This window comes from Calothrix sp. NIES-3974, from assembly GCF_002368395.1.
GTDB lineage: Bacteria > Cyanobacteriota > Cyanobacteriia > Cyanobacteriales > Nostocaceae > NIES-3974.
This window is the reverse complement of record NZ_AP018254.1, coordinates 3806320-3863990: the sequence shown is the minus strand read 5'-3', so window position 1 is coordinate 3863990 and position 57671 is coordinate 3806320. Positions and strand designations below refer to the sequence as shown.

42 protein-coding genes and 1 pseudogene (2 of these 43 only partly in view) are annotated in these 57671 nt (G+C 42.5%); 16 read left to right on the top strand and 27 right to left on the bottom strand.

Annotated features, from left to right (window positions below; all coding sequences use genetic code 11):
* Nucleotides 1-11, top strand: partial view of an MGMT family protein gene (locus CDC37_RS15465; protein ID WP_096622922.1) — the final stretch only. The gene continues 304 nt to the left of window position 1, outside the view; only the last 11 of its 315 coding nucleotides appear in the window; its start codon lies off the left edge, out of view; the stop codon is at nt 9-11.
* Nucleotides 12-456: 445 nt separating this feature from the next.
* Here CDC37_RS15465 and CDC37_RS15460 read toward each other — a convergent pair whose 3' ends face one another.
* Together CDC37_RS15460 and CDC37_RS15455 are read right to left on the bottom strand one after the other, a co-directional pair.
* Nucleotides 457-1014 (bottom strand): shikimate kinase, encoded by a 558-nt coding sequence (locus tag CDC37_RS15460; protein ID WP_096626276.1) that lies wholly within the window; start codon nt 1012-1014, stop codon nt 457-459.
* Nucleotides 1015-1292: 278 nt separating this feature from the next.
* Nucleotides 1293-2876, bottom strand: a complete 1584-nt coding sequence (locus CDC37_RS15455; protein ID WP_096622920.1) for an NB-ARC domain-containing protein — start codon at nt 2874-2876, stop codon at nt 1293-1295.
* Between the two features lie 776 nt (nt 2877-3652).
* Here CDC37_RS15455 and CDC37_RS15450 point away from each other — a divergent pair.
* Nucleotides 3653-3853 (top strand): hypothetical protein, encoded by a 201-nt coding sequence (locus CDC37_RS15450; RefSeq protein ID WP_096622918.1) that lies wholly within the window; start codon nt 3653-3655, stop codon nt 3851-3853.
* 135 nt (nt 3854-3988) lie between these two features.
* Here CDC37_RS15450 and CDC37_RS15445 read toward each other — a convergent pair whose 3' ends face one another.
* The 3 genes from CDC37_RS15445 to CDC37_RS15435 form a co-directional block, all read right to left on the bottom strand.
* Nucleotides 3989-4783: a hypothetical protein gene (locus CDC37_RS15445; RefSeq protein WP_096622916.1), complete on the bottom strand. Its 795-nt coding sequence runs from the start codon at nt 4781-4783 to the stop codon at nt 3989-3991.
* Between the two features lie 67 nt (nt 4784-4850).
* Nucleotides 4851-5510, bottom strand: coding sequence for a flavin prenyltransferase UbiX (locus CDC37_RS15440; protein WP_096622914.1), 660 nt, complete (start codon nt 5508-5510; stop codon nt 4851-4853).
* A 448-nt stretch (nt 5511-5958) separates the two neighbouring features.
* On the bottom strand, nt 5959-8346 hold the full coding sequence (locus tag CDC37_RS15435; RefSeq protein WP_096622912.1) for a ribonuclease R family protein: 2388 nt from the start codon (nt 8344-8346) through the stop codon (nt 5959-5961).
* A 1401-nt stretch (nt 8347-9747) separates the two neighbouring features.
* Here CDC37_RS15435 and CDC37_RS15430 point away from each other — a divergent pair.
* The 4 genes and pseudogenes from CDC37_RS15430 to CDC37_RS24960 all read left to right on the top strand — a co-directional run bounded on the left by CDC37_RS15430 (nt 9748) and on the right by CDC37_RS24960 (nt 12821).
* The gene (locus CDC37_RS15430; RefSeq protein ID WP_096622910.1) at nt 9748-10752 is read left to right on the top strand and encodes a hypothetical protein; all 1005 of its coding nucleotides are present in this window, start codon (nt 9748-9750) and stop codon (nt 10750-10752) included.
* Between the two features lie 213 nt (nt 10753-10965).
* A pseudogene (locus tag CDC37_RS15425) lies at nt 10966-11304 on the top strand (RNA-guided endonuclease InsQ/TnpB family protein); the annotation flags it as partial.
* Nucleotides 11305-11895: 591 nt separating this feature from the next.
* Entirely contained in the window at nt 11896-12540 is a 645-nt protein-coding gene (locus CDC37_RS15420) for a reverse transcriptase N-terminal domain-containing protein (protein WP_197707015.1), read from the top strand.
* Nucleotides 12525-12821 (top strand): HNH endonuclease, encoded by a 297-nt coding sequence (locus tag CDC37_RS24960; RefSeq protein WP_231943073.1) that lies wholly within the window; start codon nt 12525-12527, stop codon nt 12819-12821. The genes CDC37_RS15420 and CDC37_RS24960 overlap by 16 nt, the downstream gene beginning before the upstream one ends.
* 339 nt (nt 12822-13160) lie before the next feature.
* Here CDC37_RS24960 and CDC37_RS15410 read toward each other — a convergent pair whose 3' ends face one another.
* Both CDC37_RS15410 and CDC37_RS15405 read right to left on the bottom strand, forming a co-directional pair.
* Nucleotides 13161-14519 carry an IS4 family transposase gene (locus CDC37_RS15410; RefSeq protein ID WP_096620005.1) on the bottom strand — a complete coding sequence of 453 codons (1359 nt, stop codon included), beginning with the start codon at nt 14517-14519 and terminating at the stop codon, nt 13161-13163.
* A gap of 157 nt (nt 14520-14676) precedes the next feature.
* A complete protein-coding gene (locus CDC37_RS15405; protein ID WP_096622906.1) occupies nt 14677-15156 on the bottom strand; it encodes a DUF6006 family protein in 480 nt (159 codons plus the stop codon).
* 462 nt (nt 15157-15618) lie between these two features.
* On the opposite strand from CDC37_RS15405, the gene CDC37_RS15400 reads away from it, so the two are divergent.
* The 5 genes from CDC37_RS15400 to CDC37_RS15380 all read left to right on the top strand — a co-directional run bounded on the left by CDC37_RS15400 (nt 15619) and on the right by CDC37_RS15380 (nt 23479).
* The gene (locus tag CDC37_RS15400; protein WP_096622904.1) at nt 15619-18309 is read left to right on the top strand and encodes a DEAD/DEAH box helicase; all 2691 of its coding nucleotides are present in this window, start codon (nt 15619-15621) and stop codon (nt 18307-18309) included.
* A 368-nt stretch (nt 18310-18677) separates the two neighbouring features.
* Nucleotides 18678-19460, top strand: a complete 783-nt coding sequence (locus CDC37_RS15395) for a Uma2 family endonuclease (protein WP_096622902.1) — start codon at nt 18678-18680, stop codon at nt 19458-19460.
* Between the two features lie 8 nt (nt 19461-19468).
* A complete protein-coding gene (locus tag CDC37_RS15390; RefSeq protein WP_096622900.1) occupies nt 19469-20440 on the top strand; it encodes a 1-aminocyclopropane-1-carboxylate deaminase/D-cysteine desulfhydrase in 972 nt (323 codons plus the stop codon).
* A gap of 688 nt (nt 20441-21128) precedes the next feature.
* Nucleotides 21129-21923 carry an ABC transporter ATP-binding protein gene (locus CDC37_RS15385; protein ID WP_096622898.1) on the top strand — a complete coding sequence of 265 codons (795 nt, stop codon included), beginning with the start codon at nt 21129-21131 and terminating at the stop codon, nt 21921-21923.
* A gap of 107 nt (nt 21924-22030) precedes the next feature.
* Nucleotides 22031-23479, top strand: coding sequence for an MlaD family protein (locus CDC37_RS15380; protein WP_096622896.1), 1449 nt, complete (start codon nt 22031-22033; stop codon nt 23477-23479).
* Nucleotides 23480-23607: 128 nt separating this feature from the next.
* Here the strand turns inward: CDC37_RS15380 and CDC37_RS15375 are convergent, their stop codons facing one another.
* On the bottom strand, nt 23608-23889 hold the full coding sequence (locus CDC37_RS15375; RefSeq protein WP_096622894.1) for a DUF3288 family protein: 282 nt from the start codon (nt 23887-23889) through the stop codon (nt 23608-23610).
* A 569-nt stretch (nt 23890-24458) separates the two neighbouring features.
* Here CDC37_RS15375 and CDC37_RS15370 point away from each other — a divergent pair.
* On the top strand, nt 24459-26915 hold the full coding sequence (locus CDC37_RS15370; protein WP_096622892.1) for an ATP-dependent Clp protease ATP-binding subunit: 2457 nt from the start codon (nt 24459-24461) through the stop codon (nt 26913-26915).
* A gap of 392 nt (nt 26916-27307) precedes the next feature.
* Here the strand turns inward: CDC37_RS15370 and CDC37_RS15365 are convergent, their stop codons facing one another.
* The 5 genes from CDC37_RS15365 to CDC37_RS15345 all read right to left on the bottom strand — a co-directional run bounded on the left by CDC37_RS15365 (nt 27308) and on the right by CDC37_RS15345 (nt 30461).
* Complete coding sequence (locus CDC37_RS15365) at nt 27308-28003, bottom strand: hypothetical protein (protein WP_096622890.1); 696 nt, start codon at nt 28001-28003, stop codon at nt 27308-27310.
* A gap of 51 nt (nt 28004-28054) precedes the next feature.
* Nucleotides 28055-28408 (bottom strand): hypothetical protein, encoded by a 354-nt coding sequence (locus tag CDC37_RS15360; RefSeq protein ID WP_197707013.1) that lies wholly within the window; start codon nt 28406-28408, stop codon nt 28055-28057.
* Nucleotides 28409-28520: 112 nt separating this feature from the next.
* Complete coding sequence (locus tag CDC37_RS15355) at nt 28521-28952, bottom strand: hypothetical protein (protein WP_197707012.1); 432 nt, start codon at nt 28950-28952, stop codon at nt 28521-28523.
* Nucleotides 28953-28999: 47 nt separating this feature from the next.
* On the bottom strand, nt 29000-29239 hold the full coding sequence (locus tag CDC37_RS15350; protein ID WP_096622888.1) for a helix-turn-helix domain-containing protein: 240 nt from the start codon (nt 29237-29239) through the stop codon (nt 29000-29002).
* Between the two features lie 526 nt (nt 29240-29765).
* On the bottom strand, nt 29766-30461 hold the full coding sequence (locus CDC37_RS15345; protein ID WP_096622886.1) for a molybdopterin-dependent oxidoreductase: 696 nt from the start codon (nt 30459-30461) through the stop codon (nt 29766-29768).
* A gap of 362 nt (nt 30462-30823) precedes the next feature.
* On the opposite strand from CDC37_RS15345, the gene psaI reads away from it, so the two are divergent.
* Nucleotides 30824-30931, top strand: coding sequence for a photosystem I reaction center subunit VIII (gene psaI, locus CDC37_RS15340; protein WP_096622884.1), 108 nt, complete (start codon nt 30824-30826; stop codon nt 30929-30931).
* A gap of 270 nt (nt 30932-31201) precedes the next feature.
* Here the strand turns inward: psaI and sbcD are convergent, their stop codons facing one another.
* Both sbcD and CDC37_RS15330 read right to left on the bottom strand, forming a co-directional pair.
* The gene (sbcD, locus tag CDC37_RS15335) at nt 31202-32521 is read right to left on the bottom strand and encodes an exonuclease subunit SbcD (RefSeq protein WP_096622882.1); all 1320 of its coding nucleotides are present in this window, start codon (nt 32519-32521) and stop codon (nt 31202-31204) included.
* A gap of 471 nt (nt 32522-32992) precedes the next feature.
* Entirely contained in the window at nt 32993-35362 is a 2370-nt protein-coding gene (locus CDC37_RS15330) for a response regulator (RefSeq protein ID WP_096622880.1), read from the bottom strand.
* A 480-nt stretch (nt 35363-35842) separates the two neighbouring features.
* Between CDC37_RS15330 and CDC37_RS15325 the strand changes: the two genes are divergently transcribed.
* On the top strand, nt 35843-36442 hold the full coding sequence (locus tag CDC37_RS15325) for a hypothetical protein (protein WP_096622878.1): 600 nt from the start codon (nt 35843-35845) through the stop codon (nt 36440-36442).
* 79 nt (nt 36443-36521) lie between these two features.
* Here CDC37_RS15325 and CDC37_RS15320 read toward each other — a convergent pair whose 3' ends face one another.
* Complete coding sequence (locus CDC37_RS15320; protein ID WP_096622876.1) at nt 36522-36875, bottom strand: hypothetical protein; 354 nt, start codon at nt 36873-36875, stop codon at nt 36522-36524.
* 511 nt (nt 36876-37386) lie between these two features.
* Between CDC37_RS15320 and CDC37_RS15315 the strand changes: the two genes are divergently transcribed.
* Complete coding sequence (locus tag CDC37_RS15315; protein ID WP_096622874.1) at nt 37387-38274, top strand: cation diffusion facilitator family transporter; 888 nt, start codon at nt 37387-37389, stop codon at nt 38272-38274.
* A 377-nt stretch (nt 38275-38651) separates the two neighbouring features.
* Here CDC37_RS15315 and CDC37_RS15310 read toward each other — a convergent pair whose 3' ends face one another.
* Together CDC37_RS15310 and CDC37_RS15305 are read right to left on the bottom strand one after the other, a co-directional pair.
* On the bottom strand, nt 38652-40808 hold the full coding sequence (locus tag CDC37_RS15310) for a polyribonucleotide nucleotidyltransferase (RefSeq protein ID WP_096622872.1): 2157 nt from the start codon (nt 40806-40808) through the stop codon (nt 38652-38654).
* A 116-nt stretch (nt 40809-40924) separates the two neighbouring features.
* Nucleotides 40925-41497 (bottom strand): GNAT family N-acetyltransferase, encoded by a 573-nt coding sequence (locus CDC37_RS15305; protein ID WP_096622870.1) that lies wholly within the window; start codon nt 41495-41497, stop codon nt 40925-40927.
* Nucleotides 41498-41586: 89 nt separating this feature from the next.
* Between CDC37_RS15305 and CDC37_RS15300 the strand changes: the two genes are divergently transcribed.
* Complete coding sequence (locus CDC37_RS15300; RefSeq protein ID WP_096626274.1) at nt 41587-41961, top strand: group I truncated hemoglobin; 375 nt, start codon at nt 41587-41589, stop codon at nt 41959-41961.
* A gap of 480 nt (nt 41962-42441) precedes the next feature.
* On the opposite strand, the gene CDC37_RS15295 is transcribed toward CDC37_RS15300, so the two are convergent.
* From CDC37_RS15295 to CDC37_RS15255, 9 genes are all read right to left on the bottom strand, one after another.
* The gene (locus CDC37_RS15295) at nt 42442-43299 is read right to left on the bottom strand and encodes a glycosyltransferase family 2 protein (RefSeq protein WP_096622868.1); all 858 of its coding nucleotides are present in this window, start codon (nt 43297-43299) and stop codon (nt 42442-42444) included.
* Nucleotides 43300-43349: 50 nt separating this feature from the next.
* Nucleotides 43350-44267, bottom strand: a complete 918-nt coding sequence (locus tag CDC37_RS15290) for a glycosyltransferase (protein WP_330220813.1) — start codon at nt 44265-44267, stop codon at nt 43350-43352.
* Nucleotides 44268-44836: 569 nt separating this feature from the next.
* Nucleotides 44837-45115 (bottom strand): KGK domain-containing protein, encoded by a 279-nt coding sequence (locus tag CDC37_RS15285; protein ID WP_096622866.1) that lies wholly within the window; start codon nt 45113-45115, stop codon nt 44837-44839.
* Nucleotides 45116-45352: 237 nt separating this feature from the next.
* Entirely contained in the window at nt 45353-46747 is a 1395-nt protein-coding gene (mnmE, locus tag CDC37_RS15280) for a tRNA uridine-5-carboxymethylaminomethyl(34) synthesis GTPase MnmE (RefSeq protein WP_096622864.1), read from the bottom strand.
* An 859-nt stretch (nt 46748-47606) separates the two neighbouring features.
* Nucleotides 47607-49118 (bottom strand): thioester reductase domain-containing protein, encoded by a 1512-nt coding sequence (locus CDC37_RS15275; protein ID WP_096622862.1) that lies wholly within the window; start codon nt 49116-49118, stop codon nt 47607-47609.
* A gap of 679 nt (nt 49119-49797) precedes the next feature.
* A complete protein-coding gene (locus CDC37_RS15270) occupies nt 49798-50082 on the bottom strand; it encodes an acyl carrier protein (protein ID WP_096622860.1) in 285 nt (94 codons plus the stop codon).
* On the bottom strand, nt 50082-51761 hold the full coding sequence (locus CDC37_RS15265) for a PfaD family polyunsaturated fatty acid/polyketide biosynthesis protein (RefSeq protein WP_096622858.1): 1680 nt from the start codon (nt 51759-51761) through the stop codon (nt 50082-50084). Before CDC37_RS15265 ends, CDC37_RS15270 begins: the two co-directional genes overlap by 1 nt.
* A gap of 533 nt (nt 51762-52294) precedes the next feature.
* Nucleotides 52295-56914 (bottom strand): PfaB family protein, encoded by a 4620-nt coding sequence (locus CDC37_RS15260; protein ID WP_096622856.1) that lies wholly within the window; start codon nt 56912-56914, stop codon nt 52295-52297.
* A 107-nt stretch (nt 56915-57021) separates the two neighbouring features.
* A protein-coding gene (locus CDC37_RS15255; protein WP_442861042.1) for an SDR family NAD(P)-dependent oxidoreductase crosses the window boundary here: on the bottom strand, nt 57022-57671 show its end. It continues 1075 nt past the right edge of the window; 650 of the gene's 1725 nt are visible here — the last part of the coding sequence; its start codon lies beyond the right edge, outside the window; the stop codon is at nt 57022-57024.

Below are 57671 nucleotides of genomic sequence, written 5' to 3'. Positions count from 1 at the left end.
GGGGGATTTAAAGTAGAGACGTAGAAATGCTACGTCTTTACAATGATTTTGGTTTTAATACAAATTGTAAATAATTATAATTTATACCCAAATTCAGCAGCATCCTGGTTTTTATGTCTTTGACACTCCTCGTCCTAGAAGTGCAAGGATTTTTGAGCTAATCACTGAGCAAGGGTTTTCCCATTTCAGAGAAGATTCGGGTATGCCCGACCCTATCTGTCTGACGACAAAAGCTTTTACTTGTTTTCATTCACCGTTGTTTATCGGCGACTGCGCTATGTTTTACAAGGTTTTCGCTACCATACCTTTTTGTCTCTAATGCCGACTTTCGAGTTCTAGGGTTCAACTCAATTGAGCCATTCACTACCGCCCACTCGGGAAATTCAAACCAATATCAACTTAGCATAAAACTGTCCTAGAAGGACATGGCTCTAAACCCAATTTTTCGGTTAAATTTTAATTCAACGATTCCCGATTATCAGTACTTTTCAAGACACTAGGAATCTGGGTGAGGATTTTATCGGCGATTTGTGTTGGTGTTTCTTGGGAAGAGATGGGAATATGTAAATCCGCTTGAGCATACATGGGTTGTCGTTGTTGGAGGAGCGATCGCAATTTTGCTTCCGGATTGGTATCCTGCAACAAGGGGCGAGATGTATCTTCCGCAAGTCGTTGTATCAGTAGTTCCACTGGTGCATCCAGCCAAATTATTAAGCCGTAGTGCATGTAGCTCCAGTTTTCTTGGTACATGACAATACCACCTCCCGTCGCTACCACCATTTGGGTATAGGTGCTAACTTGAGCAAGGACATTCTTTTCTACGGAGCGAAATGCAGCTTCTCCATCTTGGCGAAAAATTTCGTTAATGCTTTTTCCCGTAGCTTGAACAATGACATCATCTGTGTCTACAAATCGATAGTGGAATTTTTCCGCTAACACTTTACCAATGGTGGTTTTGCCAACACCCATCATTCCCACTAGGTACAGGTTTAGTCCTTGCAATCCGTTACTTATCACGTTTATTCTTGTTTAGATTCACCTTCAATCATTTTCTCCCATTTTGGTGGAGCATGTAAACTATCGTTTTCCGGGAGTCGGGAGTAGGGAATTGGGAGTAGTCTACATGTACTGTTGACATTGTTCATCCAGAATGATTGATAAAAGCATGAAACAACGTATTTTCGATAATCAACATATAGTTATGTAGTTTTTGCATTATGTAAGTTCTAACCACAACCAATAAAAGTGGTTTTTCCCTACTACTCCCTACTCCCTATTCTCTACTCCCTAAATTAAATTGCTTGATGTAAACGGCTTTCGCGGATATAATTTTTCAAATGAGCTTCAAACATGGTTTGATTAACTAGCAAGGAGTTAGCTTGTTGTTGACTCAATAAAAAATTTTCCTCAATCAAGCGTTCAGCGATATATTCAATTAAAACCGGATTTTGGCAAACACTGGTAGTGAAGCTTTCAATTAGCGATCGCCTTTGTAGTAGTTCGATGGCTTCGAGAATTACCCGTTGGGAAACCCGGGGAGTAATTTCTTTTTGGAGTTTGCGTACCGACAAAAAATCTTGATTTAAGGCTAACCAGTACATAATCTGGGTTTCCAGGGTCGAAAGTCGTTGAAATTGACTATCTAAAACAGCGCGTATTTCCCCAAATACCACCGTTCCCTGCTGGATAAACTCGTGAATATTGGCGGCAAATAGCTCATTAATCGCCGTGGCAGCCAATTTTAAAAATAAAGGATTCCCCCCATACCAGTCAATCAAAACCTTGGCTTCGTCATCACTTAACTGGGTCAATCCCTTTGCTCGGAGGATTTGCAAGCTCTCATCCCCATTTAAACCCGTTAACTTATAGCAGCGAACAGGAGACCTATCCCCCTCCAAAGCTGCGATCGCTTCCGGTTTTTCTCTACTTGTCACCAACAAACAACTTTGGTGGGTTGATTCACCTACCCGTCGAATTAACTCTCCATATCCCTCATATCCCGGACGATATTTAATTTGGGGTAAAATTCCTGTATATTCCTCCTTATCGTCCCACACCTCTGGATGACTGCTAGCCAAAATTGCATCGAGATTATCAAATACAATTAAACAGCGTTTTGCTCGCAGGTATTCCATTAACAGGGAAATTCCCCCATCTTCCCCATCCCATAGCACTGCTTCACTTTCAGCACCCAGAATATTTAATAGCTGCGTCAACATGCTTGTAAACGGAGGAGCATTCCGCAGCGATCGCCAAATCAAACAGTCAAATTCCCCCTGTACCTTTTGAGCTAACTTGACCGAAAAAGCTGTTTTCCCCACACCAGCCATTCCCAAGATCAATATTAATCGACATTGCTCCTGTCCTATCCAAAGATGAGCTTGCTCTAACTCCTCTTCCCGACCATGAAATGCTGTCACGTCGATTGCTTCTCCCCAATCAAACTGGGATAACTCACCAGATTTCATAGTTTCAGCTTCTGAATCCGGAAGATAATTGGTCAAGGAATTTTGAGATGCTTCCATTGGGAACCAAGCTTTTTTGTAACCAGCTTTTTCCAATAAATGGGTGACATGACTCCAGTTTTTTACCTTCACTGTTTTCCCAGCTAGGTTGGAAAGCATTTCCTCGATATATTTATATAATCCATTGGATAAGTAAACCCTTACTGTACTACTACTACGACTTTTGTAAACCGTATTGGCAATTTCTGCTGGACTAAAACCACATAATAATCCGCGCAGAAACTTCTTCTCTACAGGAGTGAGAGCTTTCCCCTTCGCAGATGCCAAATCAATATATAACTTTTCTAACTCCCAGCTATTATTTGCTTCGACAAATTCTTCTCCAGTTTGATTAGTATCAGTTATTTCCATTTTTTATATTAATTTTACCTGTTGATATTTTACGTATAACAACGTAATCATATACAAGACCTGCGCAAACGAAAATCGGCAAACAGTATCTTGAGTCGCCTTTTCAAAGATTATCCACCAATTATACGCATTGCGTGTTTCCACCCACAATGTTGTATATACTGCAATATATTAACGATTTTTTCATGAAGACCGAATAAATGAACAGTAAATTTATAACGAATTTAATAACTATCGTTAGGTGACTTAAGAATTATTACTTAGGTATCTTAAAATTTAATGGAAATTTAAAAAAATAGTCAGTAAATTTATCAATAAAAACAAAAACATGGATTCACAAATATGCATTACCAATACTCTCCTCTGGGAAGTTGGTGTAATTATAGACAATGGCAATAAAAATGTACCAGAGGTAGGTGATTAATTTTAACAGACTTGTTCATAAGTAAAACCAAAACAGAACTGACAGCAGAATACAAACAGAATAGGGTCGTAAAAACAGTTTTGAGCTAGCCGGAAAAGTTTAAACAACATATCTCCGAAAAACCAATAATCTGCTGCGAACCCTAACTTGATATTTTGTTTTGTAACGTATAAAAGGTTAAAAACATTGTCAGTATTGACTTTCAATTAGTTTAGGTTCTAGCTTATGGATAGGTCGAATGTAGAGCAAGTCAGATGGCAATCGCATTAGGTGAATTATGATTTCCGGAATCTGCATATGTTGTCATTGGCCAACAGATATTAATATATGTGACAGTTTGAGGAGTGAACCCATGACTCGGATTCGTGATGTGGTCAAAGTGGCTTTAGCAAAAGGTTATCTAACTTTAGAAGCAGAGGAAAGTCTGAGAAAAATGCTCGCTAACCCCTATGATCAGGAGGATTTTCAGGCATTTATGATGCTACAGGAAGCTGCAATGATGGGACAAGTAAAGCAGCAATCACGGGAAATACTAGAAACTGCGCAAAAGTAGAGTCAAAGGAGTTGTGAGGAACTAGTACAAAAAGGCAAAGGGCAAAATAAATTTAAAGTGTATGTGTAGTCAGCTTTTCAGTCATTTTGAATGGTAGCTTTATTTTCCCCTTTCTGTCTCCCTTCTCCCCTCTTCTCATTCATTCTTTGTATTTTTAGTATCTTCCCCATCCAACTCATCCAGAAAACCCCAATCATCATCTGGGTTATTTTGATTATTTTCCTGATAATTATCGGGTGGTGATTGTTGTTCAGATTTGGGATAAAAAGGTGGAACTAGAACTCGGTAGTCAGCATCGTAGACCGATTCAGTTTTTCCCACCCCAGTTTGTTTCGGTTCGCGATAGTTATAGGAATAGGTCGAGTCCGAACCGGGTTTTGCGGGTGATTTGCTTGTTTGTTGTTGATCCGGTGTAAACAAATCCTCGTCCAGATCATCATCGAAATCTCTTGTATTCCGATGTTTATCCCTCGGCACATTTGTACTATAATCTGTTTTGGGGGTTTGGTGAGGGCGATCGCGCTTTCCAATTTCCTGAACCACATCATCCTCAAAATCCCAATCTTCGCTTGCAGTTTGTTCCCACTCGTCTAAATCCCGATTGACTCTAGGTTCGACATCTGGTTGGGGACTGGGGTTTTTCGTCGCGACTCGTTCCCGTGGAGATTGGGGAGGACGGGGAGGACTTGGTGGAGTGAAGGATTCTTGTTTTCCGCCAATTTTAAAGCTGCTAAGGCGTAATAAACTACTAATTATTAAAGACGTGAGCGCACCAGCCACAATACTGATTAAAACCCAGATCGAAAAAGGTAGAGCTTGCGATCGCATACCCAAAAACTTAATCGCAAGGGATGGTGAAAAATTTTGTATCACCAGCAGGGTGACACTACCAATGACAACAAAAATTAAAACTAAGCGAATCACAGCCATTTTGGATTTTGGATTTTAGATTTTGGATTTTGGATTTCAGAAGACAGGATGTGTAAGTAAAACGGTATTACTCCCCTTGCTCCCCATTACCCCCGCTTCCTCTCCCCTCCTCGTTTCCCTTCCAGCGTTCTATGGGGATGCAATCAATCTCAAACTGATCTAAAGCCCTCGCGACAACAAAATCGACTAAATCTTCAATGGATTGGGGATGATGATACCAAGCTGGAATCGCCGGAACAATGCGTACACCTGTTTCTGCGAGGGTGGTCAGGTTGCGTAGGTGAATCAAACTAAAAGGGGTTTCACGAGGTACAAGAACTAGTTTACGTCCCTCTTTTATTTGTACATCCGCCGCACGTTCTAGTAAATCAGAACTTAATCCATTGGCAAGTTTCGCAACCGTACTCATACTACAGGGAATCACCATCATTCCTAAAGTCCGAAATGATCCACTAGCAATGTTTGCACCCACATTCCCCCAAGGATGACAGCGCAGTTTCCCGGCGATTGGTACATTTGCATGATGTCGCCAAAATTGTTCCTGTTGTTCTGGTTCTACAGGCATTCGGATCTTGTTTTCTGATTGCCAAACCATGTAGGTTGATTTTGATGCGACTAACTCAATTGTATAGTCAGCTGCGAGCAAATATTTTAAGGTGCGGACGGCGTAAATTAATCCAGATGCACCGGTAACACCGATAATTAGGGGTAGATGGGAATTAGACACTTGCTTTTTGGGATTTTGGATTTTGGATTTTGGATTTGAGATTACTCTCTGAGAAGTCGCACTACCTGCGTTGATGGATTTTGGATTTTAGATTTTGGATTTTGGATTACTCTTCGGTCGATCCGCTAGCCTAAAGGAATGGCTTTCGCCAACGCGTCTATGGATTTGAGATTACTCTTCTAGATGTCGCACTACATGGGTCTATGGATTTTGAATTCAGAATTAGGGTCTCGCTTGATGCAGGGGAGTGGTGAGTGGGTAGTGGGAAATAACTACTTTTATCGGTTGTGGTGTACGCAGTTCTCTGCGACAAGACTACACCTACATGTAGACGCACAAACAGTTTCTTTTCGAGATGGCTACTCCCTAATTACAACTTACTCTATCTACAAGTAATGAAGGCGCATAAATTTGCGCCTTCAGGGTTAGTTAATTCCTCGACAAAGGTTTATTCGTCCTCATAGTCATCATCGAATCCTTCGTCATCTAAATCATCATCATCATCGTACATATCAACTTCTTCGTGGAGATTATAATCCTTGTCGATGATTGGTGTACCATCACTGCTGACCGTTACCAAATCGATTTGCTGACGATAGTAATCAACACTTTTAACTTGGACTGCGACGCGATCGCCTAAGCGATAGGAAGCGCGATTTTTGCGACCAAACAAGGCTTGTTGACGCGCTCGATATTCGTACCAATCGTCTTTGAGGGAACTGACATGGACAAGTCCTTCTACCCGCAAAGGTTTGGTATTGCTTGGATCACCATCTTCTTTTCCAGAATTTGAGTTTTGTCCTTCTTCGGGAGTGACTTCAATTTCCACGAAGAAACCGTAGGACTGGACACCCGTAATCACCCCGTTAAACACTTCGCCAATGCGTTGTTTCATCAGTGCTGCTCGTTGCAAACCTGCTAAATCCGCTTCGGCTTCTTGAACTTCTTTTTCCCGGTCGTTGAGTTGGGTAATTACCCGTACCAGGTCACTTTGTAATTCCTGGTGCAATTCCGGTGCAAGTACATTCCAGTTGATTTCTTCTGTGTGACAACTAGAAGAACGCAAATTGATCCGTTCCTTCACACGGGTATTGCGGCGATCGCGTCCATGTTCTAGCAATGCATAGTACATGCGCTGCATCAGCAAATCGGGATAGCGACGCAAAGGGGAGGTAAAGTGTATGTACCCTTCGCTCAAGGCTAACCCAAAATGGGGTCCTTTGTGGGTGCTATAGACGGCTGGTTTGAGGGTATCTTGCAAGAGATAGGTCAACACCTGCTCAGATGCAGACTCGGCAAATAAACGGGTCAGATGTTGATAATCAAGGGGTTGAATATCGATGTCTTCAGGTAGCACCAACTCCACACCTAAATTCATCGCCAATTTCAACATTTCTTGGACATCTTCCCCATCAGGTGCGCCTTGTACACGCCAAATCGTTGGCACATCCAAAATGCTCAAATGTTCTGCCATTAACTGATTTACCAGTAACACCAACTCCGTCATCATCATTTGTACTGGCGAATCAGTTTTGGGTACACAACCCAAACTGCCCTCGTCATTGTAGGGATTTTTTGCTGGGGGTAAATTTAATTGTAAACTACCCCGTTTAAACCGTTTGGCTTGTAATACTCCACTAATCTGATGTAGGGTGGACAAAATTTCCAGGATTTCCCCCGTATCCTTAGTTTTACGGGCTGTACCGTTAAAGATAGCATTTGCTTGGGCATGGGTCAGTTGCTTGTCTACTTTGACCACACTGGGTGTGGCCTCCCAACTCACAACTTCCCCCGTTTGCGGATCGATATCAATCAGGAAAGATAAAGCTAAACGGTCGTAACCTGCAAGCAAACCACATCTTTCCGTCACCGCTTCCGGAAACATCGGTAAAATTAAATCCCCCAAATAAACCGAACGTCCCCGTTTCAAAGCTTCCCGGTCTAACGCTTCCTCTGGAGGAACATAATGAGCTACATCGCTAATATGGAAACCAATCCGGACATTGCCATCAGACAGGGTTTCCAAACTCAAAGCATTCTCCAGCACTCCATCATCCGCCATCGCAATACTAACCATAAATTGCGATCGCAGATCAATCCGGTTTTTTAAATCGGCTTTGAGGATTTTTTTCTGTAATTTACTAGCTGCATCCAACACATTTTCCGTAAAAGTACGGGAAAGGTCATGCTTGCAAGTCACTAAATCAATGTCCGCAGCCGCTTCCGCATCACTACCTAAAATCTGCACCACCCGTCCCACCGGAGGATACTGGGCTAAGGGATAGCGCAATACCTCCACATGGGCTAAGTGGTCAATAGCCTCTGACAAAACCTCAACATCCGGATCTTGGATCTTTAATTCAAACAATAGGCGATCATCTAACGGAACCGCCCGAAAACCAGTTTCTACTTGCTTGATCCGCGCCAATAAGGTGTGATTTGAACGTTCTAAAATTAACTTCACTTCACCCTCCGGAGAGCGGCGACGGCTTCCTTCCTTGAGTACCTTGACCAACACGCGATCGCCATTCCAAGCATTACTTAAATGACTCTCGCGAATATATATATCCTCTGCGCCTTCTGTGTCTTGAATTGCAAAGCAAAACCCCTTACTCGAACACCGCAATTTGGCCTCAATTAGCTCCTCTTCCGGTACGCGGCGATATTTACCCCGCTCCTTGACTAAAAGCCCAATTTTTTCCAAGACCTCCAAAGCGATGTGGAGTTTTTGTAAACTTTCCTCATCTTCGCAACCCAGTTTTTTTTCCAGCAGTTTACGCGCTACCAATTTATCATCGGTGAAATTGGCAAGGAGTGTAGCGATTGAAAATTCCATGCAGTGAACCGACCTTTGGTCAAAACATCATCTAATTTGGGATTGAAATTGGTTCTTTTGTATTTACCATCGGAACCGAATACACGCAGTACGTTCTATAGAAAACTCGGTCATTACAGTTCGGCACAAGTTTTAAAGCAGTTAGACTGCACTCCTTCGGGCAGCCAACCCGAAATTGAGCAAACCTCTACCATCCCTAGCAATTTCCTTTCCCTGCGAGTTATCAAGTAACTTCGGACAACCTCAGTCGCAACAAGCACGCCTGATATTAAACGCCCCCAACCGGAAATCACTCAATGCGTAGCAAAAGCACAACAGGGATTTCTTGCGATTAGACAATCCCCAGATAACCTTCTGTAGACGCGCTGCGCACGGCTTCTAGCAGAGAGAAATTTACAGGTGTTAAATTGTCTAGCCCGAAGGTACTTTTACGTCATCATACATACTCAGAATTTTCACTCCGAGATATTGCCTGTAAACTTGCTCGTCACACATGTAGAATCGGTAACAATCCGTTTATCAAGCTAACAAGCAGTGAGGTGGAACCATTACTTCACTATTGTAGATTTATAGCGTACTTCCAGAAAATATTTCTGGATATCAAATCTAGTAAATCGAGTAATTAGTATAGCATTAGTACGACAAATACGGAGATTTTTTGCATTGTAACTTAAAAACATTTGCCAATTGCATAGACTACAATCAGTACTATTGCATTATCCTAGTACTAGAACACAATCAAGCCAATACATGAAACCACAGACACGCCAACACATTACACGAAAATTCATCCCAAGTCCCAAATCCATCAGGGAAAGTTTACTGGAAGATTTATTCTTTCAGCCACATCAGTTCCGACCCTTGGGGAAATCCCTTTTCTGGGGAATAACTCAACTGTAGCCAAAATTCAAAATATTCCCAAAACTTTCAGTGAGCAGCCTATATCTAATGTTGACACCAGAACCAACGAAAATGGTTTTCCCTACTCACAACTCCCTACTTCCCACTCCCTTTCAAGTAAGTCCGTGACGGAAGTAGGGATTAGTACGAAAATCAACCCATTACTAAAGACCTGATCACACCCTTCCCTTACCCCAAAAGCCGAAATACTCCCTGCACCGTCCCTGAGAGGATGTTGGTCAAGTGTCAATCAATACCTTATCAATTACTGATTGAAGACAGGGAATAGCCTCAAAGGGTATATTTGTCGTTATAAACAGATGCGATATGTCGCGTCTCTAGCAATTCCCTTATCCCTGTACAGAAGCGACATGTCGCGTCTCCCAAAAACCACAGACAGGAAAGCAGATTAGATTCCACCAAAATCCATAGACGCACGTAGTGCGGATCAACCGAAGAGTAATCCAAAATCCAAAATCCAAAATCCAAAATTGAGTCACTATGTTGCAAGAATTTCAGCGTTTGTACCCCACAGCCTGCTTAACATCTGAGCTAATACAAATTTATCATGGCAAATATATTATTCGTGCCAGCATTGAAATTGAAGGTACAATTCGGGCAACGGGTATGGCTGCGGCGGAAACTATTGAGGTTGCCGAAGATCAAGCTAGACAAAGGGCGATTTCCGTATTACCAATAGACATTTCCCCAAGGGAAAATAATTTAAATCCCCCATCAAATCAATTAACTTCTGTTGCTTCCCAGCCTACATCCGCACAACAAATTCAGCCAAAAAGTCAAACTATCGAGTCCAAAACCGCAGCCAAACCCACTCCCACCCAACCTAATACCCCCCAATTAGAACAGATACCTCAAGTTACAAAAAACAGCGATAAATCACCTGAAAATCAATCCTTTGTAATTAACCAGCATCAACAACAGCAAATTTCTCCACCTGCACCTGTGGAGCAACCAACACAAACCCTGCTCCCAGAACCAAGTCAACCAGTAGGAACTAATAATTTCAACCTATCGCCAACCAACTTCCCTCCCGAAACAAGGCAACATCCAACCATACCTCTAAATCCAGAATCTCACCTTTCCCCCCATCCTCCCCAAGGAGAAGCACCATCTAACCCAGAACAACCAATCCTTAATTTCGAGCATCCCAGCAGTAACGTCACTCCCTTTGCTCCCCGCAATCCCGTCACCGATACAGAAGCTATCAGCCAACCTAAGTCGGAAAGCAAAACCCCAGCAGCGAGTAAACGCGGACGTAAGAAAAACGAACCCGTTGATTTATCGGGAATTATTGCTCAAACCGATGTAGAAATGCAGCGCTTAGGTTGGACACCGGAACAGGGACGGGATTATTTAATTAAAACCTACAAAAAACGTGGACGCACCCTGTTAGATGAAAATGAATTGATTGATTTTTTGAATTACCTCAAATCCCAACCCACCCCATCCGATTCCTACGCAATTGACCCTTTGGCTGGATTTTGATGTTCAGAATTCAAGCCTAATCATTTATTGGTAAAATTATTTTGGCTTTAAAAGTCGATTTTAATACCTAACAAGCTGGTTTCTTGGGAGTAGGGAGTAGGGAATCGGGAGTAGTTGATAAAAACAAATATACCGTTGGTTTTCACACTCCAAAAATGTGCCTGTTGAGTGGTTTTGGTGTTGCTTAAGGTCGGGTGAAATCCATCCGATTTCCAATCTAACGACTTAGTAGCCGATGAAGACTTACAGATTAGAAATCTACTTCAAAACTACTGCTTGGCGAAATCAATTTCTGATGCGAGTTGGTATCTTTTTCGGCAGTGGATTGAGTATTTCGCTGGTAAATTTGGTAAATTAGCAATCAGCGTGCAACCACATTACACATCGCAAAAATGTTCAAATTGCGGTCGGATTGTGAAAAAATCCCTTTCAACTCGCACTCATGTTTGTGCTTGTGGGTGCGAGTTAGATAGAGATACAAATGCAGCCATGCTAGTGCGATTCGTTCAGTCTAAACCGAGAAATCGGGGGACGACTGGCTCTCCAAAGTAACCAATAGGTTGAGTACGCACTTAAATCCTTTGGAGATGACAACTACATAATCTTATGAGTGAGAACAAGTATCCTAGAAAGTTCAAGTCTCATCCCTAAGACGCTTAGGTGAAAGCATAACCCCTACGGTAGAGACTAGCCATCAATCCGTAAAGCGGGGTTAAAAGCGGAAAGCAGAGGGTAACCTTAACCCAAAGCCCGTGAGCAAGTCCATACGGATAGCGTAAGCAAAGATACGTCTGAACCATCGTTACTGCAAACCAGTGAAATAAGGATGACACACTGGGAGTCCCAAAAGGGCAATAGTTAGGGAGTTAAGAGGATTTAAATCGACTTAACAGCGTCACCCGAAAACTCGATGGAGAGTATCATCCTATAGTGGACAAACCAAAGATTATGTGGAACGAAGTAATCCACCTATAGCTCTCAGGATTGGTCGATAACCTGAGTAGTCAGCTAAGACGAAACATCTGGTAAAGCAGGCTATTGGTGGAAGAGATTGAGTCAGAAGCGAACGCTCTGTGGTAATAGCAGAGATATGCAGACGGACTCACGGTAATACAGAGTGTAAAGTTGAGAGTAGTAGTAGATATGCCTAAAACAGATTCAAGAAAGAATACTGTAGGATGTGACCAACCTAATATCCTATCTTCGGAAGAAACGGATGCTTTCCTTCGTTGGGAACTAACGGATTGGAAGAAGTTAGAACGGAAGGTTTATAAGCTACAAAAACAAATTTACAGAGCGTCTAGTCGTGGAGATGTCAAGAAAGTTCGCAGGCTCCAAAAAACACTGATGAAGTCCCGAAGTGCAAAAACACTCGCAGTACGTCGTGTCACCCAAGATAACCAAGGGAAGAAAACCGCAGGAGTGGATGGAATAAAAGCATTAACTCCTAAAGAACGTCTTGACTTGGTAGAGAATCTCAAACTTGGGGCAAAGGTTAAACCAACACGGAGGGTTTGGATACCCAAACCCAACGGGGAGAAAAGACCTTTAGGAATACCGACAATGTACGACCGAGCAGTACAAGCTCTTGTCAAGATGGCTCTAGAACCAGAATGGGAGGGCATTTTTGAACCCAACTCGTATGGATTTAGACCGGGACGCTCATGCCATGATGCGATAGCAGCAATATACACAGCCATTAATCAAAAGGCAAAGTATGTATTAGATGCTGACATCGCCAAATGCGTACAAGAATGGGTTCTCATCCTGAAATGCCTACTAGAGTAGCAATACTACTCAAAAAGCAAAAAGGAAAATGCCCATGGTGCGGATTAACCTTCAAAGATGGAGATGTCATGGAAATAGACCACATCACCCCGAAAACCTTAGGGGGAAAAGATGAATATAAAAACTGGCAATTACTCCATCGGCATTGTCACGATAAAAAGACGGCTACGGATGGCAGTCTTGGGAATAAATCTAGCTGTAACAGTGCTAACCCGAAGCCACTGATTGACCTAAATAATTATATTTGGGTTAATGATATGTTGGTAATGACGTACACATGACAAGTGCTGTATTACTGAGGAGCGGAATGACGGGAAACTGTCACGTTCCGTTTTGGAGAGCAGTAGAGGGGGCGACTCCTTTACTGACTTTAATCATTTTAAATCTTGCAAGACAAGCTAGGGGAGGGCATCCCCGAAGTCAAGCTGTAGGACTTGTTACCGCTACTCTTTTAGGCGAAAGCCTATTGGAGCAAGTGGCGAGGTAGATTACAGAATCCCCTCGGCTAAGGGCTATCCATTAGTCACATCTTTCTTAACAAAGTCTGAAAAGCGATTATAGAAATGATTTCAGTAGAGGGATTAAGCATTAAGATTAGACAAAACTCAGAAAGTATGCATTTAGATTTGATGGGCTAGCTTCCAAGTTACGGCGATATCGTGCAATCGTCGTAACCCTCTCCAAATCGTCTTGACTCCAGGTTCCCCATCACCTTTACGACCCAGAAAACCACCTAGTCGAGCAATCATTCGTACAGCTTCTCTTAATGTTGGTGGCTGATCTGGTGGAATTGGGTTTTTGTTCACACTTACACATAAAGATTGCCATTCAACTGTAGTTAAAACCGTTTCACAACTTTGTTCTGGATTATCCCTTGCTTGGTAAGTTAACCATAATAATCGCCATGCCACAATCGAATATGTCGCTAATGCCATTGATAGGCGTTTTCCTGTCTCCAGTTGTAATTCCTCGATTCGACAACCGCTTTTCAATGTATAGTGATAACGCTCGATTAACCAACGATATGTATACCATTCAACACATTTTACCGCATCTTCAAGGCTATTAATTTCCAATGTCGTTAACAATAACCAACTGATTGGTTTTATCTCCGATGGTGGACTCTTTTCTTCTGCTAATATCACCTGTAGTTTTACTGGTTTACAAAGCGAACGCCCGAGCTTATTTTTTGGTACTTCTATTTCAACTGTTTCGTATCTAATTGTTAGTTTTGCTATCCTTTCTGGTCTTTCTGGATTTCTTCTTACCTTGACTTCTACTTCTCCCTGAGTTGGACTTGACCTGATCGCCTCATGTAGATAATTCGCTGTATGGCTAACTTTTCTATTATGAGTTCCTCTGATTAGTAAGTGGCTATTTTCTGGTCTTTCCTGATTAAATAAATCAAATATATCTGCTTCTGAGTCTGCTACTGTTATGATTTTTATCTTTTCTGGTAGTAATTTATTTGTTCTCTCTAGCCCTTCCAACCATCTTTGGCTTTCTTTTTCTTCTGTTTGTCTTTTTCTACGTGTTTTTGCTATTCCTAAATCTTCGATATTTCTTGACCATACTTGTTGGTCTATTACTCCCAGTGGAACTCCTTTTATGCTTGATAATAACGTTGAATGTACTTTTAATCCTAAACTTTTTCTCTGGTCTAGATATCCAATTCCTTCTGTTGCTGGATGACTTGTTACATCCATATTTGTTGTGTCTTGTATTGCTAATACTATCTCGTGTTCTTTTGCCCTTTCGATTGTACTTTTGATATGTCCATTGCTTATATCTGATGGTTTTATATACGGCGAACTCCACAAATCATATGCTGCTGTTGTCGCTGCTACGCTCCCACATGCTTGAGGTACACTCGATGTTGGTTGTGCTGCTAAATCTTCTACCATCTTTATCAAACGCTTGTTTCGCCGTTTATCTCCCAAATCCAAGTGCTTCAATTCCCTTGCTGCCCATTTTTCCATTTTTTACACCCTATCTTTCCTCTCTCAAAACTATACCTATCAAGCCTTTCGTCTTCTTTTAAGTATTTTTACTTTTTGTTAAGAAAGATCCGGGTAATGGATAGGGCTAAGGGGAGGGGAGTGTCAATGGCTGCGTTCCAACTCTATGGGGTAAAAACTAAGATTTTTGACACTGGAATCCAAAAGGTATACCGTTCCAAGTTGTGTAACCACTGGCATATCTACGATTCCAGGTGTGCATCATCAGCATCCAGTTATCTTGATTGTTGTAGCGTAAAGGTAACATATGGTCACGGCGAGAGGAAGCCAAATCGGATGGTGTGAAGTTTCTTTGTTCCACGGGTACCCAAGCTCCCCCATTATCGCGAATGCGACCGACAATTTTCACACCGTGTACTACTGATTGTGTACCGTCACCATGATCTCTGACTAAATCCCCCAAACGCAATTCTAAAACCGCATTACGTCCATCCAAATTACAATTCCAGCGGCCTTGCCAATCTGGTAGAATGACATCGGTGGGATTACGGCGACCATAGGTTGTAGCTTGAGCGTTTTGAGTGGATACTAAATTGCTTGTAGTCAGGATAAGTAAGCTAATTCCCACCAGGGAAGTCGTGAGTATTCTATGCATCATAATATGGTTGATTAATCTTTAGTATTTATGGTTCTGAGTGTAAATAGGTTCGTTTTTGGTGTTTTATGCAGTTTAATTGTAGTTTTCGTGACAGAATCCAATTAATCCCCCATGTCGTTGAGACATAACTAAACAAGAAAGTAGCTCTTCCTACTCCCATCCCGGACTGCTCCCTACTCCCTATTTTTTGACCAGACATTGCTTCCTGAGTGTTCCCAGATGAATTCCCAACCAGGGGTGTTTTCCCATCCCCTAATTACTTTCTCGGCGAAAATGTATAATCGAGAGTAAATAGCAGGGAAAGATTCAGGTTAAAACTTGCTGGCTCCGATATAATTATTAGCAAATCACTAAAAGGGGGAGAAATTTTTGTCCGAGACAGACGTTTTTGGCAAAATATTCTTAAACTCCGATTAATGATTGGAATTATTATTAAAGCAGTCTGATTGCTATAGATATTGAGTGAACAACCCTGCATTCTCGAACGATGTTGACCCGAATATTATATTTCCGTTTGCGCTCGACCAATTTCAGCTAGATGCGATCGCTTCCCTGAATGCTGGACGGTCGGTAGTTGTCTGCGCGCCTACTGGGTCAGGTAAAACTTTAATCGGTGAATATGCCATCTACCGCGCCCTTGCACGGGGTAAGAGGGTTTTTTATACAACTCCTTTAAAGGCTCTGTCTAATCAAAAATTGCGCGATTTCCGTGAGAAATTCGGCTTTGATAGCGTCGGATTGTTAACTGGTGATGTCTCAGTTAATCGGGATGCACCCATAGTGGTGATGACCACGGAAATATTTCGTAATATGTTGTACGGCACACCCATCGGTCAGGTGGGTATTTCCTTAGTGGATGTGGAAGCAGTGGTGTTGGATGAGTGCCACTATATGAATGATCGACAACGGGGAACGGTTTGGGAGGAATCAATTATTTACTGTCCCCACTCGATTCAACTTGTGGCTTTATCCGCTACCGTCGCCAACAGCGACCAGTTAACTGATTGGCTCAATTACGTTCATGGTCCAACGGACCTAATTTATTCCGATTTTCGCCCCGTTCCCCTAGAGTTTTACTTTGGCAATCCCAAAGGGTTGTTTCCTCTGCTAAATGAATCAAAAACCAAAATTAACCCCCGTCTGATTCAGAAACGCAACAAACGTCGCGGAGACAACAATAAGGGTCGTTCACCCCGTCCCGAAGCTCCCAGTGTCGCCTTTATGGTTGACCAACTGTATCAACGGGACATGTTACCAGCAATTTTCTTTATTTTTAGTCGCAAGGGTTGCGATAAAGCCGTCGAAGAAATTGGTGATATTTGGTTGGTGAATAACGAGGAGTCACAAATTTTACGCCGACAAATCGATGAATTTCTTGCTCGGAATCCGGATGCAGGTAGGGCTGGGCAAATTGCGCCTTTGTATCGAGGGATAGCAGCTCACCATGCGGGAATTTTACCCGCTTGGAAAGTGTTGGTGGAGGAACTATTTCAGCAGGGACTAATTAAAGTTGTTTTTGCTACCGAAACCTTAGCCGCCGGGATTAACATGCCAGCCCGGACGACGGTTATATCCAGTTTATCGAAACGAACCGATACTGGACATCGCTTGTTGAATGCGTCTGAATTTTTACAAATGGCCGGTAGGGCTGGACGCAGGGGTATGGATCAACAGGGCCATGTGGTGACATTACAAACACCCTTTGAGGGAGCCAAAGAAGCCGCCTACCTAGCCACATCCAAAGCCGACCCCCTAGTTAGTCAGTTTACACCCAGCTATGGGATGGTGTTAAACTTGCTGCAAACCCATTCCCTAGAGGAAGCCAAGGCATTAGTAGAACGTAGTTTTGGACAGTATATTGCCAACCTCCACCTCCGTCCCCAACTGGAGTATATCCGTGAATTGGAACGGCAATTAGGGGAATTAGAAACCCAAATCGCCACCATCGAAGAAGCGGAAATTGCCAGCTACGAAAAATTGCGTCAGCGGATGAAAGTAGAACGGCAGTTGTTAAAAACACTTCAAGAACAAGCGATTCAAGTCCGGCAAGCAGATATTAGTATGTTGCTGCAATTTGCGTTATCGGGAACGATTTTGAGTTTGAAGGGTAAAAATATTACCGTCACCAACCCAGTTACTGCCGTTTTAATTGGTAAAACCAAAGGTTCGGGAATATCACCCTATTTAGTTTGTTTAGGGAATGATAACCGTTGGTACGTAGCCACTACAGGAGATGTAGTGGACTTATACGCGGAAATACCCCGCTTAGATATACCCGAAAACCTCCTACCACCGGCTCAAATGCCGCTAAAACCGGGACAATCCAGACGGGGAGACATCGTTACCAAAGAAATCGCCGCCCAAATTCCCAACACAGACGCGATCGCAAACACACCACCGGAAGTTGTGGAACAGTTACATCGAGTCGCCAAACTACAGGCAGAAATTGAAGCCCATCCTCTCCATCAAAGTGGAAACCCCAGTACCCTATTCAAGCGCAGAAATCGAGCCAACGAACTCATTGAAGAAATCGCCGAATTGCGAGCCAATGTCGAGAAACAGTCCCAAAGATATTGGGACGAGTTTATGAACTTAATTTCGATTTTACAGTGGTTTGAATGCTTGGATGAAAATTTAGTCCCCACCGACCTCGGTCAGATTGCAGCCGCAATTCGCGGAGAAAACGAACTGTGGTTAGGGTTAGTTTTAGCAAGTGGACAACTGGACTATCTAGACCCCCAACACCTAGCCGCAGTCGTTGCGGCAATGGTGACAGAAACACCCCGTCCCGACAGTGAGGTCAAATTTCAATTATCGGAAGCAGCCGATGCTGCTTGGTCACAACTACGTAATATTCGCCGTTCCGTGTTAAAAGTTCAATATCGACATGGGGTTGCTTTACCTGTAGGCTTAGAAAATCGCTATATTAACCTGATTTCCCTCGTAGAACAATGGGCTTTAGGGATGGAATGGACAGAATTATGCGATCGCACTACCCTCGATGAAGGTGATGTCGTCCGCATTCTCCGACGTACCCTTGATTTACTTTCCCAAATCCCCCATGTTCCCAATTTGAGTGACGCGCTCTACCGTAACGCCTATCGAGCAATGCAGTTAATCGACCGCTTCCCCATCAATGAAGTTGTTGAGTAATCAGGTTTTGGATTACTCATGACTTACGTAACAGGCATCTTATTTGAAGTTCGTCGTGAGGAATTTAGTCCTCAAATTCAACGGTATACGCGTTGACTACAAACAAAAAATCAAGATTTTTGTGACACTTGCGTAATTCCTATTCTATATTTGACAAACCATTAGTATCACATACACATTTGTCACAATTATTTTTCAAATTGGTATTATTTAAGACAAGGTTAGTAGTACATATATACGTGATGTCCTAGAAAATATAAAAAACTATTAGTTTTGATTTCCCTTACATTCTATTCCTCGTTCCCTATTTACAAGCAAGCACGAACAGGGGCAAAGTCAAGAGAAAACTCTCAACTGGAGGTACTGTCATGGTACAGCAAATCACACCAGAAACCACCGATACAATCATCTACCCAGAAAGCGACGGACAGCCAATGGCAGACAATACGGAACAGTTTACATGGATTGTCAAAATTAAAGAGAATCTAGAAATTCTGTTTGCCAACCAAGCTGATGTTTTTGTTGCTGGAGATTTATTTTGGTATCCAGTTCAGGGAAATCCGAATATTAAACAAGCTCCTGACACCCTGGTAGTATTTGGTAGACCGAAAGGAAAACGGGGTTCCTATTTGCAGTGGGAAGAAGATAATATCCCCCCCCAGGTGGTATTTGAAATTTTATCCCCTGGTAATACCCTGAAAGAAATGACCAAAAAATTGCAATTTTACGAACGCTATGGGGTGGAGGAATATTATATTTACGACCCGGAAAAAAACGATTTAAACGGTTTGTTGCGCTCTGGAAACAGCTTTGAAGTCATCGAAGAAATCGATGGGTGGGTCAGTCCACGATTAAAAATCCGCTTTCAACTGACAGCCGATACCCTAGAAATTTTTTCCGAATCTGGACAAAAATTTTTAACACCCGTTGAATTAGATCAATTGCGGCAACAGGAGCGTCAACGAGCCGAACAGGAATATCAACGAGCCGAACAGGAGCGTCAGCGAGCCGAACAGGAATACCAACGAGCAGAAACTGAACGGCAAGCCAAAGAAGCCGCCTTACAAGAGTTAGCACAACAGCGTGATCGCTATCAAGAGTTATTAGCGAAGTTACAAGCAAAAAATATTTCCACTGATACTCTCAGCTAAAGCTAAAATTGTTACTTATCCAGCCCATCCACCATCCCAGTGCTACCCAGCATCACGTTGAATTATTCGTGTTGCGACTCGATTTAATTCATCCCTTAGTCAGTGGCAACAAATGGTTCAAACTCAAATACAATTTACAAACAGCAATTAGCCAAAATTGTCCCCAGAATTCATCAATCAACCTAGATTTAAATCACCCCCAAACCTGTCCCCACTTTCGCGGCAAAATCCTCACCTTTGGTGGAGCTTACTCAAATCATATCTACGCCACCGCAGCCGCAGGAAAATTATTTCACCTCCCCACCATTGGTATTATTCGCGGAGAAGAACATTTACCCTTAAATCCCACCTTGGATTTTGCCCAAAGTCAGGGAATGCAGCTAGTGTATGTCAGTAGGGAAATATACAAACAAAAACACACTCCAGCTTTTCATCAGGAATTAACAGCTAAATTTGGTGATATTTTTATCATTCCGGAAGGGGGTTGTAATCTAGATGGAATACGAGGCTGTACAGAAATATTGGCAAAAATCAAGACAGAAACAACAGAGCAATTTGATATCATTTGTCTAGCCTGTGGCACAGCCACCACATTAGTCGGGATTACCCTGTCAACCGTCAAAAATCAACAAGTAATGGGATTTCCCGTTCTCAAAGGAGGGGAATATTTAAAATCCGCAATCAACGACTTACTTCATCAATACTTAGCCAGTAATTTACCCGTACCCGGCGATAAAAGTCTAAATTGGCAATTAGTTTGTGATTACCACTTTGGTGGCTATGGCAAAATTAATCAGGAATTATTACATTTTCAAAAAGAATTTGCCCAAACCCAGGGAATAACATTAGATTACATTTACACAGCAAAAATGTTTTACGGTGTCATCGATTTAATTCAACAGGGTTTTTTTCGCCATTGTCGCCTCCTTTTGATTCATACTGGAGGAATACAGGGAAATCAGGGAATAGCCTACATGTAATAATGTTTACACCAAAACCCATGAAACCCGGATTTCTCACAAACTCCTAAAGCTTTCAGTGAGTAGGGAGCGGGGAGTAGAGACGACCCGGTGGGTCGTCTCCAGGGGAGTAGTAGGAAAATTAACCCATTACTCAAGGCTTATCACTCCCTTGTGAAATGTAGGGAAAGTGTTTTCCCTCGCACCCATGCTCCGCGTGGGTGCGGAACTTACGAGGTTCCGACCTCGTGAATCAAGGCAGTAAGTAGCCCTCGCTGACTGAGTGACCACACAGAGCATAGTCACTAGATAAAAGTTCTGACTAATTAATACTCGGTTTATGTCCGTCAACCTGTACTAGTACCATTTCCATCAAATGTTGATACATTTTCTTCCCCCGCTCCCCGTCAGGTCTCAACTCCAAAGTAAAACGCTATAAGTCCCACTAATCACTTTCAAATCACTCTCCTATGCGCTGGGACAAACTAGTAATTTTGAGGGGTTCCTAGTAGTGACTTGAGCCACAAAAAAGCTTTAAGATGAAGGCGCTATACCCGCAGGGTTGTCGTAAACTAGCGCAATACCTTTTTTCACCCATCTAAATTTATGCAATGAACCACAATCCATAGACGCACGTAGTGCGGATCAACCGAAGAGTAATCCAAAATCCAAAATCCAAAATCAGATAATTTTCCCCACCAAACTGATTATGAATGAAACCAACAAAGTACCAATTATCGAACTTAAAGGAATTTCCAAATCATTTGGTCGGAATTTGGTGCTGGATAATATCGATTTGACAATCTATAAGGGTGATGCACTTTGCATTATTGGTCCTAGTGGAACGGGAAAATCAACCATACTCAGGATTATTGCTGGATTAATCGCACCAGATGCAGGGGAAATTTATATTGCTGGGAAAAAACGCCAGGGATTAATTGAAGATGCTAACGACCCGATTGTGATTGGGATGGTGTTCCAACAAGCAGCTCTATTTGATTCCCTCACAGTCGATGAAAATGTGGGATTTTTGCTGTACCAGAAATCGAAATTACCCCGTCAGCGAATTCGTGATTTAGTGAATCAACGCTTAGAAATGGTCGGTTTAGGGGGAACTGGTGATAGATACCCCTCCGAACTCTCCGGGGGGATGCGTAAAAGGGTAAGTTTTGCCAGAGCAATTATGTACAACCCAGAAGATACCCAATCCCATCCCCAGGTTTTGCTCTATGATGAACCTACGGCGGGACTAGATCCAATTGCATCAACCGTAATTGAAGATTTGATTCGCCAATTACATTGTTTAGAAGGAATTTGTAATACATATGTAATTGTGACACACCAAGACAGCACGATTCGCCGTACAGCTGATAGACTGGTGTTCTTGTATGAGGGTAAAGTGCAATGGCAAGGTTATATTGATGAAATCGATCAAACCGACAATCAAGTGATTCGTCAGTTTATGAGCGGTAGTACAGAAGGACCGATTCGTGTAGTTGGATAGGAATTTGGCTTGGCTGATTGGGAATTGGATTTTAGATGGAATCGTGTGACAACAAATCTAAAATCTCAAATCTAAAATCTAAAATCCGAATAAGAGGTTAGTTAACAATGCGAGGAACTTCGCGGACAATTCGAGAAGGTAGTGTGGGACTATTAGTGCTGGCTGGATTAGGTATAGCTGGTATGATTATGCTCTGGCTGAACCGTTTTACTGTTAATCGCCAATCCTACAGAATTATTGCCGAATTTGATAACGTGGGTGGAATGCAAAAAGGCGCTCCCGTTCGTTACCGTGGTGTGAAGGTGGGTAATATTACCGCAATTCGGACTAATGCGAATGGGGTTGAGGTGGAATTGGAAATAGAGCAACCTGATTTGGTGATTCCCCGTGATGTGAAAATTGAAGCTAACCAATCGGGGTTAATTAGTGAGGGTGTGGTGGATATTTTACCCAGAAAACCAGACGTGAGAATTGCTATCCAGGAAGCAGGTAATCCCACTGATAGTACCTGTAATGAGAAAATTATTTTGTGTACAAATGCACGTTTACGGGGACAAATCGGTGTCAGCATGGATGAGGTATTACGTACCACATCCGATTTCGCCGCAGCCTATAGTAATCAGCAATTTTATGAGAATGTGAATAACCTGGTTAAACAAAGTGCGATCGCGGCTACGAATGTGGCAGAACTCAGTCGCAACCTCAGTTCCCTTAGCCGCAATGCCCAATCCCAACTTAACAGTTTTTCTGCTAATACCCAATCCCAACTCGATAGTTTTTCCCAAACCGCTAAAACTGTCGGACAAACAGCCGAAAAACTCGGTGATTCCACGGTTAGATTAAGCACTACTGCCAATCAAACCCTCAACCAATTCGGTGCAACCGCCAACGAAATCCGTGCCACTTCTGCACAAGTAAGTAAACTTGTCAATAATTTGGATGGTTTGGTCGCAAGTAACCGCTCCACCCTCGTCTCCACATTAAATAATCTCGCAGCCAGCAGCAAACAGCTACAAGTAACTTTAACATCCCTATCACCCTCTTTGAATCGGTTAACCCAGGGTGAACTGGTACAAAATCTAGAAACCCTGACCGCAAACGCAGCTGAAGCGTCAGCAAATTTACGAAATGCGAGTCAATCTCTAACTGACCCGAAAAATGCCCTACTTCTACAACAAACCCTGGATTCTGCCCGATTAACCTTTGAAAATACTCAAAAAATTACTGCTGATTTAGACGAATTAACCGGAGACCCAAAATTCCGTCAGAACCTACGTCAATTAGTTAACGGTCTGAGTGGTTTGGTTTCCTCCACCCAACAAATTGAACAGCAAGTGCAATTAGCCCAATCCCTGGAAACAATTAAATTGGGTAGTAAACCCCTCAGTCCCACAACTTTTCAACTGAGTACTAATCAAGCTCCCACACCCCATCAAGCTGATTTACAACGCCAACAAGCCATCAACCGTCTCACCCAAATCCTGAAGCAAAAGGATAAATCAGCCCAGTTGGTTTCTGAGGAAGATGTTAAGGATGCAAAACATAAAGGGAAATAGTAAATTTGTCAATATCCGTATCCTATCGTTATTGATGGTCTAATTAGAAAATATAGTCAAGACGCGATATATCGCGTTAGCTTGCGGAAAAATAGTAAAGACGCGATATATCGCGTCTCTACATTCAATCAACTCCAATCCTGTTCTTCTTTTTTTCCACGACTTTCATAAATTCCCCCTGCTTCATGAATCGCGCGGGTTTTTTGAAATAACTCTTCTTCGTTCAATTCCCACATTTCCATGATTTGATCCAACTTCGCTTGAATATCTCGCGCACCGGGAAAACCTTGATAACGGATACGCAAACGAGCTAATTCGGCTAAATTTAGGTCTGTTGGCCCTTCCTGGAATAAACTGGCCACGGCTATACTATCTTGGCTGTATTGGGGATGTTGTTGTTCTTTGTTCATCAAAAATCCTGGGGTTTTGATTATGGACGAAGTTTAGTATTACAATACAAAATTGATAGTCGTGATGATAGCAATCTATTAATTTTTTTTATTAAACTTAGGACATGTGAACCTTGAGCCTCATGCCACGGTGGTTATTTTGGGCCAATGGGTTAAAATTTATCACAGGAAATCTTGGCTACAGAAACTCAACTAGTTTTATTGTAAGTTTAGTATTTAAGATAATTTAGGGCATAGTTCTACAGTACTATCCAGTCAGATATTGGAACTCGAACTACGTAAAATCAACCTATCTCAAACCCTGAGTCATTTTGATTTTCGTTGGTAAACGAACAAGCAGGAGAAAAATTGAAACTACACCAGTATTTATACTTTAACCTTTGGCGACAAAACTACTCAGTAACCCAGGAGTCGGCAAACACAACTTAGCACATACGGCTCTCACGACTGTCACTAATTGCTAAATAAAGATACATTGTCATTGATTGTAAAGAAAGTACACAAAACTTTAGCTGAGGAGCGATTCATCTCAGCTAAGGTCAATGCAGCAAGGGAGGCAAAAGCCCGCTATGTTTGAACACTTCACTTCCCAAGCCATTCGGGTAATCATGCTTGCTCAGGAGGAGGCACGCCGACTGGGCCATAACTTTGTCGGCACCGAACAGATTCTCCTGGGATTGATTGGAGAAGGTCAAGGGGTTGCAGCCAAAGTGCTGGGCGATTTAGGTATCACCCTCAAGGATGCACGTCGGGAAGTTGAAAAAATTATTGGTCGCGGTTCGGGTTTTGTGCCACCGGAAATTCCGTTTACCCCGAAGGTAAAAAGTCTATTTGAACAGGCATTTAAGGAAGCGAGAACGCTGGGTAATAATTATATTAGTACCGAGCATTTGCTGTTAGGTTTAACGGAATCGGGTGAAGGGGTTGCCGCAAAAGTCTTACAGAACTTGGGTATTGATATGAAGGAAGTTCGTAAGATGGTGATTCGTCGTCTGGGAGAGGATTTGGCGACGGTTGCTCCGAAGTCAGGGGGTGGTTCAGCGCGTCGCAATCAGCAGAATCCGACCTTGGAAGAGTTTGGTAAAAATTTAACCAAGTTAGCTGAACAGGGGCAACTCGATCCGGTTGTGGGTAGAGAAAAAGAGATTGAGCGGACAATACAAATCCTGGGACGGCGGACAAAAAATAACCCCGTATTGATTGGGGAGCCAGGTGTGGGTAAAACAGCGATCGCCGAAGGTTTGGCTCAACGAATTGTAAATCAGGATGTGCCGGAAATCCTCTTAGAAAAGCAAGTTATCAGCTTGGATATGGGGTTATTGGTAGCTGGAACTCGTTTTCGGGGAGATTTTGAGGAGCGGCTGAAAAAAATCCTGGAGGAAATTCGCAGTCACGGCAATATCATCCTGGTGATCGATGAAATCCACACCCTAGTGGGTGCGGGTGGAATCGAAGGTGGTATGGATGCGGCGAATATTCTCAAACCAGCCCTAGCGCGGGGTGAGATTCAGTGTTTAGGGGCGACGACCCTGGATGAGTATCGTCAACATATCGAGCGAGATGCGGCTCTAGAGCGGCGTTTCCAGCCGATTATGGTGGGAGAACCATCGGTAGAGGAAACCATTGAGATTCTCTATGGATTGCGGGGAATTTATGAGCAGCATCACCGGGTGACAATTACGGACGAGGCTTTATTTGCGGCGGCGAAATTGTCCGCTCGCTACATTAGCGATCGCTTCCTTCCCGATAAGGCAATTGACTTGATTGATGAGGCTGGAAGTCGGGTGCGTTTGCGCAATTCTCAACATGCAGCTAGTCGGGAGATTAAGCGCGAGCTGCTCCAGGTGGCGAAGGAAAAAGAAAATGCTGTGCGGATACAGGATTTTGACAAAGCAGCAACCCTGCGCGATCGCGAATTGGATTTAGAAGCTCAACTGCAAGCGGAGTCAGAAAATTTTACCAGTACTCCCTGTGTGGATGAGGAAGATATCGCCCAAATTGTCGCCGCTTGGACTGGTGTCCCCGTCAACAAGTTGACGGAATCGGAATCGGAGATGTTATTGCATCTGGAGGATACCCTACATCAGCGCTTGATTGGACAGGAATTGGCGGTGAATGCGGTTTCTAAGGCGATTCGTCGCGCTCGTGTCGGATTGAAAAATCCCAACCGTCCAATTGCCAGTTTTATTTTCTCTGGACCAACTGGGGTAGGGAAAACCGAACTTGCTAAATCTCTCGCTGCCTACTTCTTTGGTAGCGAAGAAGCGATGATTCGTTTAGACATGTCTGAATATATGGAGCGTCACACCGTCAGTAAGTTGGTGGGTTCGCCTCCGGGATATGTGGGTTACGATGAAGGCGGACAATTAACGGAAGCTGTGCGTCGTCGTCCCTACACAGTGATTTTGTTTGACGAAATCGAAAAAGCCCATCCCGATATTTTCAATATGTTATTGCAAATCTTGGATGATGGACATTTGACGGATTCCAAGGGACGTAAGGTTGATTTCAAGAATACCTTGATTATTTTGACCTCCAATATTGGTTCTAAGGTGATTGAAAAAGGTGGTGGGGGAATTGGCTTCCAGTTTGAAGATGAAGCTGAAGCAAGCTACAACCGGATTCGCAACCTGGTAAATGAGGAGTTAAAAGCCTTCTTCCGTCCAGAATTTTTGAATCGTTTGGATGATGTCATCGTCTTTACCCAACTCAAAAAAGACGAAGTTAAACAAATCGCTGAAATTATGCTCAAGGAGATTGCTGGTCGCTTGACAGAAAAAGGCATCACCCTGGAAGTCACCGAGCGATTTAAGGAGCGAGTCGTGGAAGAGGGATATGACCCTAGCTACGGTGCAAGACCCCTACGTCGTGCGTTAATGCGATTGTTAGAAGACTCCCTCGCAGAAGCCATGTTAGCTGGTAAAATTGGCGACGGTGATCGGGCTGTGGTTGATATCGATGAAAACGGTCAAGTTGTCGTCAATCAATCCAGTCACAAAGAGTTAGCGATCGCTCAAGCAGGTTAAGGGAAGAAGACAGGAGACAGGAGGTTTTAGCTGTTAGTAATTAGCTTTATTTCCCCTGTTCTCCTTTTTTCAAAGGTTCCAAATTCCAAAATAAGAACATCTCCTCCACACTATCTTGATATGGGTGTCAAGTTGCTTGTTTAACCGAGATATAAACCAATACGGTTGGTGTTAAAGATAACTGTAGGTTGGGTTGAGGCTTTGCATAGACTGTTGATTTTGTGGAAATTTACCCATAAGCTCACACAGTTTTTGTGATTATCTCGTCCCTATGCTCCGTGTGGGAACGCATTCCACGAGGGCTACTGTCTCTACATTCTTCAATCCAACCTACCCCCAATAATCAGGCTTTTAAGTCTAACTGAACTGTATTGAGATATAAATAAAACCTGTTACTGTACTCCTACTGCTCTACCTCCAGAACCAAAGATAATTTCACTCTCAGGTGTTTGTGGTTCCCAGCCGACATCAAAATCTGCTTTCCAAGCAATTTGTCTTGCTTGACGGAAAGTGGAAAAACTATCAGGTCGTACTAGAAACGCCAGATAATCTTTTTGTAAGTCTAATTGAGCCAAAATTTTTTGATACTCTGAATTTGGTTGAGCTAACTCTGTTCCTGATTCACCACCTGTGGTTGATTTGGGGTTATACTTCCATGACATAGATTTTAAATTAACTAATTCGATTTCATAGTTTTTCGTTTCGGCTCGAAAATTTTTTAACTGTTGTATTTTTTCTGCTACACAATTGTTATAACTTCTGAGTTCATCAAGATAACTATAAGTATCAAGATAGCTGGAACTAGGTTCAACACAAGTAGGTAAGTTACTAATAAAATCTTCTATTTGTTGAGTCGCTGATTTATTATCTAAATAAATCACTCTATTACCACGAATTTCAAAGAAATTCGCTCTTTTATCACTTTGATTGACTAAAGGTGTACGAACTATAGTACTTGACTGAACTGCAACTAAAGTAATAAAAAGGCTAATGAACATCAACACACCAACGGTATTAGTCAAAATATCCAAGAATGAATCTAGATTTTGTTGGGGACGGTGAGATTTAAAAGACCGTTTTCTTCTCATTTCAATACCAAAATTTATAACTCAAACTAAATGTAGCGATTTAGCTGTAATTCAAAGTTGTGTTTCAATCTTCAGCTTCCATCCTTCATTAATCGGTTCATAACCAATATCAATTCCTTTGGACTCAATTAATTCTCGAACTTGTTCAAAGACTTTAATTCCATCAGGGCGAAGTGCCACAATCAAATATTGTTGATCTCGATTAGCTTTTACCTCCTGTAATAAAACTTGTAATGGTGAAGAATAACTATCGATTTCAGATAAAGCTACAAATTGTTTACTGGGATAAATAACAATGCCATCACTACGGCATTCTATATAGTGGGGCTGTTTGTTCTGGTTCTGTCCGTTTTCGTTTTTAGCAACAATGGTAATTTGTTTTTGATTGCTAAATGTTTGAGCCATCAACACAATAATCAGCAAAATAAGTACACCTATGGTGCAAGCCAAAATTGACAGAAAGGGGAATAGTTAAATTTCAATTGCAGGACGAGTAGATAATCTTCTTGGCATAGATTTAGTTGTGATTTTCGTCTGCTTCAACTAAGGTAATACGACGCGGTTTGTTGAGTTGTTCTAGCACTGGTCTTAATAGCGCCAAATTTGACCTCACTTCACCCAATACTCGTTCTAATTGTGCTGTTTTTTCTAAACTTTGTAAGCTCTGTTCTAAGCTACGTTGAAATTCCACAATTCTAGCGACTTCATGAGTGCAATTTTCTAAAGCTGTAATACGGCTATCCAAAGTCATTGCTGCTTTCTGTAACTGCTCAGTGATATGTTCTGTATGTGCGTTGAAATTCTGATTAACGCTTTGGTAATTATCTTGAACTGCGGTGCTAATGTGTTGGATTTCCTTGACAATATCCTGACTAGATTGTTCTTGCTGGGCTAAAGTAGCAATAAATTTTTCTCTGTCTTTGACAGCCATTTGATTGATAGCGTTCATCTTCTATTTTGATATTGCCTGATCAACGTGTGTTAAAACTAACTATGTCAATACTTAGTTAGTAACTCTTGTCCGCGATCGCCCATATCTTGAAGTATTTTTTCTATTTGTTTCATTGCAACAGGTGATGGTTGATTTCGCCCATTTTCCCAGCGATTAATCGTGGGAAAGGTGAATCCTAATACTGCTGCAAACTGTTCTTGAGTCAAACCAGTTTGCTGACGCAATTCACGAATGAGATTACCTATTTCTGGTTGCTTAATGACTAATTTTTTGGGGATATTCATGCTCGATTTCTCAACTCACCACGGTAGATGCAGTAAGTGATATATCAAGTTATATAGTATTAATTAAAAATAACTCGCGTCTCCTGTGTAATTACATAAATCTGGTATTTATGCTAACGAGCAGGGGATACATCTCAGTTTTTATCGTTCGGTGACAGAATAATCTGAATCATTGTATTGGAAGTCTGAGCTTCAGCAATCGATAGACTGATTCTGAGCGATGGATTTTGCGATTGCTTCTTTGCACTCGCTGCGGACAAAATATGTTTTTACTACATATTTGGGATGCTCCCTATAAGTAACAGTATCGAGACCGTATACTGAAAAACCTATGGACAAAGCTTAAGCTTTTGATTTAAAAATGCTCCCTATTTCTAACCCCACCGAATGTGTTTCTTAAAAGTTAATCCAAAATCGAAGGGCTTGCGGTAGGATGGGGTTATTAACTTGACTTGGAACAAACATTGGATGAATTGGTATATTTACTCAACACCCCTAGCTAATGGCTAGGGTTTTTATTCCAGCCTTAAATCCCAGCAAACCACTCATACCCCATATCTTCCCAGTAACCTCGATATCTAAATAGTTGACTGACGAGGGTAATCCGAGTCACCCATTTACTTTGCTTATAACCTAATTTAATGGGTGCAGCTAGACGTAGGGGAGCGCCATTTTCTATGGGTAGGGGTTCACCATTTTTTTGATATGCCATTAGGGTTTGGGGGTGGACAGCCGAAGCAATATCCCAACTAGAATAATATCCATCAGCTGAGGTAAAATAGACGTATTTCACACTGGGTTTTGGTTGGGCGATCGCAATTAGTTCTCGTAAACGCACTCCTCCCCATTGAACAATGGCAGCCCACCCTTCCACACACACATGACGGATAATCATGGATGTGAGGGGTAAGGCTTGGATTTCTGTTAATTTCAGGGACAGGGGTTGGTTGACTTCTCCATCGATAATGAGGCGATATTCGTCGGGTGGTATGATGGGGGTATTGCGAAATGTATTGACAATTAGGGCTTTTGGTTCAATTTGGGAAGGGGAAAATTCGGGAACGAGTTTTTGAGGACGAAAAATCCAACTTTCCAATTTTTCATTGAGGGGCATTGTCAGGGTTCCGACGATATCTTCACCGATGGGAGTTCCACAACCCCCTAATACCATACCGAGACTGGAAATTCCTGTAAGTTGCAAAAATTGACGACGAGTGGTCATGATATGGTTAATACGGGGAAGGATGTTTGGATGGGGGAGTGTTTGTTGTACAAATATCCGATGGTGATTGCATGTTAACCGTTAATTGTCAACAAAGCTGAAATCGGACAATTGATGTGTTAGTGTTCCCATTCAAACATTTTATAGTGGTAGTGGTCTGTCCCATAGGTTTTGTAGACCTGTTCTGCAACAGCGCCTACGGTGTACACTACGGAAGGAGTTATCTTGCGACTAAGAGATATACCACTACATATTAACAATATATTAAATTATTAAAAATTTTGAGGATTTGCGACAAAAGTCTAGGATGTGCAGTAAGCTCAGTTTGAGTTGTGTTGTCGATTTTAATAGGAATATTTATTATGGCAGCGTCATTTTTACCTTCGATTTTGGTTCCTTTAACTGGTCTGGTTTTCCCCGCAGTGACAATGGCTTTCATGCTGTTGTACATGGAAAGCGATAGTATCTAACAATCAGGCTTTTCCTACCTATCTGGGAAGATATGGTGGGTGGTTTTGGTGTTGATCTGCTGGGGTGCATTTAATTAAGTTGACTGTTAACTGTTGACTGTTGACTGCAAAATTACATGTGCTTTTCCCGCATTTCTCACAGGTGAGCGGTAAGCGTCGAGTAACGGGTTGGTTTTCCCACTACTCCCGAATTCCCACTCCCTAATGCCTGTAAATTTTAGGGTTTGTGAAGAAAAATCCGGGTTTTGCAGATTTCGCACCAAAACCTAATCACAGTAACTTGAGTTGTAGGTCTATTGCTGCAACTGGATTATCCCTATCCTCTGGGGAGGTTTCGCTGTCGTTATTTGCAGGTTCGTCCCAATTCTCATCTGCCGTAGACATTAAATTTTGAGCTGCTTCTAGCATCAATTGGGAAATATCCTTCAAATCTTCACGATTATTTAAGTATTTTTGCAGTGCTTCCATAGGGTCAATGCTATTGTAGGCACTTAATTCTGGGACACGGGGACGGGCTAATTGACTGATTAATTCTGGTTGAATTGTGTAGGTGTGGGCAGATTTGAGAGCTTGGTGGAGAGCGGGGGTATCAATCAAATCCAACTGTTCCGAGCGAAGTTTATAGATTAGCCGTACCACCGCATCGGTGATATCGTGTTTTGCGATCGCTTTTAAAATGGCCGTTTGGGGGTCTTCCTGTTTCGATACATCCACTTCAATAGTCCGAAACACCCGTACAGGTAAAGGGTGAAATTCCCAATTGACCTGACCATTATCAATTTCAACTAGCACATAACCCTTATCTTCCTTCTCCTCACTAAAATCAACCCGTTCAATACTACCGGGATAAATTACAGGTGGATTATTATGCCTATTTAGATTTTGGTGACGATGGACATGACCTAAAGCTACATAATCAAAACAGTCACGGGTCAATAGCGATAACGGTAAAGTAAATCCTTTCCCCACAGCTAAATACCTTTCTGCTCCCAGGGTGGCATTATCCGCCATTAAATGGGCTAATAGAATAGTGGGAATCTGGGGATCGAGACGACGAATTTCCCCCTCTAAAACCACCTGTAACCGTTCCGTTAACAGATGATTGACCTCCGACAATGACATCCCCTCGCTTTCCTGTCGTGTCATCAAAGTCGAACGGGTTAACCAGGGTAAGGTAATCACATTCACCGGACCATTGCGAGTTTGAATCACATGGGTGGTCAGGGTATCTCCAACAATAAAACCAGGTACACCCAAAGTCCGATAAATACATAAACTTGCACCCCCCTGTCCTTGGGAATGTTGGTCATGATTACCCACTAATAGTACAGTAGGAATTTGTGCATCCACAAGCCGACGAAACTGACTTGCAAAAGCTTCTTGAATGTAAGGGGGAGGGGTTGCATCCGGAAACGCATCTCCACCAAATAGCACCAAATCAACGGGTTCACTCAAAGCACGGTCGATACAACGGGATAAGGTTTGGACAAAATCTTCTAAACGGGTATTTAAACCGGTTTCCGGGTTGATGCGTCCGTGGGAAAATCCACTACCCATATGAATGTCGGAAAGATGGAGGATTTTGAGCATAGGGGACAGGAGATAGTGTAGATGGGACTTACGCAAGGATCACAAAACTTCTGATTTTTTATTTGTAGTTAGCACTGTCTGCGCTGACTTTGAGGACTAAAGTCTTGACTACGAACTTAAAATAATATGCTGGTTACGTAAATCCTAAATAAATCCTAAAATAGATTACGCGATCACTGAAATATTTTACTAGTAAATTCGGCGGAAAAAGTCTTTTCGCGAGGGTAGGGAATAGGGAGTGGGTAGAGACAACCCGTCGGGTCGTCTGTACAGGGAGTAGTTTTGAGCTAATAATTCCACTTTTCATAAGACCTAAAAAACTACAGATGTCTGGTTTTTGAACTTCTACACACCTATTTGGAAAGCACTTTTTGCGACTAAAATATCTTCAACAGCTGACAAGATATAGAGAGACAATATATCGCATCTTGACGATTTTTCAACAAGTCCTAATTAAAATATATTCATCATTCAAGAATTACGAATTATGGTATTTCCGCCTAAATTTGCGGCAATTTTCATGGCACTACTTGCGGTTTGATATAGTACTTCTAATGTTTGTGCGTCATCAGGGAATTCGGCAATTCCACCGCTAAAGGTAATTCCTAATTCCTCTAAACCTGCTAAGGCTTTCATGATACATGCATAACCTTCATCCCGACCTGCACCGTATAAACCGATGACAAATTCATCACCTCCCCAACGACTGACAACATCTTCTAAACGAAATTCTGCTAATAAATGGGAAGCAATTTCCCGCAATATTCTATCTCCGCTTTCTTTCCCTTGCTGCAAATTTATTTGCTGAAAGTTATCGATATCCAATACAACTAAACATAAACAATGACCATAACGACGGCTTAAACTAATTAATTTTGCTAATTCTTGTTGAGCTTTATGACGATTTGCGAGTTTTGTTAAGGGGTCAGTTTCTGTTAAATTCTTCCAAATTTTAACCCTTTCTAAACGATTAATGATTCTTGTCACTAATTCTGGACCAATAATTGGTTTACAAACAAAATCATCCGCTCCTGCACTAAATACCTGATTGACAGTTGCCGCATCGTTATGTACTGTCAAAAAAACAATGGGTAATTCGCTCCAATAGGGGTGATTGCGAACTTCTTGACAAATTTCTATACCATTTTTTTCTGGCATTTCCACATCTAAAATTAACAAATCGGGAGCAACGGTTTCCAATGTTTCCCAGAATTGTTGAACTTGGGTGAGAACTGTGACGTTTAAACCCCAAGGTTGCAATAAAATTTGGACTGCTGCACCCAAACTTTTATCATCATCAACGATTAAAACCTTGGCTTCTGCGCTCAGGGTCAGCTGAAGCATCTTTTGAACCGCTGTATTTAAGCTTTCAGGAGTAACCGGTGTTTCAATGAAGCGATGACGATTGTTGCGGACTGAATGGAGTAAAATTTCTGTTTCCGATTGATTACCAATGATTACAACTGGAACTGAGGGTTTACGTGCATCACATTCGCTGATAAAATTAGCTAATTCAGTTTGATTGTGGGAAATCGTGCTATCTACAACTACTAAATTGGGATGCTTTTGATATAATCCTCTGCGTGCTGTTTCCAGGTCACTGACTACCATTGTGGCAATTTCTTGCTCTAATTTTGTTTGTAAAGTAGTGGTGTTGATAGTTGTTGCTAGGGATGTTTGCTGTTGATGATGATTTTCGATCACCATGACAATCAACTGCTGAGTGCTGTTGGAGGTAGGGGAGTCCGTCAAGGTGATGTGTTGGTTAATTTCTTGGTGTAGCTGGTCAACTAAGTCACTTAAATGCGCTACTTCTTGAGTGCTAAAATCTTGGTGGGATTGGAGGATTGTTTCAATTTGTCGAGCAATTATAGAACCGTTGCCGATGCCAAATGTCCCCAAGGAACCCGCTAAGGAATGAGCTTCTTGACGAGCTGTATTTTGCAGTTGGGGTGAAAGCTGCTGATTTTGAGCAGCAGTGACGGTTTGTGTCAGTACAGCTAACTGCTCTTGTACCCGTGGTTGATGACGTTGCCAAATTTGGGCGATCGCGGAGTGACTTTCTTGGTATATGGCATTTTCAACTTCTCCTTGACCAACTTTACCATTTTTCTGGTTGAGATTGGTATTTTGGGCTTTTTCGGTATTTTGTTGGTGGTGTTCGTTTTCTACTGGTTTTAAGCGATAACCAATTCCGTAAACGGTTTCAATCAAATTTGCTGGAGCACCAACGGCTTTGAGTTTTTGCCTTAAACCTTTAATATGGGTACGGACAGCTTCTTCCCCTGGTGTATCATCGTAGGACCAGAGATGCTCTAATATCATCCCACAACTAAACACCCGTCGGGTATTGCGTAAAAATAATTCTAATAAAGCATATTCCTTCGGAGTTAGGGATAAAACCTGTTTTGCATAGGTGACTTCGCAGCTAGTCGGATCTAAATGTAATTCTCCCCATGTTAAAATTGGTTGGGCTAAACTGGTACTGCGTCGCAACAAAGCCCGAATTCTGGCGACTAATTCCTCTTGCTCAAAAGGTTTGACAATATAATCATCCGCACCTGCATCTAAACCAATTGCTTTTTCGTGACTGCTTGCACATCCCGTCAGTAGCAAAATCGGCATTTGCTTACCAGATTGTCGCACTTGACGACAGACACTCAACCCGTCAAGCTCTGGCAAGTTGACATCCAAAATAATTAAATCATAATCATAGGCTTGAATTAACTCTAACGCGGATTTTCCGTCGGCAACAATTTCCACGGCATAAATTTGGTTGGTCAAAATTTCTGCCAAAAGTTCTGCAATCGAGTTATCGTCTTCAACAACGAGAATTTTCATAAAATCATCTTTGGCTGAAAATAATTCCGCATCGCCACCATAGCTGTCTGTATTAGTTTATCAATTTGAGGAAGGGAATAGGGAGTTGGGATGGGGGATGGGAAACAAGAAAATAGCTTAGAGGATGTTTGTCAAGTATTAGTTATCACTATTTTGACTATTGTCTTTACTCTGGACATGGGGTTATAAAGCTGATTTTTCCTTCGAGAGTACAGACACGACATGTCGCGTCTCTTCCCATTCCCAAAAACGATAATTCAAGTATGAAAAATGACTTTTGCAACAGCCTTTTAGGGAATATACACAAACGAAGGATAAAAGAAGTATTCGGAAAGAGATGAATGTATTATTCCTACTATTTTTTCAGCGTTTAGACAACTATACTTCCTATTGTTCGGAGGGTATATAACTACTTTCCGAGCCTAAAGGATGATGTGATTTTTTTAGCTGTATAAATTATAAGTATTTTCAGGAATAATCATGGCAAAACGTTGGCTAAGGAAGGGGGTAATTTCGACTATTTCCGCGATCGCTCTCTTGGCGATTGAGATGGTTAGTGTATCTGCAACAACAACGGTAATTAAAGGACAAACCTTACATGAGTTATGTACCACATTTCCTTTAAACTCCCAATGTCAAGATTTTGAGGCGATACCCTTATCTAAGCGTGGGGGAACAACTGCAAACTGTAGTTTCAATAGTAACAATGTAGAAATTCAGGGAGAGTGTAAAATCCAAGTTGACCAGGAAGGGCTTCTAATTCATCAAGAAGCAGGAGAAGGTTCTAGTCGCTGGGTTCGGATTACTCCCCAGAAGTTCAATAGCTTTGTATACGAGGATATAGAAATTGATAACGTTGAGAAAACACTGATCAACTACTTTCTTTTTGGTATCGCCGGAGCAGCTAGTACTCCCAAGATAAAGCTAGCAAAAATCGAAATCAATTACAATTCCCAACACAGGAATACAAGTACTTTGGTTGTAATTATTGGTCGAGACAAGGGTAGCGAATTGCGATCGCAGTTAGAAAAATTAACCACACCCCAAGTCAACACACCAGCTATTCCCCCTCAACCATAAAATATCTCTGTATCTATCCTCCTATTTCCTCTGATATTTTCTGTAAGTTGGTTTTATTCCTCAATCATGGGGAATCCTACTAGCTATTTTGTTCTAAATACTGGTTAACATCTTCAACAACACGGGTAAGTTCAGCTTCTGTTGTCAGTTTAATTTGCTGATCACGAATCGTTAATAATACCTTAGCAGCAAAGGGTGTGGGCCAAATATTGGGGTTGCAAAATAGTTCTAAAAAGACTCCGGAAACATGGCGATATTCCATAACTGGTTGGGGTGAGGGTTTTTTGCTTGTACCTGTATTGGTTGCGGAAATTATCTTTAAGCTGTTGATTAAACCATCGAGAGCGGTTTTGATTTCTTTGACAGCATCGCTAGGAATCGCAAGGCTGACTGAACCATTTTCGAGGTTGAGTGTTAATCGGGGTGAGTCCATAAAGTATTGAGTAGGGAGTGGGTAGTAATTTTAATCCTATCGGGATTTTAGATTCAATTGTGCCGATTTTGCATTTTTTATAGGTATCACCATCAGCGTTGGGTAACGGTTAACTTTCCCACCACTCCCTATTCCTGACTCCCCATTCCCTTTTTATCGGTATCACCATCAGCGTTGAGCAAAGGTTAACTTTCCCACCACTCCCTATTCCCGACTCCCCAATCCCTTTTTATCGGTATCACCATCAGCCTTGGGTAACGGTTAACTTTACCACTACTCCCCACTCCCTTTCATAGTCCTATTTACTGATAATTTGTTGCTAAATAACTGGAAAAGGAAGTATTTTGATTTGGTTTTTTTGGCGGATTTTTAATCAGAATATTTGGCAATAAACCATCTAAATAACCTTGTTTATTAAAACTTGAAAGCCTTATCCCGTAAGGAATTGCAATATTAAATGCGGATATAAACAGCTACAGTATAAACAGGGGAATTTGGATGTGATCAAAATATGCTTCAAGATAATCGGTCAGTTGTACGGAGAGTTTTAGTTATTACTTTACTGCTGAATATTTTCGTCCTGGGATTAAAGTTATTCGTGGGGATGCTGACGGGTTCTTTGTCCTTGATTGCTGATGCATTACATAGTGTTACCGATAGTGCAAATAATATATTAGGTTTAATTACGAACCAATTTGCATCTCCGTTTCCAGACCGAGAACATCCCTACGGACACAGAAAATTTGAAGCTGTGGGTGCATTAGGTATTGCAGCTTTTCTGGGGGTAGCTTGTTTTGAGATTTTGCAAGGTGCTGTAGAAAGAATTATTTCTGGGGAAAATCAGGTCAAGGTATCTCCATCCGAATTATGGATTTTACTGATTGTGCTAGGTGTGAATATTTTTGTGGCTGTGTATGAGCGGTGGGTGGGAAAACGGATTGGTAGTCCAATTTTGGTTGCTGATGCAATCCATACCATGAGTGATGTCTGGGTGACAATTGGGGTGATTGGTGGATTGATTGGGGTGTGGTTGGGGTATCGCTGGTTAGATATTGCGATCGCATTTCCGGTGGCGTTGATGGTATTTTGGAGTGGGTGGCATGTAATCAGGCAAAATTTACCTTGGTTAGTTGACCAAATGGCCGTTCCTCCAGAAGAAATTTATGAAATTGTGATCGCGGTTCCTGGTGTGGTGAATGTCCATGATATTGCTTCCCGGGGTCTGAGGGGAAGACAGGTATTTATGGAAATGCATTTAATTGTTGATACCGATGATGTCAATACCGCTCATCAAATCACCGAGTTGGTAGAACAAAAATTGGCAGAAAAATACAGTCCCGTGCGGATTTTAATTCATGTAGAACCACCAACCTATCGCTCTGACCAAATTAGTTTTTGAAAAGAAGTGGGGAATAGGGATTGGGAGAGTAATTTTTTGGCGTTGCATAATCAAGGGATAATTTTAATCTATGGACAGAAATTTTTCTTGATGTAACAAAACGTAAGTTCGACGGATTCAAATAACCCCTCTCCAAACCTTTCCCCCTCTTGGAGAGAGGCTTTGAAAACATAGATTTTTGGTTAAAACTACAGATTTTTCTGCACCTCTCCATCCTGGAGAGGGGTTGGGGTGAAGTTCATCGAACTCAGGTTAACATAAACCGAAGGATTACAAATTACAAAGAGCGATCGCTCCTTGGGGGAAATGCGATCGCTGGGTGGGGATTTTAGATGTTTGCTCGGTCAAAACCTAAAATCCGGGTTGAACATTCCAGTTTATCGATTCACCTCTGCTGCTTCCCGAGCTGCTGCTGCTTGGTCAGGATGAATACCTAAGCGGGTCAAATTAATACGACCCTTGCTGTCAATTTCCCGTACTTTGATAATTACCTCATCGCCTACGGAAACCTCATCCTCTACCTTACCCACTCGGTAATCAGCTAATTGGGAAATGTGAATCATTCCCTCTTTACCGGGTAAAAATTCCACAAATGCACCAATGGGGATAATGCGCGTCACCCGACCGACATAGACATCCCCTTCGTTCAACTTGCGGGTCATGCCTTGAATAATATTACGTGCGCGACGGGCTTTACTCTCATCGACTGCGGAGATGGTGACGGTTCCATCATCGTCGATGTCGATCCGCGAACCTGTCTCTTCCGTAATTCCTTTAATGGTTTTACCTCCAGGTCCAATCACCAAACCGATCATATCTGGATCGATCTTCAAAGTCAGTAGACGTGGTGCATAGGGTGACATTTCCGTGCGGGGTTTATCAATACATGCCAGCATTTTCTCCAGGATATGTAACCTCGCATCCTTAGCTTGGTGAATTGCCTTGGCAATCACATCCATCGATAAACCGGAGATTTTCATGTCCATCTGTAAGGCTGTGATCCCCGAATCGGTTCCCGCAACCTTAAAGTCCATATCACCCAGGAAATCCTCAATTCCCTGAATATCAGTGAGAACACGTACCTCATCTCCTTCCTTAATTAAACCCATCGCTGCACCACTAACGGGTTTAATAATGGGTACACCCGCATCCATCAGCGCTAGGGTCGAACCGCAAACGGAACCCATTGAAGTTGAACCATTAGAGGACAGAACCTCCGAGACAACCCGCAGGGAATAGGGGAAAGCTGATTTTGGTGGTAATACGGGTAACAAAGCCCTTTCCGCTAACGCACCGTGACCGATTTCCCGTCTACCGGGAGCTCGCAAAGGACGGGTTTCTCCCACCGAGAAGGGGGGGAAATTGTAGTGGTGCATGTAGCGTTTTTCCTGATCCGGTTGCAAATCATCGGTTAAGTTCTGCGCATCACCGGGAGTCCCCAGGGTACACACCGATAAAACCTGGGTTAAACCGCGATTAAATAACCCGCTACCGTGGACGCGACGGGGGATGATTCCCACTTGACAGGAAACGGGACGTACTTCATCCAGTTTCCGACCATCCACACGCACATTATCTTCGATGATTTGCTTGCGCATCAGATTTTTGGTAATACTTTTGAAGGTATTACCTACAGCTTTACTATCGGCGCTCGCAGCCACACGAACTGGGTCATCTTCAGCCAGTTGCTCAATTTCTGCTTCTACCGCAGCTTTGACCTCATCCAAAGCCGCGTCACGCTCGCTCTTTGTCAAATCGAACTGAGACAGGATTTTCTTAATTGCCTCAGTTGCGCGATCGCTAATAAAGTTGTCGAGGGTCGCATCCTCTTCCGGTGGTTCCAGTGGAGGTATCTCTATACCCAATTCCGCGATTAAGTCGTTTTGAGCGCTAATCAAGTCTTGAACCGCTTCGTAGCCAAACTCAATCGCTTCGATAATATCCAGTTCCGGTAACTGGTTTGCACCAGCTTCCACCATGATCACCCCATCGGGGGAACCCGCAACCACCAAGTCTAAATCGCCAGACTCAATTTCGGCATAGGTGGGATTAATGATAAAATCATCCCCAACCAAACCCACACGCACGGCAGCCATTGGCCCATTAAAGGGTATTTTTGCCAATAATGTGGCGATTGATGCACCCGTTACTGCCAAAACATCCGGTGGAACTAGCTCATCCATCGAGAGGGTGAGCGCCACAATTTGCAAATCATCCCGTAACCATGACGGGAACAATGGACGTAGCGGACGGTCTATCAAACGACTGGTTAAAATCGCCTTTTCCGGTGGACGACCTTCACGACGCAGTATCCCTCCTGGGATGCGACCAGCTGCGTACAATCTCTCTTCATAATCTACAGTCAAGGGCAAAAAATCTACCCCTTCTCTTGCCGTCGAACGCGTCGCGGTTACTAATACTGCCGTATCCCCAGATTGTATCAAAACAGACCCACCAGCCTGGGGAGCTAGTAGACCAATCTTCAGTCGAATATCCCGTCCGTCAAAGGATATTGACTTCTCAAATTCTCCCATTCAGTTCTTTTTCCTTCTATATTCGCTTTTCTCGCTCTGTGGCAATCCTAACATTTATGTACAATTGCTGGCTGCGGTTACACAAAAAATGATATCTAATCATATCCCAAATTAGATTAAGATAAGTTGCTTTCATCCTGGCTAACTATCCTATTGTCTAGTTTACGGTACATCATTACCGCATCAACCATCTTGCCATCTTCAAAACGCACGGCTTGGGGAATTTTGCCTAAAACCATGAAACCCAGGGACTCCCACAAACGTAATGAGGGAATATTCGTGGCAAAAACTAAATTAAACATCACCGCTTCATACCCCAAATCCCCTGCTAATTTCAACATCGATTCCCCCATCCACTGACCCAGACCCAATCCGCGCCAATTTTCTGCCACGATAAACCCGGCGTTACATATGTGGCTACACCTTCCGGGAAAGTTGGGTTTGATAAAAAAAGCACCAATAATGCGGGGGATAACACTAGTATCTTTTGTTCGCACCACAAATCCATCATAATTTGACCAGTATGTGGCAAATTCAGAGGGGGAAAGGGGTTGATTTTGGGGATAGGTTGTTCCTTCGAGGACAATCCTATTGAAAAGTTGACGCACTGCTTCTATTTCCTCAGTGTGCATCCGGTCTAGTTCAATGGTAGTGTTATTTTTGAGGGTGTGATAAATCGGCAGTTGCATTGGGTTATGAAAACAGTCTAAGTCCTTTAGGACTCTTTAATAAATTCCTTGGTCTCCATACTATGATAAGGGATAAGGAGGGATTTTCAATGAACACACTGTATGAGAAACTTGGTGGTGCAGAGGCTGTTGATCTCGCTGTAGAAAAGTTTTATGAAAAAGTTTTGGCAGATGAGCGAGTTCAGAGGTTCTTTGCTCATACGGATATGCAGCAACAAAAACGGCATCAAAAAGCTTTTATGACCTACGCATTTGGTGGTGCTGAACACTGGAACGGTCGTCCGATGAGGGATGCACATAGGCAATTAGTAACTGAGATGGGCTTAACCGATACTCACTTCGATGCGATCGCGGAGAATTTAGTTGCCACCTTGGTTGAGTTGAAAGTTCCCCAAGCTTTAATTGACGAGGTGGTGCAGATTGTGGGTTCTGTTGCTCATCGAAATGATGTCTTGAATCGCTAATCCATCACCGCAAATCGGATTTTTCAGATATTGTTCTCTCAAGCTACTACTCTATCAAGAAGTAATTGAAGGATAAAGCTGTTTTCACGTGAATTCGACGGATTGTAAACGCTACAATCTCTGTGAATCAATGATTTTGAAAGCTAAGGTTTAAAGTAACCTCATCCATTAGTTGAGAACAAACTCAATAACTGACTGATTCCGGGTTTAATGATTTTATTCCCAACATCATACTCGGAGGTTTTTAAAAACTTCTATTTCCTACGAATGATACTGGACAAGAGTTTCAGGCTTTATAACCCATCGAACTCACGTTGTTTTAAGTTGAATCCGTGCATCGATCTGTGGTGGGAAACTGCCAATCAACAGTGCGATCGCGCTGATTTCTTCGTATTTCCCAAGCAGTAAGTTGAGACCAGCTCGTCTCTACGCCGAATGATTGATTCCGTTGCAGTTTGATGTTTAATTGCACCTACCTACTTATGACTGCGATCGCCCATGACGATATTTCCACATCCCATTCACCGTCCCCAAAAACCAACCTAAATCCATCATCCATCTAGCAAAGGTAGCGCGGGAAAGAATTTTGATGGGAAATCTCACTCCCAACATCACCAAATCTCGGCAAAGATTACCCCAACCATAGCTTAAACCGTGACGACCCAACAGCAAAATATTACTTTCAGCAATTCCAAACCAACGCTGATACATTCTGTCAATAGTTTCACGGAAACGAAAGTAAATCTTCGCCTCTGGTACTTCGGTTAATTTGACACCACACAGTGCTTGCACACGCCAACAAAAATCCACATCATCCAGTATGGGAATCTCCTCGTCAAATCCACCCACTGCTTGGTAAATCTCCCGTTTAACACCAATATTATTCCCCGCAGCATAGGGATAATAGGGATTATCATTAACCCCATTGGCTTCTCGGTAAGCACAGGCTTTCACCACCCAAGGTAAATTCAATTTTGTGTAATCACTATTACCAACAACAAAATCATATTTCGACAAAGCTTCCCCCATTGCAGCAACCCAACCCGGAGTTACCTGGTCATCCGCATCACAAAAAGCTAATAACTCCCCCTTGGCGACCTCAGCACCACGATTCCGGGGATATGCCGCACATTTTTTCCCACCGGATGCATCAACAACCCGTAAATTCGGTAATCTTTCTTGATATTGTTTCACAACCTCTAGGGTTCCATCCGTCGAACCATTATCAGCCACAATTAGTTCCCAAGGTTGGGAATACTCCTGCTGGGTAAATGCTTCTAATTGGGTCGCAATGTAGGCAACGCAATTATAGCAAGGGATAATGACACTTAATTTCATAGGGGGATGCTACACTGAGGTCGGCAAACAGTCAAGTATGTCACCCAACATTACCTATCAGTCATCACGTGAGAAGCAACAAGCTGATGGGGTAATTTTTTTCTTGCCATCACCTGCGATCGCACATGACGATATTTCCACATCCCGTGAACTGTCCCCAAAAACCAACCTAAGTCCATCATCCATCTGGCAAAACTCACACGGGAGCGAACCTTAATTAGCAACCTTGCCACTAACATCACAAAATCCCGGAATAAATTTTTCCAGGCATACTTTAAGCCGTGACGGCGTAAAAGTAGGATATTATTCTCAGCAATACCGTACCACCTTTGATACATTTCCTTGATGGTGTCGCGGAAACGAAAATTAATCTTTGCCCCTGGTACCTCGATTAACTTGACACCACACTGTGCTTGCACACGCCAACAAAAATCCACATCATCGATAATCCGAATGTCTTCATCAAATCCACCCACTCTATAAAAAAGATGACGTTTAATGCCAATATTATTCCCTCCAGCAAAGGGATAATAGAGATTATCGTTAACTCCATTTCCTTCGCGATAGGCACAAGCTGCAACAACCCAAGGAAGATTCAACTTGGTATAATCGCTCTTACCAGCAACAAAATCATATTTTGACAAAGCTTCACCCATTGCTGCAACCCAACCTGGAAACACCTCGTCATCAGCATCACAAAAGGCTAAAGCTTCTCCCTTTGCTACCTGCGCTCCGATATTGCGGGGATAGGCAGCACATTTTTTCCCACCAGATGCATCGACGATACGTAGGTGAGGCATTTTCTGCTGGTATTGTCGGACAATTTCCAGGGTGTTATCAGTAGAACCATTATCGGCAATAATGATTTCCCAAGGTTGGGAATACTCTTGATGGGCAAATGCTTCTAACTGTGTACCAATATACTCAGCACAGTTGTAGCAAGGAATGATTACACTTAACTGAATCATTAAGTAATTTCCTTATATTTACTGATAATTCACGATTTAGTTGTTCACTCTGATAATCATCATTCAGGGTTTTTGTAGATATCTTTACATTTAGGATGATAAAATTTAACATATGCCACAAATTATTGTCAGTAAAGTACCTGACTTGCTTTGTAGCAATAAATACTCAAAACTCTGACATATAAGTAATGGACGATTACTCAGCAAGCTCTACATCATACCCTAATCATTTTCAGTATATAACGTTATAAATTTGGCCCTATGTTGCGTGTGTAACACCTGTGGGATTGATATTCAGATTTCTGAAAAGACTAAAAAGTCAAGGTATGGAGTTTTATGAACCGTTGATTATTCTAGTTTCATTTATTGCAAAGTACAATAGAATCGATATAAGTCCCGTTATTTATATTTACCCGATTCATCTCCTCAAAATTCCCTTCGCCTTCAAGGCTCCAAAAAAATCCCCTTTCAAGTGTTATTGCACTAATTACAAATAAGAAGAAAGAGGAATAGTAAAATCATAAAATATATAATTTAGATACTTAGCAGTTTATGAGAAATAAAGGTATTTATTCCCCTTCATTATCCACATCCTCATCTTCGTCTTGATAACGTTCAAATTCAAAAACTATCCGTGCTTTAATAGTTCCCTCCTGCCAATCAAATCCAGGTTTGAGAATTTCGCATGGATAGCCATCCCTAAATAGTTTGTTTACAGGTTCTTGTATATAAGAAAGTACAACATCTTTAAAGTCCTTGACTTTTCCTGCATTACCAACCTTCAGATAGTTATTGTTGTTCCTGATGTCCGCACACAAAACATCTAAATCATCCAAATCGAGCGCCATCTAGATACTCCAAAATTCGTTACCCCTATTTTCCCCGGAATTTCTGAAAAACTACCATACCTGGATTTCTCACGAGTAAGTTGTAAGCCTTGAGTAACGGATTGATTTTCTGACTACTCCCTACTCCCTATTCCCTGTGGATTTCAGGGTTTTGTGAGAAATGCGGGTACAGACGACCCGACATGTTCTCTCTATTCCCGACTCCCCACCCTCACGAAAAGACTTTGACCGCAAACCCTACTTACCAATACAAAAACGACTAAAAATCCTGTCTAAAACAGATTCGGTGACTTCTTCTCCAGTAATTTCGCCGAGTGCATAAATGGCATCACGTAGATCAATTGTCCAAAAGTCTAGGGGTAAATCTTGTTTAATTGTATTTTGCAGTTGTTCCAGGGATTTTTGGGTTTTAATTAGGGCTGCTGCTTGTCTTTGATTAATGGCTATATCCATATTTGCAGCTTGGATTTTGTCTGATTTTACCGTGGCTAAAATGGCTTGTTCAAGTTCGTCAATGCCTTGATTTTTCGCCGCGACGGTGTAAATTTTTTGCCTAAATTCGGGAAGATTGGCGAATATTAGTTCTTTTTTTTCTTGGTCAATTAAATCAACTTTATTAATCACTAAAATTAACGGTCTGTGTTGAACTTGTTGATAAATTTCCCCATCAGCAGCTTGCCAACCTTGACTGGCATCGATGGTAAATAAAATTAAATCGGCCGCTTCCGCCGCTTGACGCGATCGCTCGACTCCGATTTTTTCCACGGTATCCTCTGTTTCCCGAATCCCTGCCGTATCCAGGACTTGAATCGGTATCCCCCCCACCACTAATTGGGATTCCACCACATCGCGGGTCGTACCTGGTAAGTCTGTGACAATGGCGCGATCGCTACGACTCCAGGCATTGAGTAAACTCGATTTCCCCACGTTCGGACGACCCACGATAGCCACCTTTAAACCTGTGCGTAATAACTCCCCCCGGTCGGCAGTTGTTAAGATATATTTCACCTGATTGGCAATTTTGGTGATATCGGCAAAAATATTGTCAAGGTTTATTGGTGGTAAATCTTCCTCAAAATCGATTCTCGCTTCAATTTCCGCTAAAATATCCAAACATTGTTGGCGCAATTCCCGAATCGGTTGGGCGAGTTTTCCTTGGATCCCAGCTAAGGCAGTTTGGGCAGCCTGGGGTGATTTTGCCCCTACCAGGTCAGCAATACTTTCGGCTTGGGTTAAATCAATTCTGCCGTTGAGGAAGGCACGCAGAGTAAATTCTCCCGGCTGGGCTAACCGCGCGCCCTCGGCAATACATAATTGTAAAACCCGTTGAACAGCAATAATTCCCCCGTGACAGTGGAACTCTACCACATCTTCCCGTGTATAGGAACGGGGAGCTAACATGATCAACAGTAAAACTTCATCAATCACCTCCTGGGTTTGGGGATGACGCACATAACCGTAGAGGATACGATGACTTTCCCAAACCTGCTTTCCAGGGGCAGTAAATAGCCGTTTCGCAATATTTAAAGCCTCCGTCCCCGACATCCTGACAATTCCCACACTACCCTGTTGGGGAACAATTGCAGTTGCGATCGCGGCGATGGTTCCAGTTGTCACAAAATTCTGAGACATGGTTTTGCAAATGGGAAAATAATCATATATGGCAATCCGATTTAAGTGGTGAAAAATAACGTGCCGTTCGTTGACTGATGACTGTTCACCGTCAACTGTCAACCGTTGACAACCCTACATGTAAGATTTCACAAATCCCGCTCGGACTGCGGTAGTTCGGGATGGGGTTGAATAGACGTAGTGTATCGATTGTCCCAGAAAACTGCAATATTCAGCAAAGCCTGATATCGTTTACGCTAATCCCGGATTTCTCACAAACTCCTAAAGCTTTCAGTGAGTAGGGAGTAGTAGGAAAATTAACCCATTACTCAAGGCTTATCACTCCCTTGTGAGAAATGTAGGTAATGCTTGCTACATATCAGGGGCTGTAACCGTTGATTATTCTAGTTTCATTTATTGCAAAGTACGAGATAATCGATATTAGAGGATGTTTGAAAAGTCGATTTGAATACTTCACAAGCTTGTTTTTTAGAAGTAGAGATAACCCATCGGGTCGTCTCTACAGGGAGCAGGGAATCGGGAGTAGTTCATAACGACAAATATACCGTTTGAGCCGATTTACTCTCTTCCAGAAGTGCTTGATTCCCTCGCACCCATGCTCCGCGTGGGTGCAGAATCTACGAGACACCTGTCTCGTAAATGAAGGCAGTAGTGGTCTATTCTATAAGTTCTGAGGGGTTTGTAGTTGTGGCTTTAGTATGGAAAAAGCTGGAAAATAAAGCGCTACTACGTGCCTTTTTTTACTCATCAAATTTAATGGGACAAAGCACTACTCCCCATTCCCAAATATGATAATTTAAGTATTAAAAATGAATTTTTAAACAACCTCCTAGAAACGTGAACTCAATTGTCATATTCCCTACACTTCCAAAAATCCATTCTGAATCAGATAACTGGAATAGGTGATAAATAATTTCGAGTCTAGAGGTGCGCAACGAATTGAACTTTCAGCAAGTGCTTGTTGGGTTGCAGCACAACTAATTTGGGGACGGTGTGCATTTAAATATAAATCGGGAACTGTCAGTTTATCCTTTGACCAACGTTCTAACAGAAAAGGTCGGAGAGTATATAGGGGGTTTTCAGGTGTTACTAATTCTGTGGTCAGACGATTTTGCCACTCTTCGTAGGGAATGATTTCAATGGGAAATCCAAAGCTTTGTAGCCATTTAACCATATCCATAAAGGGAACTGGTTCGGGATGTTGAAGATGGAATGCGTGTCCCAGGGATTTTTGTTGTAATGATAAATAAACAATCGATTTACTGACGTAATCTACTGGGGAGATATCCAGCATATAGTTCACATCGGGGAAGCAACCCATTTGTAAACAACCTTTAATGGCTAAATTAATAAAATCATCCGTATTGCAAACCCCGGTCTGACTATCACCAGCAATCAATGGAGGACGATGGATAGTGATGGGAATACCGCGACTATATCCCAATTTCACTAATTTTTCGGCAACCCATTTAGTTTGTGAGTAACCTAAGAAAATTCCCTCCCAATGGTCGAATTCATCGTCTTCTTTTACGACTTTACCAGCATAGTAATCGGATTCAAAAATAGCGACGCTAGAAACTAAATGGACAGGTTTCAGTTTACCAGTGCAAGCTAATCGTAATATTTCCTGTGTACCTAACACATTGGTTGGTTTCATCGCTGCGTAGGGAAATACATAGTTGAGCATAGCTCCACTGTGGTAAATACCATCAATGGTATTACCTAGTTTGGTAAATTCTACCTCATCCATTCCTAATAATGGTTGGGATAAATCGCCTAATACGGGAATGATGCGGTGGGATAAATTCTCATTCCAGATGTAATATTGAGCGAGATTCTTTTGGAGTTTGTTTTTACCTTCTTCTATCGTTTTTCCACGGGTTAAACAATAAATATCAGCTTGGGTTTGGGTCAGTAATTCGCGAATAATAAATGCCCCTAAAAATCCTGTTCCACCTGTTAAAAATACAGCAGTAGGATGAGGGTTAAATACAAAGGATGTGGAGGGAGGGTAAATGCGGGGATCTAGGACAACTTCGGCTTGTAAATCAAGGCTAGTATCAGCTATTTTTGCTAAGTTCGGATTAATTACATTCCCAACTAAATTTGTTTCCTCCACATCTTCAGCAAGTCGTTGGGAAAGTGCTGCAATGGTGGGATAATGCCACAACATTGTGGGAGAGATTTCCACTCCAAAGATTTTTTCGGCTTGGGTGACAATTAACATTGCTCTGGATGAATCTAAGCCGTAATCTTCTAGGGGTTGATGAATATCAATTTCACTTGTATCAACATTGAGCAGTTCTGCTAGTTTTGATACCATCCAAGTTTGGATTTCATGAGCATTGAGGGATTGTTTAGGACTAATCATGGGATTTTGGATTTTAGATTTTGGATTTTGCGGAAAGTTGGTGGTAGATTTATTCTTCCACCAAACTTTCCAAGACGGATTTTGGATTTGAATGTCGAGAATTTCTGACTACAGCAATCCGATTTAAGTCGTGAAAAATAGCGTGTCGTTAATGACTAGTGACTTTTAACCGTTAACAACCCTACATATAATATTTCACAAATCCCGCTCGAACTTCCTTCTGTATTTACTCAGGACTTTACCCGAATTTGGAAACCTCTAAAATACAGTTTTCAGGGAGTAGGGAATAGGAAATAGGGAGTATTCGGAAAATCAACTCGTTCATCAACACTTATGGATTACTTGCTCTAAATACAGGTTTAGTCCTGATTGATGAAGAGTTATAATCATTTCATGCAAATCTTGATTTGTAATAACTATTAACTGTTAGAAACGTGAATAATTCATAGAAATATTCTTGAGAGAAACCCTACTTCTGAGAGAGGAATTTTGAGCTTTTTTATTTACTCATGCCTTTTATCCGATATGCTGCAGCAGCCATTACTCGTGAGATAAGCATCGGGTTTTTACAAAAAATATCTGAAATTCCAGAAAATAATTATCAAAACCTGACTGCGGAGAAATCTCAGATTTTTTATTTACTCACCTCCTGTATACCTTATCCTACATTCTGTATTCTTTAAATCAAATATTTCTCAGATTTTTCGTGAGTAAACTCATCTGCTAATCGCTGTGCTAATAAATTAATACTGGGGTAATACCAGAGAATGGTTGGTGATAGTTTTAATCCTAAATATTCACCCACTTGTAAAGCTATTTTCATTCCCTGTTGAGAGTTGATTTCGTAATTATCCCAGGATTGATTAACATCGATGGTTTGTGGATTGACTCCTAATGCATCAGCAACTACAAAAGTAAGATATTTTTCAATTTCTGCTGCTGTTCGGGGTGGGTCTGATTGCATTATCCACATACCTCCAATGTTGATGTCGTTGGATAATACTGGGTGTAAAAATTATTTAATTGTAAACCTTGCATTTTCAGGTTTTGAATGCGATATAAATAGGCAGTTCCTAACATAATATGATTTGCGACATCAACAACATGACGGTTTTGGGGTTCTGCAAGATAGGTATGACGTACCCAGTCGTTAAAACTACCCATTGCTGGTCCACACCAAATTTGATAGTCTGTTTCCCGACCGACTTCACCGGAGTTTGACCAACGGGAGGATAGTCCTAGATACCACCGGAAAATAAGAGCCATTTTTAATTTCGGATTGTTGACCGCTTTGGCCAGTTTTTCCGGATTACGTTGGGATAAATAGGATACGGTTAATTCCCAAATTTCACTTAGGGGTTTACGGAAAATCTGTTTTTCTAGCTTTTCCCTTTCCGGGAGGGGAATTTCTTCGATCGAATTATAGGTACGGTAGAGTTCGTATAGTTTTTGCGATCGCATGGGGAATAATGTTCCCCGTTTGAGGACTTGAAGTTTTACCCCCATTTCAAACATATCTGCTGCGGGAGCCATCATCACATCAGCCATTTCCGCTTGCGCAAGGAGTTTTTTGGTGTGTTGACAACTTCCCGATTCTAAACAAGCTTGATTGACCGAACCCGTAACCACATAGGCTGCACCCATCATAAAACCTGCTAAACTAGACTGGGGTGTGGCAATACCTCCGGCTACACCAATCCTGACGGGATTTGTGTAATTATACTGGGCTTGAATTTCGTCCCGTAAAGCCACCATCGAAGGTAATAAACAAACTAGAGGACGGTTGTCGGTGTGTCCACCGGAGTCTGCTTCAACGGTGATATCATCAGCCATTGGTACGTAGGCTGCGAGTTGAGCTTGTTGTTCACTGATGAATCCCTGTTGCACAAGTTCTTTCAGTATCCTGGGAGGTGCGGGTTGCAGAAATTTAGTTGCAACCTCCCGTCGGGAAACTTTGGCGATCACTTTGTTGTGAATTTCGATTTGGTTAGCGGAATTCAGGGTTAATCCGGCTACTCGGTAGCGCACAATATTGGCAGTTAAATCTAGAAATGCGGAGGCTTCAACTGTTTGAACACCGTATTGCAGATACAACTCTACTGCCCGTTGTTCAATACTGGGTTCATTGGGGCTATGTATTAAATTGAATGCGTAGGGTCCCTGGGGTAACTCCCCTTGAATACGTTTGATAGCCGTTTCCAGACGGTCTGGACTTAGACCACCCGCACCAAAGGAACCGAGGATTTTCGCTTTACCCAGGGTAATAATCATTTCCTCCGAAGCAATACCACCAGCCATTGCTCCTGTCATGTAGGCATAATTAACACCGTGGTGATGGCAAAAATTGCGATCGCCGAGGTTTTCTAATCCTACGGGGTTACTGATGGCAATCAGCTTGATGTTATCACTATTACTATCAGTTGTGGTAATTACATAACCTTCCTGGGTGACACCAACTTGACCGTTAACACTGACAATGTAGCAGGGTTGATTCAGGTTTAATAATTTAGCTTTGATGGTGTTTTGGTCGAATGTGAGGGAGTCTAAATCACCTTTCCACAGGAGTGTTTGATTAATGGTGAATGGGTTCAATGGGTTATAGGTAATACCGTTATAATTTTGATTCAAGAGGGAGACAGACATGGGATTTTGGATTAATTCGTAATTCGTAATTTGTAATAGCCTGCGGCAACGCTTCGCGTACGTAATTCGTAATACCCGCTACGCGGGAAGCAAGCTACGTAATTTGGAATTTGGAGTTTGGAATAGCCTACGGCAAGCCGCTTCGCGTCTACGTAATAGCCTACGGCAAGCCGCTTCGCGTCTACGTAATAGCCTGCGGCAACGCTTCGCGTACGTAATTTGGAATACCCGCTACGCGGGAAGCGAGCTACGTCATTCTCTCCTCAAAGATTACTATGTAACCAAAAGTAGAGCCTCTGTTTTTGACTTGTAGTTGCGCTTATAGGACTATAGCAAGGGTGTTCTCTTAGAGGGTGTTTAAACAGTCATTTTTAATAGAATTATCGTTTTGGGAATGGGAAGAGACGCGATATGTCGCGTCTGTACTCTTGAAGGAAAAATCGGCTTTATCACCCCATGTCCAGAGTCCGAACGATAGTCAAAATATTGATAATTAATACTTGACAAACATCCTCTAAGTATTTACGTGTAGGCTACTCCCTAGTTTCCTTCAACAAATTTTCTGCACAGGCTAGTTGTAGTTGAATGATTTCACTGATTTGGGTACTAAATTCGTGTCGTGATTTGAGGAAGGTGGTGTGGGTTTGGTGAATGCGGGAGTTGTTTTGGGTGAGGGATTGGAGGTGGGTGGGTATGGGATTAGTAATCGAGGTTGGTTTTGATGAATCTGCACCAAATTCTAACGATTCGTTGGGGGTAAAACTGTTATTCATGACCTTTTCTTGGGGGGATTCAGGTAATGGGGAAATTGGTGGGTGAATTTGGGGGGTAATAATTTGGGAAAAGTGGGTGCGGTTGTTGTCGTTGCAGATTTGGTCGATGATGCGGTGTCCACCGATGGTGACGGGTTTGGTGCTGGGGGTTTTGCTGGGGGTGGTTATTTGTGTATATAGGGAGGATAGGTCGAGTTGAACGCGGTGACTTACGAGTTTGGCTAAAGCTCGTAACAGGGAACTGTGGTCATCTGCACCCCGACGATTGAGAGCGATCGCAATGTGGGGTTTGTTTTCGAGGTTTTTGTCAATCCAACGGGAACAAATGTTTCCGGAACCGGTTTCAATGAAGATCCGCGCTCCGTCTGCGTAAACTTGGTTGACTAAGCGGGGAAAGTCCAGGGTACTGGTGAGACCTTTACCGATGCTGTCACCGATTAGTTGGGGATCGATGATTTGACCGGGTTGGTTAAGATTTGTGTAGGTGGCGGATAAATAAAATTTTACCGATGGTACTGCTTGGGTTGGTAGACTATTTAGGCGGGCAATTTCCCCGTACTCGGAGCGCATGGGTGGACAATGGATGGCATGGTTGAAGGGAGCGCGAAAGGCGTTACATCCTAGGGATTTAATTACCCGTTCGCAAGCTGGGGATGCTCCGGCAATGACGACTTCTTCGGGGGTGTTAATTTGGGTAAGGTAGACCTGGGATTCCCCTTGGAGACAAGCTTCGACTTCGCTTTTCTGGACCATTAATAGATATGTACTCCAGAAATCATCCTCAGTTCCGGATTCAGCACGGGGTAATCCCCAAAAATCCCGCACCGCATTTTTCGCACCCGATAGGCGATCGCCGAAGAGGGGGGAGGTATGGAAAGCGTTGATTCCTTGGCTAAAGTCGCTCCACACACCCGTTGCAGCCATCATACTTGTTTCCCCTAGACTATAACCAAAGGCGAATTGGGGTTGAACTTGAAAGCGATCGCGGATAATGAGGGTGATGAGTTTGGCGAAGGTCATATCGGTTTCAAATATGGCCCGGGAGTCGTCGAGAAGCTGTTTTTCTAGGGTTTCTAGTTGTCGCAGTGTTAATTTATTTAAACTGCGGGGAAAGACTAGTTGGGATACGTCGGCAACTAGACTATACAAGCTTTTTAAGGCTGGGTCGTCGTGGACTTGGGGAAATAGGCGAAATAGGTCGCGACCGATACCAATATAGGAACTGAGGGCCGGGGGATATACGTAGGCGACTCCTCCGCTAGAACCGAGGGGATTAGGGGTAAAGTAGCTTCCCTGGGGTGTGAGCCAATCTTCCCCGGTGTTAAAGGCTTTGGTGACACCTGTGAAGGCGGCGGTAATTTCCCTGGTGAGTTCGGGGAGGGTGCGACCGAGAATGGTGAGGGTGTACTGGGCTTGGGGTTGGTTTTGGTAATTAATGAAACAGTTACGGGCTATTTGGGGGAGGGAATCGCTGTTTTCCAGTTGGGTTTGCAAGGTTTGTAAACCAGCGATTAAATCGGCTTGGCTATTACCGGGGATGGGGAATAGCTGGAATGGCATTTGGGCTAGGTAAGTGTGGGGACGGGGTGCAGTTTGCTCTACTTCTGCGAGGATGACATGGGCATAACTACCATCAATCCCCATACTATTGATGGCGGCGACACGGGTACGGAGGTCTTTACCGAGGAACCACGGACGAGATTCGGTATTTACATAAAAATTACTACCTAGTAGGGGGTTGATGTTATCCACACCTGACCATTGGGGTGTACCTGGTAAATAGCGATAATACAGACATAAAGCTGTTTTGATTAAACTAGCCATACCCCCAGCCCCGTAGGCGTGACCAATGTTAGCTTTAATACTACCAATGGCACAGGTTAATTTTTCCCCTGCCTTTGGGTAAGCAGCGAGTAAACCTGTGATTTCAGCTTGGTTTTCCGTCGTGTCACCGCTAGCATAGACCTCCAGATATTCGACATCACGAGGTTGCACACCAGCAGTTTGTAGCGCTTGTTGACACACCTGGGTGACATATTTAGCATCGGGTCGAGTTAAACGGGTTTTTAGGGGATGGGATGGTGCGGGTTGTTGAACTAGAGCGATCGCATCGATGGTGGCATAAATTCGGTGGTGGGTTTGGGTATGTATATCTTGGCGTTTGAGTACAATTGCACCCGCACCTTCTCCGACTAACCAACCATTACTGTTACCATCGAAACTGAGGGTATGTACTCCCCCATTCACCTGTGCAGCTTGACTACGGAGCAACACATTTTCCAAGCTTGCGGCTAAATCCACCGCACCCACTAACACCGCTTCCACCTCCCCAGTGGATAGTAAATGTTGAGCCACTTCCAAGGCTTTGAAAACACCATTTTCCCCAGCCGAAATCGTCAAAGAGGGGCCAGAAAAATCCCACAGAGCCGAAATCCGACTCGCCATCACATTCGAGATGTAACTGAGAAATTCCCCAGTTTCCACGGGTGAATGGATACCATCCTTGATGACCGTCGTCAATTCCTCCACACCTTGACCATGACTCACCAAACCGGATTTTTCCAACCCCTCCGGTAATTGCCAAGTCAAATTCCAACGCTGCTGTAAATGGTGAACAGAGAATTCAGATTCGGTAGCAATTAACACCGCTACATTTCCACCTTCTTTGAGGTTGGCATCCTTGAGGGCATTATCAGCCACCTTTAACATTAACAACTGCTGGGAATTGAGTTTTCCTAGTTCATTGGGAGGAATTTTGTAGGCGAGGGTATCAATTTCAAAGGTATCGATGTACGCACCTAGGGGAGGTTTACCATCAGCAAACCCATAGCGTTTGAGGATATCCTGCTGAGTTTCCAACCCATACCACCGGGACTCTGGTAAAGGTTTAAACCCTTGACGACCCTCATAAATGCATCGCTCCAGAGCATCCAAACCGTCATAGCAGCCAAAAAACCCATCCATCCCCACAATCGCCATTGGTACAGGGGAAATTGGTTCTGGACTTTGGTGGACATGGGAAACCATTCCCTGTTCCAAAATCATATGGGCATTTGTACCACCGAAACCGAAAGCACTGACAGCAGCTCGTTTGACCGTATCCTGACCAGACCAATTTTTAGCACTACGGACAATCTGATTACGCGAAATTGCTGAACCCTCTACCCCCATCCCGTCCTTGACATGAATAGTCGCGGGGATGACTCCTTTAGACATACTTAAAAGAACCTTGATTAAACCAACCGCACCCGCAGCTGTTAATAAATGTCCCACATTACTTTTGACGGAACCGATGAGGGGAGTTGCTTGGTGTTTGCCAAAAAACTCCTGCATCGATTGAAACTCCGTCGTATCACCCAACAACGTCCCCGTTGCGTGACACTCCACATAATCAATTTGCTGCGGTGCAATTTTAGCCTCAGTATAAGCACGTTCAAAGGCTAATACCTGACCTTTGGAATTTGGACTGAGTATATGCTTACCCCGTCCATCATTCGATAAACCATTACCAGCAATGGTGGCATAAATGCGATCGCCATCTCGGACTGCATCACCATACCGCTTGAGTACGACCATTCCCGACCCTTCTGCGGTCATCAATCCCCGTGACGATTTATCCAAGGGACGGCTAATATCATTATTTTCGGGATAACCTTGAATACTGGAAAATAACATCCGCAAAAATAAAGGATCGGACGCACTGACACCCCCTGCTAACATCAAATCGGTTTTATGAGTCCAGAGATAATGGGAAGCTAACCGAATCGCATATTGGGGGGAAGAACAAGCCGCATCAATGCCAAAATGGTGGTGGGAAAGTCCTAATGCTTGGGAAATTACCGCCGTTGGCAATCCCGATATCATGGCATTATGGGCAGATACACGATTACTTCCAGCTAAACTAGTTAGCTCAAATTCTGGTACACCTAAAACCTCACGGATTGCTGCATTTAAAGCTTCCTGATATATGGGTGAAAATAAGCGATTTGAGTATTTAGTTGGTAAGGATAATGTACCCAGAATTACGCCACATTTTGCCAATATTTCGGGACTATTGAGATAGCCACTATGGGCTAAAGCCTGTTGAGCGGTGTATAAAGACCATTTGAAAGTATTATCCAAACTTTCCAGAAAATCGGCAGATAATTTATATCCCTTGCCATCAAATTTGAAATTACGAATAAATGCACCTTTGAGGGAATAAAATTTATCTGGTTTACCCTTTTGCGGGTCAAAAAATACCCTGGGGTCTACACCTAATTCGGCAACACTAATCGATGTCGTTGAATCCTTCTGTGCAATGAGATTTTGCCAAAACTCATCGGGATTTTTCGCATCGGGAAATAAACAAGAAAATCCAATAATTGCTATTTTTTCCACGGTTAATAATCTCGATAATTGATGAATGTATAATGCCCCGTAGAGACGCGATATATCGCGTCTCTACAACCCATATCGCGTCTCTACCAATACCGCGTCCCTAGGGTCTAATCTAATAATTTAGGTAAAATAATTCCCCTGGTTCCCAATAATCTGTAGAAGACTTTGCCGTCTTGGTCGTGAATAATGAAATCCGCAATGATAGATGCTGCTGTTTTTTGTTTGATTTCGCAGGAAACGTAATACAATTCATCGCAGGGTGTGCGTGCAAATTGTTCGTAAATATTGGTTTGACCTGGTAAACAAACTTGTTGATGGTAGTGATATAGCCAAACCCATAAAGGATGGGTGCTTAAATCTGCTGCGTAGGGATTGACCCAATCATAGGGAAATTGCCCCTGTTGGGTTGAATTAATTGATTTCCAATAACATGCGGTGGTAATTTTTTCCGGACTGATATTAATTACCCTTTGTATTGATTGAAAAGTTGGCCCATGAAACAGGGCTGATGGACTAGTGCGATAAAAATCACTTCCCTGGGTAGTAATAATATTATCTGCCACTAAATTGACATTTTCATAGACCGGTGCAGGGGGTATTTCCCGGACTAAAAGGGTTTTGGTACTAAAATGATAGGTGACTCGACCGACATCGGTGTAACTCAAAATTTTGACTTGAGCTTCTACTTTTTCACCGTTAATTTTTTCTAATTCTTGAACTTCGACAATATATTCGGAACTAATATTTTCCTTGACGA

Bases quoted from the DNA above. Each gene is read 5' to 3' on its own strand.
- CDC37_RS15455 (WP_096622920.1), bottom strand. From the start codon at position 2,876: ATGGAAATAACTGATACTAATCAAACTGGAGAAGAATTTGTCGAAGCA.
- CDC37_RS15450 (WP_096622918.1), top strand. From the start codon at position 3,653: ATGACTCGGATTCGTGATGTGGTCAAAGTGGCTTTAGCAAAAGGTTAT.
- CDC37_RS15445 (WP_096622916.1), bottom strand. From the start codon at position 4,783: ATGGCTGTGATTCGCTTAGTTTTAATTTTTGTTGTCATTGGTAGTGTC.
- CDC37_RS15435 (WP_096622912.1), bottom strand. From the start codon at position 8,346: ATGGAATTTTCAATCGCTACACTCCTTGCCAATTTCACCGATGATAAA.
- CDC37_RS15430 (WP_096622910.1), top strand. From the start codon at position 9,748: ATGTTGCAAGAATTTCAGCGTTTGTACCCCACAGCCTGCTTAACATCT.
- CDC37_RS15420 (WP_197707015.1), top strand. From the start codon at position 11,896: ATGCCTAAAACAGATTCAAGAAAGAATACTGTAGGATGTGACCAACCT.
- CDC37_RS24960 (WP_231943073.1), top strand. From the start codon at position 12,525: ATGCCTACTAGAGTAGCAATACTACTCAAAAAGCAAAAAGGAAAATGC.
- CDC37_RS15410 (WP_096620005.1), bottom strand. From the start codon at position 14,519: ATGGAAAAATGGGCAGCAAGGGAATTGAAGCACTTGGATTTGGGAGAT.
- CDC37_RS15405 (WP_096622906.1), bottom strand. From the start codon at position 15,156: ATGATGCATAGAATACTCACGACTTCCCTGGTGGGAATTAGCTTACTT.
- CDC37_RS15395 (WP_096622902.1), top strand. From the start codon at position 18,678: ATGGTACAGCAAATCACACCAGAAACCACCGATACAATCATCTACCCA.
- CDC37_RS15385 (WP_096622898.1), top strand. From the start codon at position 21,129: ATGAATGAAACCAACAAAGTACCAATTATCGAACTTAAAGGAATTTCC.
- CDC37_RS15380 (WP_096622896.1), top strand. From the start codon at position 22,031: ATGCGAGGAACTTCGCGGACAATTCGAGAAGGTAGTGTGGGACTATTA.
- CDC37_RS15375 (WP_096622894.1), bottom strand. From the start codon at position 23,889: ATGAACAAAGAACAACAACATCCCCAATACAGCCAAGATAGTATAGCC.
- CDC37_RS15370 (WP_096622892.1), top strand. From the start codon at position 24,459: ATGTTTGAACACTTCACTTCCCAAGCCATTCGGGTAATCATGCTTGCT.
- CDC37_RS15365 (WP_096622890.1), bottom strand. From the start codon at position 28,003: ATGAGAAGAAAACGGTCTTTTAAATCTCACCGTCCCCAACAAAATCTA.
- CDC37_RS15360 (WP_197707013.1), bottom strand. From the start codon at position 28,408: ATGGCTCAAACATTTAGCAATCAAAAACAAATTACCATTGTTGCTAAA.
- CDC37_RS15355 (WP_197707012.1), bottom strand. From the start codon at position 28,952: ATGAACGCTATCAATCAAATGGCTGTCAAAGACAGAGAAAAATTTATT.
- CDC37_RS15350 (WP_096622888.1), bottom strand. From the start codon at position 29,239: ATGAATATCCCCAAAAAATTAGTCATTAAGCAACCAGAAATAGGTAAT.
- CDC37_RS15345 (WP_096622886.1), bottom strand. From the start codon at position 30,461: ATGACCACTCGTCGTCAATTTTTGCAACTTACAGGAATTTCCAGTCTC.
- psaI (WP_096622884.1), top strand. From the start codon at position 30,824: ATGGCAGCGTCATTTTTACCTTCGATTTTGGTTCCTTTAACTGGTCTG.
- sbcD (WP_096622882.1), bottom strand. From the start codon at position 32,521: ATGCTCAAAATCCTCCATCTTTCCGACATTCATATGGGTAGTGGATTT.
- CDC37_RS15330 (WP_096622880.1), bottom strand. From the start codon at position 35,362: ATGAAAATTCTCGTTGTTGAAGACGATAACTCGATTGCAGAACTTTTG.
- CDC37_RS15325 (WP_096622878.1), top strand. From the start codon at position 35,843: ATGGCAAAACGTTGGCTAAGGAAGGGGGTAATTTCGACTATTTCCGCG.
- CDC37_RS15320 (WP_096622876.1), bottom strand. From the start codon at position 36,875: ATGGACTCACCCCGATTAACACTCAACCTCGAAAATGGTTCAGTCAGC.
- CDC37_RS15315 (WP_096622874.1), top strand. From the start codon at position 37,387: ATGCTTCAAGATAATCGGTCAGTTGTACGGAGAGTTTTAGTTATTACT.
- CDC37_RS15310 (WP_096622872.1), bottom strand. From the start codon at position 40,808: ATGGGAGAATTTGAGAAGTCAATATCCTTTGACGGACGGGATATTCGA.
- CDC37_RS15305 (WP_096622870.1), bottom strand. From the start codon at position 41,497: ATGCAACTGCCGATTTATCACACCCTCAAAAATAACACTACCATTGAA.
- CDC37_RS15300 (WP_096626274.1), top strand. From the start codon at position 41,587: ATGAACACACTGTATGAGAAACTTGGTGGTGCAGAGGCTGTTGATCTC.
- CDC37_RS15295 (WP_096622868.1), bottom strand. From the start codon at position 43,299: ATGAAATTAAGTGTCATTATCCCTTGCTATAATTGCGTTGCCTACATT.
- CDC37_RS15290 (WP_330220813.1), bottom strand. From the start codon at position 44,267: ATGATTCAGTTAAGTGTAATCATTCCTTGCTACAACTGTGCTGAGTAT.
- CDC37_RS15285 (WP_096622866.1), bottom strand. From the start codon at position 45,115: ATGGCGCTCGATTTGGATGATTTAGATGTTTTGTGTGCGGACATCAGG.
- mnmE (WP_096622864.1), bottom strand. From the start codon at position 46,747: ATGTCTCAGAATTTTGTGACAACTGGAACCATCGCCGCGATCGCAACT.
- CDC37_RS15275 (WP_096622862.1), bottom strand. From the start codon at position 49,118: ATGATTAGTCCTAAACAATCCCTCAATGCTCATGAAATCCAAACTTGG.
- CDC37_RS15270 (WP_096622860.1), bottom strand. From the start codon at position 50,082: ATGCAATCAGACCCACCCCGAACAGCAGCAGAAATTGAAAAATATCTT.
- CDC37_RS15265 (WP_096622858.1), bottom strand. From the start codon at position 51,761: ATGTCTGTCTCCCTCTTGAATCAAAATTATAACGGTATTACCTATAAC.